Origin of the sequence: Bacillus sp. (in: firmicutes), from assembly GCA_012842745.1 — a bacterium.
Lineage (GTDB): Bacteria > Bacillota > Bacilli > Bacillales > Bacillaceae_J > Schinkia.
Genome location: DUSF01000059.1, coordinates 1 through 45,819 on the forward strand (window position 1 = coordinate 1; position 45,819 = coordinate 45,819).

General features: G+C 39.0%; 37 protein-coding genes and 1 pseudogene. All 38 read left to right on the forward strand.

The genetic code is table 11. The annotated features are described in order from the left end of the window. Positions 1-1,274: F0F1 ATP synthase subunit beta (atpD, locus tag GX497_17615; GenBank protein ID HHY74997.1), on the forward strand; the 1,274-nt coding region annotated here is incomplete at its 5' end. A 159-nt stretch (positions 1,275-1,433) separates the two neighbouring features. Next, positions 1,434-1,838, forward strand: coding sequence for a F0F1 ATP synthase subunit epsilon (locus tag GX497_17620; GenBank protein HHY74998.1), 405 nt, complete (start codon positions 1,434-1,436; stop codon positions 1,836-1,838). Between the two features lie 300 nt (positions 1,839-2,138). After that, positions 2,139-2,513, forward strand: coding sequence for an NADH-quinone oxidoreductase subunit A (locus GX497_17625; GenBank protein ID HHY74999.1), 375 nt, complete (start codon positions 2,139-2,141; stop codon positions 2,511-2,513). After that, on the forward strand, positions 2,504-3,019 hold the full coding sequence (locus GX497_17630; GenBank protein ID HHY75000.1) for an NADH-quinone oxidoreductase subunit B: 516 nt from the start codon (positions 2,504-2,506) through the stop codon (positions 3,017-3,019). Before GX497_17625 ends, GX497_17630 begins: the two co-directional genes overlap by 10 nt. Before the next feature lie 3 nt (positions 3,020-3,022). Next, positions 3,023-4,234 carry an NADH-quinone oxidoreductase subunit C gene (locus tag GX497_17635; GenBank protein ID HHY75001.1) on the forward strand — a complete coding sequence of 404 codons (1,212 nt, stop codon included), beginning with the start codon at positions 3,023-3,025 and terminating at the stop codon, positions 4,232-4,234. A 3-nt stretch (positions 4,235-4,237) separates the two neighbouring features. Next, complete coding sequence (locus GX497_17640) at positions 4,238-5,341, forward strand: NADH-quinone oxidoreductase subunit D (protein ID HHY75002.1); 1,104 nt, start codon at positions 4,238-4,240, stop codon at positions 5,339-5,341. Further along, complete coding sequence (gene nuoH / locus GX497_17645) at positions 5,341-6,345, forward strand: NADH-quinone oxidoreductase subunit NuoH (GenBank protein ID HHY75003.1); 1,005 nt, start codon at positions 5,341-5,343, stop codon at positions 6,343-6,345. The genes GX497_17640 and nuoH overlap by 1 nt, the downstream gene beginning before the upstream one ends. A gap of 12 nt (positions 6,346-6,357) precedes the next feature. After that, entirely contained in the window at positions 6,358-6,777 is a 420-nt protein-coding gene (gene nuoI, locus GX497_17650; protein HHY75004.1) for an NADH-quinone oxidoreductase subunit NuoI, read from the forward strand. Next, positions 6,774-7,289, forward strand: a complete 516-nt coding sequence (locus GX497_17655) for an NADH-quinone oxidoreductase subunit J (protein HHY75005.1) — start codon at positions 6,774-6,776, stop codon at positions 7,287-7,289. Before nuoI ends, GX497_17655 begins: the two co-directional genes overlap by 4 nt. Next, a complete protein-coding gene (gene nuoK / locus GX497_17660; protein ID HHY75006.1) occupies positions 7,282-7,596 on the forward strand; it encodes an NADH-quinone oxidoreductase subunit NuoK in 315 nt (104 codons plus the stop codon). Before GX497_17655 ends, nuoK begins: the two co-directional genes overlap by 8 nt. Before the next feature lie 46 nt (positions 7,597-7,642). Next, complete coding sequence (gene nuoL / locus GX497_17665; GenBank protein ID HHY75007.1) at positions 7,643-9,511, forward strand: NADH-quinone oxidoreductase subunit L; 1,869 nt, start codon at positions 7,643-7,645, stop codon at positions 9,509-9,511. After that, entirely contained in the window at positions 9,508-11,016 is a 1,509-nt protein-coding gene (locus GX497_17670; protein HHY75008.1) for an NADH-quinone oxidoreductase subunit M, read from the forward strand. Before nuoL ends, GX497_17670 begins: the two co-directional genes overlap by 4 nt. Positions 11,017-11,022: 6 nt before the next feature. Further along, on the forward strand, positions 11,023-12,543 hold the full coding sequence (gene nuoN / locus GX497_17675; protein ID HHY75009.1) for an NADH-quinone oxidoreductase subunit NuoN: 1,521 nt from the start codon (positions 11,023-11,025) through the stop codon (positions 12,541-12,543). Between the two features lie 241 nt (positions 12,544-12,784). After that, positions 12,785-13,018, forward strand: coding sequence for a DUF1146 domain-containing protein (locus GX497_17680; GenBank protein HHY75010.1), 234 nt, complete (start codon positions 12,785-12,787; stop codon positions 13,016-13,018). A 357-nt stretch (positions 13,019-13,375) separates the two neighbouring features. Then, entirely contained in the window at positions 13,376-14,152 is a 777-nt protein-coding gene (locus GX497_17685) for a YwmB family TATA-box binding protein (protein HHY75011.1), read from the forward strand. Between the two features lie 31 nt (positions 14,153-14,183). Next, positions 14,184-15,494 (forward strand): UDP-N-acetylglucosamine 1-carboxyvinyltransferase, encoded by a 1,311-nt coding sequence (murA, locus tag GX497_17690; protein ID HHY75012.1) that lies wholly within the window; start codon positions 14,184-14,186, stop codon positions 15,492-15,494. Between the two features lie 117 nt (positions 15,495-15,611). Then, positions 15,612-16,655 carry a stage II sporulation protein D gene (spoIID, locus tag GX497_17695; protein HHY75013.1) on the forward strand — a complete coding sequence of 348 codons (1,044 nt, stop codon included), beginning with the start codon at positions 15,612-15,614 and terminating at the stop codon, positions 16,653-16,655. A 692-nt stretch (positions 16,656-17,347) separates the two neighbouring features. Then, on the forward strand, positions 17,348-18,250 hold the full coding sequence (locus GX497_17700) for a M23 family metallopeptidase (GenBank protein HHY75014.1): 903 nt from the start codon (positions 17,348-17,350) through the stop codon (positions 18,248-18,250). Positions 18,251-18,834: 584 nt separating this feature from the next. Next, positions 18,835-19,164, forward strand: a complete 330-nt coding sequence (locus GX497_17705; protein HHY75015.1) for a DUF485 domain-containing protein — start codon at positions 18,835-18,837, stop codon at positions 19,162-19,164. A 27-nt stretch (positions 19,165-19,191) separates the two neighbouring features. Further along, the gene (gene actP, locus GX497_17710) at positions 19,192-20,727 is read left to right on the forward strand and encodes a cation/acetate symporter ActP (GenBank protein HHY75016.1); all 1,536 of its coding nucleotides are present in this window, start codon (positions 19,192-19,194) and stop codon (positions 20,725-20,727) included. Between the two features lie 108 nt (positions 20,728-20,835). Beyond that, on the forward strand, positions 20,836-22,755 hold the full coding sequence (locus GX497_17715; GenBank protein ID HHY75017.1) for a cyclic nucleotide-binding/CBS domain-containing protein: 1,920 nt from the start codon (positions 20,836-20,838) through the stop codon (positions 22,753-22,755). A 16-nt stretch (positions 22,756-22,771) separates the two neighbouring features. After that, positions 22,772-23,434 (forward strand): 3'-5' exonuclease, encoded by a 663-nt coding sequence (locus tag GX497_17720; GenBank protein HHY75018.1) that lies wholly within the window; start codon positions 22,772-22,774, stop codon positions 23,432-23,434. A gap of 195 nt (positions 23,435-23,629) precedes the next feature. Continuing rightward, on the forward strand, positions 23,630-23,920 hold the full coding sequence (gene spoIIID / locus GX497_17725) for a sporulation transcriptional regulator SpoIIID (GenBank protein ID HHY75019.1): 291 nt from the start codon (positions 23,630-23,632) through the stop codon (positions 23,918-23,920). A gap of 138 nt (positions 23,921-24,058) precedes the next feature. Next, entirely contained in the window at positions 24,059-25,060 is a 1,002-nt protein-coding gene (locus GX497_17730) for a rod shape-determining protein (protein HHY75020.1), read from the forward strand. Between the two features lie 434 nt (positions 25,061-25,494). Then, entirely contained in the window at positions 25,495-26,358 is an 864-nt protein-coding gene (locus tag GX497_17735) for a flagellar hook-basal body protein (protein HHY75021.1), read from the forward strand. A 12-nt stretch (positions 26,359-26,370) separates the two neighbouring features. Further along, complete coding sequence (locus GX497_17740) at positions 26,371-27,204, forward strand: flagellar hook-basal body protein (protein HHY75022.1); 834 nt, start codon at positions 26,371-26,373, stop codon at positions 27,202-27,204. Between the two features lie 62 nt (positions 27,205-27,266). After that, on the forward strand, positions 27,267-27,617 hold the full coding sequence (locus GX497_17745) for a DNA-directed RNA polymerase subunit beta (protein HHY75023.1): 351 nt from the start codon (positions 27,267-27,269) through the stop codon (positions 27,615-27,617). A gap of 336 nt (positions 27,618-27,953) precedes the next feature. Beyond that, entirely contained in the window at positions 27,954-28,844 is an 891-nt protein-coding gene (locus GX497_17750) for an Rpn family recombination-promoting nuclease/putative transposase (protein HHY75024.1), read from the forward strand. A 193-nt stretch (positions 28,845-29,037) separates the two neighbouring features. Beyond that, positions 29,038-30,261 (forward strand): efflux RND transporter periplasmic adaptor subunit, encoded by a 1,224-nt coding sequence (locus GX497_17755; protein ID HHY75025.1) that lies wholly within the window; start codon positions 29,038-29,040, stop codon positions 30,259-30,261. Next, a complete protein-coding gene (locus GX497_17760) occupies positions 30,258-33,533 on the forward strand; it encodes an efflux RND transporter permease subunit (protein ID HHY75026.1) in 3,276 nt (1,091 codons plus the stop codon). Before GX497_17755 ends, GX497_17760 begins: the two co-directional genes overlap by 4 nt. Before the next feature lie 350 nt (positions 33,534-33,883). Next, on the forward strand, positions 33,884-34,315 hold the full coding sequence (gene fabZ, locus GX497_17765) for a 3-hydroxyacyl-ACP dehydratase FabZ (protein ID HHY75027.1): 432 nt from the start codon (positions 33,884-33,886) through the stop codon (positions 34,313-34,315). A 116-nt stretch (positions 34,316-34,431) separates the two neighbouring features. Further along, the gene (locus GX497_17770) at positions 34,432-35,985 is read left to right on the forward strand and encodes a DUF2927 domain-containing protein (protein HHY75028.1); all 1,554 of its coding nucleotides are present in this window, start codon (positions 34,432-34,434) and stop codon (positions 35,983-35,985) included. Between the two features lie 566 nt (positions 35,986-36,551). Beyond that, positions 36,552-37,478 carry a PD-(D/E)XK nuclease family transposase gene (locus GX497_17775; GenBank protein HHY75029.1) on the forward strand — a complete coding sequence of 309 codons (927 nt, stop codon included), beginning with the start codon at positions 36,552-36,554 and terminating at the stop codon, positions 37,476-37,478. A 321-nt stretch (positions 37,479-37,799) separates the two neighbouring features. Beyond that, positions 37,800-38,822, forward strand: a pseudogene (locus tag GX497_17780) (Rpn family recombination-promoting nuclease/putative transposase). Between the two features lie 884 nt (positions 38,823-39,706). After that, positions 39,707-39,919, forward strand: coding sequence for a hypothetical protein (locus tag GX497_17785; protein ID HHY75030.1), 213 nt, complete (start codon positions 39,707-39,709; stop codon positions 39,917-39,919). 504 nt (positions 39,920-40,423) lie between these two features. Next, a complete protein-coding gene (locus GX497_17790) occupies positions 40,424-40,834 on the forward strand; it encodes an Rpn family recombination-promoting nuclease/putative transposase (GenBank protein HHY75031.1) in 411 nt (136 codons plus the stop codon). A 729-nt stretch (positions 40,835-41,563) separates the two neighbouring features. Then, positions 41,564-43,936, forward strand: coding sequence for a copper amine oxidase N-terminal domain-containing protein (locus GX497_17795; protein ID HHY75032.1), 2,373 nt, complete (start codon positions 41,564-41,566; stop codon positions 43,934-43,936). Positions 43,937-44,010: 74 nt separating this feature from the next. Continuing rightward, positions 44,011-45,585, forward strand: a complete 1,575-nt coding sequence (locus GX497_17800; protein HHY75033.1) for a TolC family protein — start codon at positions 44,011-44,013, stop codon at positions 45,583-45,585. Positions 45,586-45,819: the final 234 nt, after the last annotated feature.

Genomic DNA, 45,819 nt, shown 5'->3' on the forward strand with positions numbered 1-45,819 from the left:
CTTTAGAAGTTGCCCTTCATCTTGGTGACGATACAGTACGTACAGTTGCGATGGACTCTACTGACGGTTTAATTCGCGGAATCGAAGCAGTAGATACAGGCGCACCAATCTCAGTACCAGTTGGTGATGTTACACTTGGTCGTGTATTCAACGTATTAGGAGAAGTAATCGATCTTAATGATCCGATTCCTGCAGAAGCTCGCAGAGATCCTATCCATCGTCAAGCACCAACATTTGAAAATTTATCAACACAAGTTGAAATTTTGGAGACTGGTATTAAAGTAGTAGACCTTCTTGCTCCATATATCAAAGGTGGTAAGATTGGTTTGTTCGGTGGTGCCGGAGTAGGTAAAACCGTATTAATCCAGGAATTAATTAATAACATCGCGCAAGAGCACGGTGGTATCTCGGTGTTCGCTGGTGTAGGGGAGCGTACTCGTGAAGGAAACGACCTTTACCATGAAATGAGCGATTCTGGCGTTATTAAGAAAACAGCGATGGTATTTGGTCAGATGAACGAGCCACCTGGAGCACGTCAACGTGTTGCTTTAACAGGATTAACAATGGCTGAATATTTCCGTGATGAGCAAGGACAAGACGTGTTATTCTTTATTGATAACATCTTCCGTTTCACACAAGCAGGTTCTGAGGTGTCTGCGTTACTTGGACGTATGCCATCTGCCGTTGGTTACCAACCAACACTTGCTACTGAAATGGGTCAATTACAAGAACGTATCACATCTACTAACGTAGGTTCAGTTACATCTATCCAAGCGATTTATGTACCAGCGGATGACTATACAGACCCGGCTCCAGCGACAACTTTCGCTCACTTAGATGCAACAACAAACCTTGAGCGTAAGCTTTCTGAGATGGGTATTTATCCAGCGGTGGACCCACTTGCATCAACTTCACGTGCATTAGCACCTGAAATTGTTGGAGAAGAACACTATTCTGTTGCTCGTCAAGTACAGCAAACATTACAAAGATATAGAGAATTACAGGATATTATTGCGATTCTAGGTATGGATGAGCTTTCTGATGAAGATAAGCTAGTCGTATCACGTGCTCGTCGTATCCAATTCTTCTTGTCACAAAACTTCCACGTTGCTGAACAATTTACTGGACAAGCAGGTTCTTATGTCCCAGTAAATGAAACAGTACGTGGCTTCAAGGAAATCCTTGAAGGAAAATATGACGATCTTCCAGAAGATGCATTCCGTCTAGTTGGACGTATCGAAGAAGTTGTTGAAAAAGCAAAAGCAATGGCTTAAGATGCCTCAGATTTTCAAAGGAAGTTTTTCGAGCAAGCTCGAAAAAATCTGGGCAACAAATACGCCAAGGCGCATTTGATTCTAGAAGTGGGAAATGGGAAATGAGAGAATCTCATTTCTCACATCTTACAACTCACCTCTAGAATAGGAGGTTATCTAATGAAGACAACAAAAGTCAGTGTAGTTACTCCTGATGGCGCTGTAGTTGAATCAGATGTGGAAATGGTAAGTGTGAAAGCAATTAGCGGTGAACTTGGTATTTTACCAGGTCATATTCCGTTAGTAGCCCCATTAGCCATTAGTGCTGTTCGCCTAAAGAATGGCAACACAACTGAACAAGTTGCTGTTAGCGGTGGCTTCGTTGAAGTAAGACCTGATAAAGTGACTATTTTAGCCCAAGCAGCTGAACTAGCATCAGAAATCGATGTTGATCGTGCACGTGCAGCAAAAGAGCGTGCCGAACGTCGCATGCAACAAGCAAAATCAGACGATGTTGATTTTAAACGTGCTGAATTTGCCTTAAAGCGTGCTATTAACCGTTTGAATGTCGGCGGACGTTCTTAGTACAAAAAAACCTAAAGAGGGTTCAATTGGATCTTTCTTTAGGTTTATTTTTTTATGTATGTAAGTTTAAAAACGTTTGTTACCGTGGAATAATTTTATTTGCGAAATTGTCGATTATTTTAAATAAAAATGTGATAAAAGATACAGACTTAATCATAGAAAAGAACAAATGTCAACATATCCAAATTATTTTTCATGTTTTTTTGCGATATTTATGAACGTTTGTCGACACAATTATACGTATTTGCTATAATAGTGTCGGCATTAAAATTTAGAAAATACCGATTTGGGGGGGATGGTATGGACAGTTTACTGCTGTACCAAAACAATTATTTAATTGTAGTTGTTTTTCTGTTATTGGGTATTATACTACCAGTTGGAGCGTTAACGCTCGGACGATTTTTAAGACCTTTTAAGCCTTCAACAGAAAAGTACACAACCTATGAAAGCGGTCTCGAACCTTTTCACGAAGCTAGGGTGCAATTTAATGTTCGTTATTATATCTTTGCCTTAATGTTTGTTATTTTTGATGTGGAGACGGTCTTTTTATATCCATGGGCAGTTGCCTATGATAAATTAGGCATCTTTGCATTAATTGAAATGGTAATTTTCGTTGCAATGCTTACCATCGGTTTAATTTATGCATGGAAAAAGAAGGTGTTAAAGTGGACTTAAAATTAGAGGATATTACACCGGAAGAACAAGAAGAGTTTAATCGTAACGTTTTTTTAACAACAGTTGAAGAAATTAAAGCTTGGGCTCGCAGAGGCTCGATTTGGCCAATGACTTTCGGGCTAGCATGTTGTGCAATAGAAATGATGGCAGCAGGTGGTGCACATTTTGATATCTCTCGTATTGGTAAAGAGGTATTCCGTGCATCACCGCGTCATGCCGATTGTATGATTGTTGCAGGAACGGTTACGAAGAAAATGGCGCCAATCTTACGTCGTCTTTATGATCAAATGGCAGAGCCAAAGTGGGTCATTGCGATGGGAGTTTGTGCAACAGCTGGGGGTCCTTATGTGAAATCCTACGCAGTTGTAAAAGGTGTGGACCAAATCGTGCCTGTTGACGTTTATATTCCAGGCTGCCCTCCAAATCCAGCTGCTTTACTTTATGGTTTGCATAAATTGGAGGAAAAAATCCGCCTTGAAGCGAAGACTGGAAAGCGGGTGATGTAACAAATGAGTGAGAAGGATTTAGAGCAATTGAAGAAAGAAGCTGCCGAAAAAGCAAAAGCAGCAGCATTAAGAAAAATGGCTGAAAAGCAAGGTGCAGGACAAGCTAATACTACTGATTCAGCTCCATCAGCAACGGAGCCAGCAGGCGCGGATGCAAAAGCGAAGGCGGCTGCTGCCGCGAAGGCTAAAGCTGCTGCGGCAGCTAAGGCAAAGGCAGCGGCACTTGCGAAACAGCAAGGGGGAGCAGAAGCTACAGAAGATAGTGATGCTGGAGCAGCGGCTCTTGCAGCAGCTGGACCAGACGCTGACGATGCAGAAAAGGCAGCTTCAGCAGGGGCTGCAGCGGCTTTACAAGCCGAAGGTGCAACAGCTCTTCCAGAAGGCACTGATGACAAAGCAAAAGCGATTGCCGCCGCTAAGGCAAAGGCAGCCGCGGCAGCGAAAGCAAAAGCTGCGGCAGCAGCAAAAGCGAAGGCTGCTGGGGGCACGACATCTGAAGCTGGCGGTGTAACAGCTGGTGATGATGAGAAAGCGAAGGCAATTGCCGCAGCAAAAGCAAAAGCTGCCGCAGCTGCAGCCGCAAAGGCAAAAGCAGCAGGCGGTGCAACAGCTGGAGCTAGTGATGATAAGGCGAAGGCAATCGCCGCAGCGAAAGCAAAAGCCGCTGCGCTTGCAAAAGCAAAATCAGAAGGCGCAGGAGCTGATGCGGGCGTTGAAGCAGCACCAGAAACGCCGTCTCCAAATCAACCGTATTTGGATAAATATATTAAGGTGATAAAAGACCATCTTGGTGATGACGTCCTAGAAGCTGCTTACATAAACAAGCTTTCTCTAGACGTGCCAACATTGGTTGCAAAGCCGCAAAACTATTTTAAAATAGCCGAATTTCTAAAATATAACGAACAGCTTGGCTTTGATTATTTATCAGAGCATCATGGCTCAGATTTCGAAACACATATGGAAGTTTACAATCATCTATACTCTTATAAAAATCGCCAATCTGTTGCATTAAAAGTAAAAATTGATCGGAACAACCCAGAAATCGACTCTTTAACGCCACTATGGCCTGGCGCTGATTGGCCTGAAAGAGAATCGTATGATCTTTTGGGAATTAGCTATACGAACCATCCAAACTTAACTAGAATCATGCTTACAGACGATTGGGTTGGACACCCACTTCGTAAAGACTACGAGCAGTATGATGTGGAGGTGTAGCAAATGACTTATAAAATAGAAGAATTGCTACTCAACGTTGGTCCTCAGCATCCAAGTACACATGGAGTATTCCGGGTTATCTTAAAGCTAGATGGTGAAATTATTAAAGAAGCTACACCTGTAATCGGTTACTTGCATCGCGGAACGGAGAAGCTAGCAGAAGACTTACAATATACACAAATTATTCCATACACGGATAGAATGGATTACTTGTCAGCGATGACGAATAACTATACAGTTGTTCATACAGTTGAAACAATGATGGGCTTAGAAATTCCTGAAAAAGCGGAGTACTTACGCATAATTGCAATGGAGCTCGGCAGAGTTGCCAGCCACTTAATCGCGTTTGGTACTTTTCTAATGGATTTAGGTGCGACAAGTCCTTTCATGTATGCTGTTCGTGAACGTGAAATGATTCTCAACTTATTGAATGAATTATGCGGTGCGCGCATTACTTTTAATTATATGCGTGTTGGTGGGGTAAAATGGGATGCACCAGACGGCTGGATTGAAAAAGTGAAAGAGTTCATTCCATATATGCGTGAAAAAGCAAAAGGCTATCACGATCTAGTAACTGGAAATGAAATTTTCTTATCCCGTGTAAAAGGTGTTGGTGTCATTTCGAAAGAAGATGCCCTTGCTTATTCTTTAAGTGGTACAAACCTTCGCAGTACAGGCATAAAATGGGATCTTCGCAAAGATGAACCATACTCAATTTATGACCGTTTTGATTTCGAAGTACCGGTTGGTGAAAACGGGGATGTTTTTGACCGTTATATGTGTCGCATGCTTGAAGTTATGGAATGTCTGAAAATCGTTGAGCAAGCATGTGAACAATTCCCGAAGGATGGAGACTTCATCGGTAAAGTTCCAAGGATTATTAAAGCTCCAGTAGGTGAGGCGTTTACACGCATTGAAGGTGCCCGCGGTGAAATAGGCTGTTATATTTACAGCGATGGTAAAAAAGAGCCATACCGTTTGAAATTCCGTAGGCCAAGCTTTTACAATCTACAAATCTTTAAAAAGCTTGTTGAAGGTCAAAATATTTCAGATATGGTGGCAATTTTAGCTAGCTTTGATATCGTATTAGGGGAGGTTGATGGATAATGATGCAATCAATTTTACAATCACCTCCAGGCCTTTTGAACTTTGGGATCTACTTTCTGTTAGCAGCATTATTGTTATTTACGATAATCTTGGCCTTTGTTGCTTATTGTATTTTAGCAGAAAGAAAAGTACTAGCCTTTATGCAATCACGTATAGGTCCGAACAAACTAGGGGGACGCTGGGGTTTATTACAAACAGTAGCAGACGTTCTTAAACTACTACTTAAAGAGGATATTATCCCAAAAGCTGTTGATAAACCGTTATTTATTCTTGCACCAATTATTGCATTCGTACCATCTTTCATGGTTATTGCAACGATTCCGTTTACAGATAAATATCAGTTTGCTGACATTGGTGTTGGCGTCCTTTATTATGTAGCCGTTTCTGGTATTTCAATTGTTGGTGTCGTCATGGCTGCATGGTCATCTAACAGTAAATACTCTTTATTAGGTGGGATGCGTGCTGGGGCACAGATGATTTCATATGAAATCCCACTTGTTATGTCAGTGCTAGGTGTCATTCTATTTACGGGCAGTATGAATTTAAATGATATTGTTGCTGCTCAACAAAACTGGGCCTTTATTCTTATGCAGCCAATCGGATTTTTAGTATTTTTCATTTCTGCTAATGCAGAACTTGCTCGTATTCCGTTTGACTTGCCAGAATCAGAGTCAGAGCTTGTTGCAGGTTATCATACAGAGTACTCAGGCTTCCGTATGGCCTTCTTTATGCTATCAGAATATGTGTATTTATTTGCAATGGCAGCGCTAATGACAGTATTATTCCTAGGCGGCTGGAACCCAATTCCGGGCCTTGGCTTTATTCCAGGGGCTGTCTGGTTTGCACTTAAGTTCAGTGCAGTCGTTTATATCTTTATTTGGTTCCGTGCGACATTCCCGCGTCTTAAAGCTGATACATTGATGGAATTCGCTTGGAAAGTATTATTACCAGTTGCATTAGCCAACCTATTTTTATCAGCATTTATTAAAGAATTATTTTTCTAAAGGGGTGAAAGCATGAAGGGCGTATTAAAAGGCTTAGGTTATACCCTGAAGGAATTAACGAAAAAGCCGGTAACATATGATTACCCAAATGAGCCATTGGCCTTGCCTGATCGTTTTCGCGGTATTCAAAAATTTTACCCTGAAAAATGTATCGTCTGTAATCAATGTGCGGCAATTTGTCCGACAGATTGTATTAAACTGACAGGGAAAAAGCACCCGGATCCAAGCAAAAAGGGAAAAATTATTGACACCTATACAATCAATTTCGAAATTTGTATTTTATGTGATTTGTGTACGGAAGTTTGTCCGACTGAAGCGATCATCATGACAAATAACTTTGAGTTAGCGGAATATAGCCGCGATGATTTATATAAAGATTTAAATTATTTGGATGAAAATGACGAGAATATAAGAGAGGTGAATAAGCCATGAGTGGAGAACTGTTAGCGTTTTTTATCCTCGCCCTTATTGCGATTGCTGGCGGGGTTCTAATGTTAAACCTTACAAAGGTGGTCCACATGGTTGTTGCACTGGTATTCACCTTTCTTGCACTAGCCGGTTTGTATGTTACACTGTCAGCTGAATTTGTAGCGATTGTTCAAGTATTAATATACTCCGGTGCGGTTACGATTATTATGCTCTTTGGAATTATGTTAACGAAGCATAATGACGAAGAAGTGAAGAAACCTGGCTTATTGAAAACAGTTTTTGTAACAGCTGGAATTATCGGTTTCTTCCTTGTTATGTATTTCTCAATTAATGACTTAACATTAGGCGAACAAGCGCTCAACCTACATGAAAATAATGTATTGCAAATTGGTACGGAATTATATTCAAAATATATTATTCCATTTGAATTAGTTTCAGTATTATTGCTCGTAGCGTTAATCGGTGCGATTATTCTTTCGAAAAAGGACGACAAGGAGGGCGAAGCTCATGAGTAGTGTTCCTATATCCGTCTACCTTGTACTAGCACTAGTCCTATTTTGTATCGGTTTGTTTGGTGCTCTAACAAAAAGAAATACCGTGATCGTTTTAATTTCAATTGAATTAATGCTGAATGCAGTTAATTTAAATCTTGTAGCTTTTAGTAAGTATGGGGTAAATCCAAGTATCACAGGTCAAGTTTTTTCATTATTTACGATAACTGTAGCAGCAGCTGAAGTAGCCGTTGGTTTAGCGATCTTGATTGCCTTACATCGCAACCGTAGAACAGTTAATATTGATGAAATGAACATAATGAAAAAATAGGAGAAAGTCTCACTTACCTGTGAGTCTGGAAGGGGATTGTGATAAGATGATGGAATATGCATGGCTGATCCCACTGTTTCCACTTCTTTCTTTCGTACTTCTTGTCATTTTTGGTCGAAGTTTAAAAGAAAGCAGTGCCTATGTGGGTATGTTAGCAACATTAGCCTCCCTCTTACTTTCGATCATGGTGCTTTTTGAGCGCCTCAATGGGGAAAATGTGAAGATTGAGGGAACGTGGCTTACAATTGGTGATACTAGCTTAACAGCTGGTTTCGAAGTCAATCAATTAAATGCGTTAATGTTATTTATCGTTTCACTAGTAAGTTTCCTAGTACATATGTATTCGAAAGGATACATGCATGGCGATGAGCGTATCCCTGTGTTTTACAGCTATCTAGGATTATTTACATTTGCAATGCTATCATTAGTAATTTCACCGAATCTCCTGCAAGTTTATATTTTCTGGGAGCTTGTCGGTTTAGGGTCGTTCTTATTAATTGGTTTCTACTTTTTCAAGGAAGAAGCAAGAGCGGCGGCTAAGAAGGCGTTCATTGTAACACGTATCGGTGACGTCGGTTTATTTATCGGGATGATTTTATTATTCTGGCAAGTTGGAAGCTTTGAATATGCAGAGATTTTCGCTGCCGTTGAAAATGGAACAATTTCTACAGGATGGATTACGTTAACAGCGATTTTAATTTTCATTGGAGCTGTTGGAAAGTCTGGTCAGTTTCCACTTCATACATGGTTGCCGGATGCGATGGAAGGTCCGACACCAGTTTCAGCTTTAATCCACGCTGCTACAATGGTTGCAGCAGGGGTGTATTTAGTTGCATCATTATTCCCGTTATTCTCTGCTAGTCCGACTGCAATGACAACTGTTGCAGTTGTCGGTGGAATTACGGCAATTTTCGCAGCATCAATTGGATTAGTACAAAGAGATATTAAGCGCGTTTTAGCTTATTCAACTGTCAGCCAATTAGGTTATATGATGCTTGCTTTAGGGTCTGCTAGTTATGTAGCTAGTGTGTTCCACTTAATGACACACGCTTTCTTTAAAGCGTTATTGTTCCTAGCAGCGGGTTCTGTCATTCACGCTGTTCATACACAGGATATTGAAGAAATGGGTGGATTATGGAAAAAAATGAAGCTAACTGCTCCATTATTTTTAATTGGAACATTGGCAATTAGTGGATTCCCATTACTATCAGGCTTCTTTAGTAAAGATGAAATTTTAATTGCAGCATGGGCAGATGGTCGTTACGGTGTATTCTGGTTAGCTGTTGCTGCTGCATTTTTCACAGCGTTTTACATGTTCCGCTTATTCTTCTTAGTGTTTACGGGGGAAGCACGAGGAGAACAGAAGCATGCTCATGAATCACCAGGTGTGATGACGTTCCCGATGATTATCTTAGGAATTTTAGCGGTTGTCTCAGGTTATGTGAATACACCATGGTTTGGCACATTTTTGGGAGATTGGTTAACAGAAGGTACACACAGCTTCGGACATGCTCATGTTGAAGGTCCAGGCTGGATTATGTTCGTAGCAACAGGGGTTTCATTAGCAGGGATTCTTTTAGCATATTTAATGTACGGTGCAAAAATTTTATCACGCGATTGGCTTGTTAAGCCGTTTCCTGCTTGGTACAAGCTGCTATACAATAAGTACTACATCGATGAAATTTATCATTCTACAGTAGTACTTGGAACACGCGCGTTTGGTTATCTTTTACAAATCGTTGATACTTATATCGTTGGCGGCATTGTAAAAGGAGTTGCTGCTTTAGTTCAAGGAATTGGGCGAGCAGGTGCTAAGCTTCAAGATGGTCAAATCCAGACTTATGGAACAGTTGCCTTCTTTGGTATCGCCGTTCTAGTTGTGATCATTGCGTTGACAGGGGGGTATTTTGGATGAGTAGTCTACTATCAATGTTAGTTTTTTCTCCCCTGCTCGGAATTATCGTTTTAGCGTTCATGCCTAAAACGAATGAAAAAGCAATTAAAATGATGGGATTTGTTGCAACATTGTTGCCGTTATTACTATCATTTGTTGCTTACAGTAAATTTGATTTTAATGCAAAAGGTATTCAGCTTCTTGAGAAGGTTGATTGGATTTCCTTTAACTTAGGTGGGGATTTCCCGTTCATTATTAATTATGAATTAGGTGTAAATGGGTTATCTCTAGTATTGCTTTTATTAACAACTGTTGTGGCAACACTTGCTTCTATTGCTTCTATTTACATTAAGAAGGAATGGAAAGGTTTTTTCATGCTGTTTCTTCTTCTTGAACTTGGAATGCTTGGGGTGTTTGCAGCACAAAACACAGTATTATTCTTTATTTTCTTTGAAATTACCTTAATCCCAACATTCTTCTTAGTTGGTAAGTGGGGTTACGAAGAAAGAATAAAAGCAGCGTATAATTTCTTAATCTATAACGGCTTTGGATCAGCAGTTTTGCTAATCGTCTTTTCGTTGCTGTTTGCCAAAACAGGAACTGCCAATATTGAAGAGTTAAAAACAATTATGGCAGCAGATCCAATGGTACTTGCAAGCGTAGGAATTACGCCAGCTTTCAAAATGGGTGTTCTAATTGCCTTATTGATTGCTTTTGGGGTAAAGCTTCCGATTTTCCCTTTGCATTCATGGGTGTTAACAGTCCATGCAGAGGCGCCTATTCCAACAGTTATGATTCACTCAGGGATTTTGCTGAAAATTGGGGCATACGGTTTAATCACATTCGGTTTGAACCTGTTCCCAGCTGAGTTTGGACGTTTAGCAGTATTCATTGCAGTACTTGGTGTTGTCAATTTGTTGTACGGCGCATTTTTAGCGTTGGTCCAAACAGATTTCAAAAAGGTACTTGCTTACTCAAGTATTTCACATATGGGGATTGTTTTAATTGGTTTAGGTGCAATGAACGTAGAAGGTGTTCAAGGTGCGATATTCCAAGTTATCTCCCATGGTTTAATCTCAGCATTATTGTTCTTCATCGTTGGTATTATGTATGAACGGACAGGTACAACAGTGCTTGATTCTCTTGGTGGCTTAGCAAAAGGTATGCCTGTGGCAGCTGGATTTTTCTTAGCAGGTGCAATGGCTTCTCTTGGCTTGCCGGGAATGTCAGGGTTCATCAGTGAATTTACAGCCTTTTTAGGCTTATTTAAAGCAATGCCAGTCGTTGCGGCAGTCGGATGTTTAGGTATTATTTTAACAGCTGCTTACCTTTTAAGAGCAGTATTAGGTATTACATTCGGCCAGGCAAGCACTCGTCTTACAGGGATTTCAGATATGCGCTCAGTTGAGTATGTTCCAGTCATCGTATTGTTGGCATTTATTACTTTAATCGGTGTCTACCCTAATATTCTAACAAGTGCAATTGCGATGACACTTGAAACAATTATGATAGGGATAGGGGGGTAAGCTGATATGGATCTAGAGACATTGTTAAGCTATAATTGGGGACTTATGGCTCCAGAATACGTGATTCTTGGTACAGCTATCCTTTTATCGCTCATTGATTTGTTTATGGATAAAAAGAAAAACCGCAATGTATTAGGCTGGCTCGGAATTGCCGGCATTATCATTGCTTTAGTCATACTCATTGGTCAAATTGGCCAAGAGCCGGCTGATATTTTATTCGGTACGTATGTATTTGATCAATTTTCAACTATCTTTAAATTCATTTTCTTAGTGGGAACAGCGTTTGTCTTATTAATGGGCATCAATTACGAGCCAAAAGACGGTATCCATTATCGCGGTGAATTTTTCTATCTTATACTAGCAGCATTATTAGGTGCCATGTACATGGCTTCAAGTACAGATTTAATAACGCTATTTATTGGCCTTGAATTGCTCTCTATTTCTTCCTACATCATGGCTGGATTACGCAAGAATAATTTACAGTCAAACGAAGCTGCGATGAAGTATATCGTAAACGGGGCTATTTCAACGGCATTCATCCTGTTTGGTTTCAGTTATCTTTACGGCTTAACAGGCTCGACGAATATTTATGAAATTGGCATGGCTACGGCAAATATGTATGGTAGTGATTTATTAAATTTAGTCGGCCTAGCGTTTATTATTACATTTGTTGGTTTGTCATTTAAAATTGCAACAGTGCCATATCAAATGTGGGCACCAGATGTATATCAAGGCTCGCCAACACCTGTAACAGCATTCCTAAGTGTTGTATCGAAAACAGCTGGATTTGTCATTATCATCCGCATTTTCCTTACAACATTCCACAGCACACCAGGACTTGCTGAAGGGGACTATAACTTGTTATGGTCAATGAAGCCAATCATTGCTGTTTTAGCAGTGCTTACAATGATTGTCGGTAATACGATTGCTTTAAGGCAGAAAAACATTAAGCGTCTGTTTGCTTATTCAAGTATTGCGCATGCTGGCTACTTATTAGTTCCTTTTATTTCCTTATCACCACTATGGCTTGAAGGAATTTGGTTCTATTTAGTAGCATACTTGTTAATGAACTTAGGGATGTTTGCGATTTTACAAGTTGTTACTGACAAGATGGGTAGCGAGGAAATCTCAAGCTTTGCTGGCTTGTATAAACGCGCACCAATTGTCGCTGTAGCAATGGGAATCTTCCTATTATCATTGGCAGGAATCCCAGGTACAGCAGGATTCATCGGTAAATTGAACATCTTCATCGGTGCTCTAGGACCAATCACGGCGATGGGACCATTCCCAGGCCACTTGGTATTAGTCAGCATTATGATGGCAACAACCGTCATCTCATACTTCTACTACTTCGGTGTCATGAAGCAGATGTTTATGGTTGCACCAGTTGATGAACAGGAGCCGATGAAGATTAAACTACCAAGCGGTGTCATGGTAGTTGTGGCATTATGTGTTGTTGGTACAATTCTATTCGGAATTGCACCAAACATAGCATTCGACTTCTTCTACAGCGTGCTTGGGATGTAATAACTGAATGGAAAGAGAAAGAGACTCACGTCCCCGTGAGTCTCTTTTACATATATATGTATCTATACTTCGGTTGCAAATTGGTGGTTAATGGTAATCGGACAATAAGTGGTTGAATGTGGACAATAAATGATCGTTTTCGGACAATAAAATTGCCACATGGACAATAAACTAGTGCATCTGGACAATATGAAGTAAAACTTTTCCGGGAAATAATTTGAAAGAGGTGGAAATAGGCATTATGTTTGCAAATTATAGTCAAGAAGCAGCTATTAGTATAATTGTACACCTATTTTTTTTCGCAATTACATGGTGGACATTAATGGGGCTAAGGATCGATTTATTAATTAAGCCTAGTAAGGCGGGGCATGCAAAAGTATTAATGATTTTATTAACGATTGCAATCGGGTCAGCAGTCAGCAATTTCTTTTTGAATTATCTTCTTTGGGCTCGGCAGCTTCAGTTTCTATTTTAGCTACTTTTTGCCGGACATTGAATCCGTTATTTGAGAAAAACTACCGAAAAGAGCCTGTAATTTCACACAATAACGGAACCAGTGTCCGTATATTTTTTTCCTCTCATAATATCCTATCAATCTCATAGTATATTAAGGTATGAAAAGCGGTTGAAAATTCAAAGTACCTAACGAAAGGTTTTCCTATCACTACTCAAAATATTCATGTCGATAACTGACGACTTCTTCCACGTATGTTACCTCATTATGTGGCAACACTGTAATTATACAATGATGTAGGCGGCAAAACGAAAAAGAGATAAAACAGTGGCATGGTAAGGCAAGTGCCACCATACACGGGAGAAGGAGAGCTTGGAAATGAATAAACCAATTTTTGTCCTGCTAACTTTTATGGTTATGATGATGTTTTTTCAAATTCAAATAAAAGGCCATGGAAGCAGTCAAGTTATTGACGCAACAGCAACCGAGCAGCTACAGGAAATGATTGAAGTGATGGAAAAACATGAAATTGAAGTAAAAGAATGGACAATCTATGCGCGCGAGAGCAGCTCTTCTTTTACAAATCAACAAAAATATGAGGCAAAGATTGAAGACCTAAAGAAGAAAAATCCATCCTTCACATGGGCCCAAACAAGCGAAAATGGCGTTTATAAAACAGTTGGAACGAACGACAACAGAGACAACACAAAAGACAAAACTGAAAAAGAACAAATAATTTATGTCGCCTACCCCCATAAAGATCAACTTAAAACGTATCTTATATATGTCATTCATGGACAAACATGGAATCATGAACGTTGGCTTCGACAAAGCGCACTATTTCTTTCAAAAATTAGTACAATGTTCGACAAAAACCCGCAAATTTTCTCTTGTGCTAATGGGCAATCTGGTGGTAAGATGGAAGGTGTTTTGTATAATCAAGCCCTTAACATCCTAAAGGATTTTTCCGCGAATCCAATCGAGTCACTACAAGAAGAGGCATTTGTCTCTATATCCGCATATACTGAAAATTGGAAGAATAGCATACCAGAGAAGAATAAGGAAATGAATATACAAATAGCTTTACGCAAGTCTGGATTGGGCGGTGCAACTACAGTCGTAATTGGCACACCCATCATCACATCTGAATATTAATATATAGATAATGGACGCGGAGGGGAATACCTTGGATAAAATCATCGTCCGTGGTGGTAGGCGGTTATCTGGCACTGTTAAAGTAGAAGGCGCCAAAAATGCTGTACTGCCTGTCATCGCAGCAAGTTTACTCGCTAGTGAAGGAAAAAGTTATATTTATGATGTCCCTTCTCTTGCAGATGTTTACACAATTAATGAGGTTTTACGTTTATTAAACACAGAGATTAATTTTTCCGATAACATGATTCAAGTGGATGCTACAAGAGCCTTAAAGACAGAAGCTCCCTTTGAATACGTACGTAAAATGCGCGCTTCTGTGCTTGTGATGGGACCGTTGTTGGCCCGCGTGGGTCATGCTCGTGTTGCATTGCCTGGCGGATGTGCCATCGGTTCTCGACCAATCGACCAACATTTAAAAGGCTTCGAAGCAATGGGAGCAACCGTTCAAGTAGGCAACGGCTTTCTTGAAGCAAAAGTGAATGGTCGCCTTCGTGGTGCAAAAATATATTTAGACTTTCCAAGCGTAGGTGCAACAGAGAATATTATGATGGCGGCAGTCCTTGCTGAAGGTACAACAACGATTGAAAACGTAGCAAAAGAGCCGGAAATTGTTGATTTAGCAAACTTCCTAAATGCAATGGGTGCGAAAGTGCGAGGTGCTGGTACAGGTACTATTCGTATTGAAGGCGTAAATAAGCTGAGGGGCGCTCACCACACCATCATACCTGATCGTGTCGAAGCAGGGACATTTATGATTGCAGCAGCAATTACAGAGGGCGATATTATCGTGAAGGGTGCTGTTCCCGAACACTTAACAGCTTTAATTGCAAAAATGGAAGAAATGGGCGTTCGTTTTGAAGAAAAAGAAGATGGAATCCGTGTAATCGGGCCTGAACGACTGAAAGCTGTCGATTTAAAAACGATGCCATATCCAGGATTTCCTACAGATATGCAGTCGCAAATGATGGCACTCTTATTGCGAGCTGAAGGAACAAGTATGATTACAGAAACTGTTTTTGAAAATCGATATATGCATGTTGAAGAATTTCGTCGCATGAATAGTGATATAAAAATTGAGGGACGCTCGGCAATCATAAATGGCCCTGCTAATCTTCAAGGGGCGGAGGTAGCTGCAACAGATCTTCGCGCAGCAGCAGCTCTAATACTTGCTGGCCTTGTTTCTGAAGGATATACACGTGTGGTTGAGCTACATCACTTAGACCGGGGCTATTTCAAATTTACAGAAAAGTTAGCCAGCCTCGGCGCAGAAATTGAAAGAATTAATGAAGAAACAATCACGAAGCCAACAAATATTTTACCTATTCGATCAAATTTAGCTTAATTGGGACAAGGGGACAGGCACCTTGTCCCTTTTTAAGTCCCCAAAAAAGTGTTCTATTTGCTTGTCCATCTCCATAACTTAGTTATATAGCAACTACAATGGAGGATGGATGAAACAATGTTACGAATCAAACCACTAGTTATCCTTGGAACTACACTTTTTGCAATCATTCTGTTAATACCAACTTTATTAGTATTGCCTTTTACACATGAAAAACATACGCTGCATTCGAAGGAAATTTTCAATTCAGTATTACCAGGTACAATATCTGAACAAAATGAGGCTGCTAAACAGGAACAAGCTATTGAGGTTGCTGTCTATAGAAGTAAATCAAAGCAAATTAATAACATCCCGTTAGAGGAATACGTAAAAGGGGTCGTAGCCTCTGAAATGCCAGCAGAGTTTGAACTAGAGGCTCTAAAGGCCCAAGCACTAACCGCGCGCACTTATATTATAAGACAATTATTAGGCAGTGAAGCGATGGGTGCTCCAGAGGGCGCGGTTGTAACGGATACCGTCATTCATCAAGTTTATAAAAGTCCTGAAGAGCTCCGCGCCGCTTGGGGAGCGGCGAACTATGACTGGAAAATGGCCCGCATTACAGAAGCGGTGGAAGCGACAAAAGGCCAAATCATAACGTATAACAATGAGCCAATCACCGCCTCGTTTTTTTCAACAAGCAACGGCTATACTGAAAACTCCGAGGATTACTGGAAAAACTCATTCCCATATTTGCGCAGTGTCGAAAGTCCTTGGGATCAATCATCGCCAAAATTCAAGGATCAAGTTGTCATGACCATTGCTGACTTCGAAAAGAAGTTAGGGGTAAAAGTGAAATCAGACATAATTGGAGAAATCATCTCACGCACAGAAGGAAACCGTGTTGCTACAGTAAAAATCAATGAAAAGACCTTCGATGGTCGCGAAATTCGCGAAAAATTAGACTTGCGCTCAAGCGACTTCACATGGAAAAAACAAGGCAACAATATTGTTATCGCCACAAAAGGCTACGGCCACGGCGTCGGTATGAGCCAATACGGAGCGAACGGCATGGCTACTGAAGGAAAATCATTCAAAGATATCATTGCCCATTATTATCAAGGCACCTCCATTACAAGTGCAGACCCTTACTTGAAGGATGTGCTCGTTGTAAAGCGGTAATCGACGTAAAAGAATAGCTTGAACTTACAATAAATGGGTATAGTTAATTGTGATTTACCTAATAACTGGCAATCGGACAATAAACAAGCTAGTCCGGACAATATATAATGATTATCGGACAATATGAATCCTAATCTGGACAATAAACGTCCACCTGCGGACAATAAAATTAAATTTAAGGCAAAAGGGGACAATTGTATAAAAAATTGTCCCCTTTTGTATTCCTATTTGTTAGCGAAAAGTCACAAAAACATCAAATCCAGGGCAGGAATTTATAAAAAAATACAGAATCAAACATATAATGAAAACCACATATGGAGGTTGAAATAATTTGATAGTAAAAGAAAGAAAAATACCGTATAAAGTTCTTAAATTAGAAGCATTAATTAGACGCCTTATGAAAACTCATCCCAAAATACCGCATATTAAATTATAGTTGGAAGGGTGGCTGACAAGTGAATTGTAAGCGAGTGAAAAATGCAATATATGGCAATCGGACAATAAAAGCTTCTTACCCGACAATAACCAACCTTCAATGGACAATAAGTCAGATGTCCATCGCTAAACTCAAAAAAATTCCAAAATCAATGCATAATTCCCCCCACTTTGTCGAAAAATAATCTAAAAAAACTTTTTCAGCAACGTATAGAATCTAGCAAAATTGCTAAAACTGGTTGCTGAGGTGATGATAAATGAGAGAGGAAGAAAAAATTACTTCTCTAGATTCAAAATGGAAACGTATGATTAGAAAGAAATGGGTGTTACCGTCAGTTTACATTGCAAGTGCAGCGTTAATTTTAACAGGAGTCCTTTGGTATCAAGGAAGCACAAACAGTCTATTCGGCGGCAAAAACAATGAAGCCGGAGAAGCCCAAAATGTAGCAAATAATCAAATTACAGATTATTCAAGCCAAGAAGCTGTACCGGTCAACGCAATGGAGGAAAACTTCAAAATGCCTGTAATGGATGAAAAATCAGTTGTCATTAAGAAGGAATTCTATGATTACGATGCATCCAGTGAAGAACAAGAAGCCGCACTCGTTTTCTATAATAATACGTATTATCCTAGCACTGGTATCGATATCGCCCAAAAAAATGGCGAAAGCTTTGACATTGTTGCCTCATTAAGTGGAACAGTTGTTAGAGCAGAGAACGATCCTATTCTAGGAAATGTAGTAGAAATCGAGCATGAAAATGGTGTAACTACTTTCTACCAAAGCTTAGAAGAAATGCATGTTGAAGCTGGTGTTGCAGTCGATCAAGGCGATGTCATTGGCACAGCAGGTACTAGTGTTTATAACAAAGACGCAGGTATTCATGTCCATTTTGAAATTCGTCAAAACAATGAGCCTGTAAATCCGGTTGCTTTCTTCAACAAGCCGTTTTCAGCAGTAGAAACGAAGATGAAAAATAACGCTGCCAAAACAGAGGAGTCTGGCAAACAATTACAAGAAAAAGGTGCAACAGATTCATCTAACAAAGATGATCAGCCTGAACAATCTGGAAAAGGACAAGCTGACGAGCCTAATCAAAAGGACGAGCCAGCAGGAGAAAAAACTGATCAAGATGCTTCAGCTAGCATGTCAAAAGCTTAATTAAATTACGTAAAGACCTTGGAGAGATTCGTCAATCTTCAAGGTCTTTTTATGTGCATGCTCAATGTATCAAAAAATTGGAATGTCAATTCACAACGAAAACATAGTAATATAAAAAATATATAGTTAACGAGTTGGGAATAGTATACAAAAAAGGTATTCCAAACGCCGCAAAAACAGCCGTAATCTTTACAAGGTGGAATATTATAAAAACATGTCAATATATAATTCGACAAAAAAATATAATAAAATTGCAAAAAAATACTTGACGATAACCTCTATATTCTGGAATAATACGAATATAAGAATTTTCGAAATATTACTAATGACAACGCGCTTTAAAAATGGTGACTTTTTAAGTATAGCTGAATACGCTTACACATATATTCCTTACAAAAACTTGCTTGACAGATAGTGGTAGATAGAGAACTGTTGGGGAAGGCATTACCTAAATGTTAAAATATTGGACTACCTTTAAGGGGGTGAGAAAACAAAGGGGTTAAAAATTGAAAGTTTTTTATTGCGGGAGCAAGTTAAGGGGTATTACAAAATTTAAATTAAAATATTAAAAAGGGGTTGAGATGATGAGTAATACTGCTCGTAAAGAAACGCGCACAGGCAGCGTTGATTATGAAAAATTAGTACAAACGCCAGAATTTCTTGCGTTAGTTAAGAGCAAAAATACATTTATGACGCCATATGTAATCATCTTTTTTGCAGCATACTTCTTGTTGCCAATATTAACAGGTTATACACATGTCCTTGAGACAAAAGCAATAGGCTGGATTACATGGACATGGATTTATTCCTTCGCAATGTTTGTAATGACATGGTTGTTCGCAACAATCTATATTAAAAAGTCTGGAAGCTTCGATAAAGACGCTGAAGAAATCATTTCTAAAAACATACTCTAATAAGGGAAATTTAAAGGGGGGTTTGCATTGGGTTTTGTATCAGTCGCAATATTTGTATCAGTAATAGCATTGACATTAGTCGTAACTTATTGGGCAGCAAAACGAACATCAACTGCTAGTGAGTTCTACACTGCAGGGGGATCGTTAACAGGTTGGCAAAATGGTATGGCCATTGCCGGAGACTATTTATCAGCGGCATCATTCTTAGGTATTGCAGGAGCAATTTCATTAGTAGGTTATGATGGATTTTACTATAGTGTTGGTTGGCTTGTTGCCTATTTAGTCGTATTATTCCTAGTTGCAGAACCATTACGTAACCTTGGAAAGTTTACGATGGCTGACATGATTGCAGCACGTTTTTCAGCTCCTAAAGTCCGTGGTGCAGCGGCATTTAATACACTTACAATCGTAATGTTCTATATGCTTGCACAGCTAGTTGGAGCAGGCGCACTTATTAAACTTTTACTTGGTATTGATTATCATATCGCCGTAATTATTGTTGGTATTATGATGACAACTTATGTATTATTCGGTGGAATGACGGCTACAAGCTGGGTGCAAATTATTAAAGCAATCCTTCTTATGGCTGGAACAGTCGTAATTTCTTTCCTAGTATTTATGAAATTCGACTTTAGCATTGTTGGTATGTTCAATGAAATGTCACAAGCAACACAACATGGCGAAGCGTATTTACACTCAGGTGTTAAATACAAAAATCCACTGGATTTAATCTCTGTACTTATTGCCCTTGTTTTAGGTACTGCAGGTTTACCACACATCTTAATGCGTTTCTTTACAGTTAAAGATGCAAAAACAGCACGTTCTTCTGTAATTTACGCAACATGGATTATCGGAATTTTCTACGTATTAACTGTTTTCCTAGGCTTTGGTGCAGCGAAATTCGTTGGCGCAGATGCGATTATCGCTGAAAACGCAGCTGGAAATATGGCCGCACCGATGTTAGCGGGTGTACTAGGTGGAGATATCCTAGAATCATTCGTTTCAGCGGTAGCTTTTGCGACAATTCTAGCGGTTGTTGCCGGACTAGTATTATCTGGAGCATCAGCTGTTGCCCATGACCTTTACGGACAAATTATCAAAAAAGGTAAAGTAACTGAAAAAGAACAAGTTAAAGCAGCACGTATTGCATCTCTATCAATTTCAGTATTCTCAATCATCATTGCTCTTGGTGCAGAAAAAATGAACGTTGCGTTCCTAGTTTCGCTTGCATTCTGTGTCGCAGCGTCAGCAAACTTACCGACGATTTTATTTACAATCTACTGGAAGAGATTTAATACATCAGGCGCAGTATGGTCAATGGTAGCTGGTCTTGTTTCAGCACTTGTACTAGTTGCTATCAGCCCAAGTGTTATGAGCCCAGTTGAAGGCGCAACACTACTTACTGGAAATCCAATTTTCCCATTAACAAACCCTGCTATTGTTTCAGTGCCAATTGGATTCATAGCAGCGATTATCGGTACATTAGTTTCTTCTGAGCGTGATGAGAAGAAATACGCGGAAGTTACATTTAAAGCGCAAACTGGTTACAGAGAAATCGGCTAATATTAAATTAATAAAATAGTAAACTGAAAACCCTCTTTCATAACTTATGAATGGATGAGGGTTTTCTTTTTGAACTGTAATATTCAGATGAATAGGGTGGTGTTCCCAATGAATGTTCATAACAAAGTAGAGCTATATGAACAAGTGCATAAACATCCACTATTTTCCGGTACACCTCATGACCAATTCACTAAATTAATGGAAGATTGTGAGTTAAGTTTTTATCAAAAAGCGGAGAAAGTGCTCTATGGCAAAACCCACCGCGAAGGTTTGCTTTTGATTTTAAACGGGGTGGCTGAAGTCTTTATTGGGGAAAACGGAAAAAAAGAAATCCTCGAAATTTTGCAGCCTGAAGAAATGATTGGCTTTTCTGGTTTAGCAAGTTTTTTAGGTGAGCCAGATGACCATGCACGTCTTCTAACCGTTCAAGTAGAAGCGGTAGAGGATTTGCACTGCTTGAAAATTCCTTATACTGTTTTGGAAAAAAGATGGAATGATGAGCATGTCCGTGACTTCGTGCTAAGAAAAGTAGCGGTCAGGCTGAGAGATATTTATTCATCACTAGCAGAACAAGTAAAACTGGCAAGCGATTGGGGCGAAAGCGAGGCATTTGTCCGTCGTGTTCAAGACTTGATGAGTGAGCCAGTCGTTTCAATAAGCGAGAATGAAACCGTTCAATCAACAGCGAAAAAAATGGTAGAAAACTCAATAGGCTCAATCGTTGTCGTCGATGATAACGAAAAGCTATTAGGGATTATTACAGACACAGATATCGTTCGCCGCGTTGCCGCTCAATCAGAAAATAGTACGCGTCAGCTTCAAGCAAAAGATGTAATGACACCAAAACCATTTACAATTACGCGCGATGCCTTTTATTACGAAGCATTAACAGCATTTTTTACAAATAGTGTAAAACATTTGCCGGTAGTAGACGAAGAGCGGGTAGTGGGACTTGTCACTCTTTCGGACTTACTTGAAAAGAAAAACCGGGGACAAATGGCAATTTTAAAGAAAATTGAAGAGGCCTCATTTGCAAGCTTGCCAACGGTCAAAAACGCTATTTATAATGTTCTTTCAAATTTAATACAAGATGAAATCTCAACGATTCATACCCTTGAGATTATTACAAAGCTTTACGACCGCCTCGTTCGACATTGTGTAAGTTTAGCAGTCGAATCGATGAAAAAGCAAGGGAAAGGCAAGCCGCCAGTACCGTTTTCTTGGTACTTAATGGGTAGTGGCGCAAGAGGAGAGCAGTTTATGCTCACTGACCAAGATCATTTCCTAGTCTATGCAGATGCTAACCCGAACGATAAGCAAAAAGTTGATGAATACTTCTCACTTTTAGGTGAGGAAATTGTCGGACATCTTGAGCAGGCTGGCTATTCATTATGTAAAGGAAAAATGATGTCGAATAACCCAGATTGGCGCGGATCTGTGTCCGAGTGGCAGGAAAGATTGCGCCGATGGGCATTAAAAACGACTGATGAGCAAATATTATTAGGACAGAACTTTTTATCATTCCGCTTTTTGTACGGTGACGATTCTCTGAACGAACAGTTTGTTGAGATGGTTCGGTACAAATTGGAGGTTTCAAAAACATTTATTTATTACATGGCCCAGCAGGAGCGGGAAAAATTAGTTCCGCAAATTGACCAATCGTTTTTAGGCCGCTTCAAAGCAAAGAAACAAGTGATTGATATTAAAAAGCATGCATTATTTCCACTACATCATTGCATGCAGGTTTTAGGAGCGCAGTACGGTATCATCGATGGAACTTCTCTTGAACTCTTAAACGGGCTCGTGAAAAGAAACGCAGTTTATGAGGGATTCTCCGATGATTTACTATTTGCATATGAGGTAGCGCTGAAAACCAGGATAAAAATGTCGTGGGAAAAACATTTAAATGGGGAAAGTATCACAACGGAAATCGAATTATCAGCGCTACATAGCTGGGAGAAAGATGAACTAATAAATATGTTAAAAGCTGTTCGTGAATTACAATTTTACCTTTTATCGAAATTGTAAAAGGGGGGGAAAATGATTGTTCTGGTTAAAAAAATCAATGTCATGTCCATTGAACGATACACTGCCATTATCAACACCAATCAAAGATGTTTCGTTTACAATTTTCGACACCGAAACAACTGGCTTTCAAGTTGCGACAACTGACAGATTAATTGAAATTGGTGCCGTTCATATGAAGGGATATGAAGTGTTAGAAAAAAATACATTCCAAACATATGTCAAACCAAACCGAGACATCCCACCGATTATCACGGAACTGACTGGTATTACCGAGGAAAAAGTAAAATATGCTCCAGAGTCTATGGAAGCCATTACCGCTTACTTTGATTTTATTGGAAGAAATGAAAGCTCTGCTTTAGTTGGGCACTATGTTGCTTTTGACGAAATGGTACTCAGACAAGAAATTAGGCGTGCCAAGCATGGCTTTAAAAAGCCTAAGCTTATTGATACATTGAACGTAATCGGATTCTTAAGTCCGTCTTGGGATATGCGTGATTTAGAAAGATATGCAATGGCATTTGGCACCCGGATATACGAAAGACACTCAGCGATAGGTGATGCGCTCACAACCGCTTACCTCTTTAGTGAACTTTTGCAGCAGTTCATCGACCGCGGTTACAAAACATGGGGTGACTTATTACAGTGTACAGATGCTGATGCAAAATCAATCTCATTTTAAAAAATTTAAGCGAATGAACAAAACCCGTTAGCCAAACGGGTATTTTTTTTGTCCCTTGTCCCTCTTGACTTTTTAGCATATTAGCCCTTGCTCCCTAATAAACATATACAAACTAGTGTTTAGAGAGTGTTTGAGGTGAGCGCATAAAGTGAGTCTCATTTCACTTCTCACATCCAATTTAGGGAGGCGAGTAGTGTGCACGATTACATCAAAGAGCGTACTATCAAGATTGGCAAGTATATCGTGGAGACGAAGAAGACAGTTCGCGTCATTGCGAAGGAATTTGGCGTTTCCAAAAGTACGGTCCATAAGGATTTGACGGAACGACTGCCTGACATTAATCCCGAGCTAGCAAATGAAGTAAAAGAAATCCTCGATTACCATAAATCTATTCGACACTTACGAGGTGGTGAAGCTACAAAATTGAAGTATAAATCCGATAAAACCGATAGAGAGACAGATAGTACTGAAGTTCAGGTTAGATGACGTTATTATTACAAACAAATACCTGTCGAAATTTTTTCACAAAAAATGACGAGCCCTATGCAAATATGATACAATATGTTATTAGAGATAAAGAAGCGGACCATAGATTTGAAATGGTTTAAGGAGGATATGGAATTGATGATTGCTAGGGATATCGGAATCGATTTAGGAACAGCTAATGTGCTAATTCATATGAAGGGAAAAGGAATTGTTTTAAATGAGCCATCTGTTGTGGCAATTGACCGTAACACAGGTCGTGCATTAGCAGTTGGTGAAGAAGCAAGACGTATGGTAGGTCGTACACCTGGAAATATTGTTGCTATTCGTCCATTAAAGGATGGAGTCATTGCTGACTTTGACGTAACCGAATCAATGCTAAAGTATTTTATTGAAAAAATCAATGTAAAAGGACTTTTTGCGAAGCCAAGGATGTTGATTTGCTGCCCAACGAATACAACTTCGGTTGAAAGAAAGGCAATCAAAGAAGCAGCTGAAAAAAGCGGTGGTAAAAAGATATATCTTGAAGAGGAACCGAAGGTTGCTGCAATTGGTGCAGGAATGGATATCTTTCAGCCAAGTGGAAACATGGTTGTAGATATTGGCGGTGGAACAACAGATGTTGCCGTGCTTTCAATGGGCGATATTGTCACCGCCTCTTCTATTAAAATGGCAGGGGACAAGTTTGATGTAGAAATACTTAATTATATTAAAAGACAATACAAGCTGCTAATCGGTGAAAGAACATCAGAAGATATCAAAATCCATGTAGCAACTGTATTTCCAGGTGCACGTAACGAGGAAATCGATATTCGTGGTCGTGATATGGTATCTGGTCTACCACGTACAATCACTGTTTATTCCGAGGAAATTGAACAAGCATTGCATGAGCCAGTGTCAATGATTGTACAAGCTTCGAAAAGCGTTCTAGAACGCACACCGCCAGAGCTTTCTGCAGATATCATTGATCGCGGTGTTATTCTAACTGGGGGCGGCGCACTGCTCCACGGCATTGACCAACTGCTAGCGGAAGAACTAAAAGTGCCAGTATTAATTGCCGAAAACCCAATGGATTGCGTGGCAGTTGGAACAGGCATCATGCTTGACAATATTGACAAGCTTCCAAGTAGAAGATGGGGCTAAACTAGCCATATGAAGGATATAGGATGGGGAGCACAGGGAACGGTTCGAGACTACTGAAAAAAATTGAGCCATTTCAAACTTATTGTCCTAGAACCACTTTTATTGTCCAATAAGAGTCATTTATTGTCGAGTTTAGGCAACTTATTGTCCGATTGCCATATATTTGAAAAAAATCACATTATGGAGGCTGCTTTTTCAGTAATATTGGACGGTTCTTCTGCCCCGCAAAAATCAGTGTTCTAGTGCCCGAAAAGTGAGCAAATCTATAGTTCCGGTCACTAGGGCGGCGTCCTAGTAACCGAAAAGGGAGAAAACAGGTAACCTTGGTCACTAGGCTGGTGTTCTAGTGACCGAAAAGGATGAAAAGATGCACCCTTGGTCACTAGGTCAGCGACCGGCGCTCGAACAACGACATAGCAAAAGGAGAGATTGAAATGCTTCGTGGTTTTTATACGGCAGCTGCAGGTATGATTTCACAGCAGCGCCGCCAAGAAATGTTAACGAATAACCTTGCCAATGCCAATACTCCCGGCTTTAAAGCGGACCAAGGGTCATTAAGGGCATTTCCAGAAATGCTCATTACAAGCATGAATACTGAAACCTTACCTGTCAAAAAGCGCTACCAGCTAAAAGGAATCAATACCGTTGGTCCAATCAATACGGGTGTTTACATGCAAGAAGCACTCCCTAAATTTAAGCAAGGTGGCCTCCAAGAAACCGGTAATCAAACCGACCTTGCTTTAGTGGACGGCAATCTCCCTATTAATCCGGAAACAAACCGCCCAGGGGCGTTATTCTTTCAAGTTTTGGATGCAAACGGAGAAGCGCGCTATACAAGAAATGGTAATTTTACAATTAATGGTGAAGGCTATTTAACAACAACAGATGGCTTCTATGTTGTTGATACTTACGGCGATCCAATCATGATTAATGGAAATGATTTTATGGTTACAGCTGATGGCCGATTTTTCGAAGATGGCGAAGATACTGGTCAACAAATCCAAATCGCTTATGCTGAAAACCCGGATCAGCTTGTGAAAGAAGGAAATGGCTTATTCCGCGTAGAGCCAGTGGCAGGAGCTCAAGGACAAGCGCAGGAATTGCCAAGTGCTTTTGACAATCCAGAAGTCACTTTTCAAGTAAAACAAAAATTTATTGAGCGTTCGAACGTAGATCTTGAACAAACAATGTCGGAAATGATGATGGCATACCGAACATTTGAAGCTAACCAAAAAATTGTCCAAGCCTATGATCGAAGTTTAGAAAAAGCGGTTAATGAAATCGGCCGCATTAGCTAGGAGGAATGATCAATGAATCGTGCGATGTTAACAGCAACCGTAACAATGGGGCAGCTTCAGAAAAAAATAGATACAATTGGTCATAACCTTGCCAACTCAAATACGAACGGGTTTAAAAAAAGGGAGACAAGCTTTAATGATCTCTTATTCCAACAAATCAATAATCAACCAAGGACAAACGAAGAAATCGGTCGCCGCACTCCGAACGGCATTCGCCAAGGCTCTGGTGCAAAGCTTTCAGAAACAAACTTGAGAATGGAGCAAGGCGCCATCAAAGTAACAGATCGTCCTTTAGATCTTGCGCTAACAAAACCAGATCAATTTTTTGAACTATTAGTTGATGAAAATGGTGAGTTCGCAACAAGGTATACACGGGATGGTGCTTTTTATTTATCGCCGGATGAAGATGGTCAAATGTATCTCGTTACAAGCAATGGAGATTTTGTTGTCGATACAGATGGCGACCCGATTACCGTTCCAGAGAATTTTAAAAACATCAAGATTACGGATGCAGGCGAAATCACCGTAACATACGATGACAATACGGAAGAATACGTTGGGCAACTACAGCTTGTCCAAATCCTGCGCCCGCAGTTATTGCTTTCAACGGGCGATAATCAATATGCATTACCTGACCTTGAACAGTTAAACTTAGTAGAGGACGAAGTATATCAATTGGTTGAAGATGAGGACGGCTCCATTCAACAAGGGGCATTAGAAATGTCAAACGTTGATGTTGCGACGGAAATGACCGAGCTGATGACAGCACAGCGCTCATACCAGTTCAACGCAAAGTCAATTTCGATTGCTGACCAAATGGCTGGACTTGTTGCGAACTTAAGATAGTCTAGTTTCTTCTATTGTATATGGATATATAGTAATAAAAGCTTTAAAAAGGGGCTACAACAATGACAAGTAGATTTGACAATGCAAGGCAAGCCGAAGTGAAAACGCGCCAAGAACGGAGACAAGCACGAGTAATCGCACGCGCTGAACGGGCTCAAAAGCAAAATGCCGAGCAAGTTTTAGAGCAAAGTCAAGAAACAGAATCTATAGAAAAAGGACGGCCAAAAATACGTCTTATTCCCATTTGGCTACGCCTCATCATTGTTGCAGTTCTTTTAGTCATCAGCATGACAGCAGGGTTGATGTTTGGCTACGGCGTTATTGGAGATGGAAAAGCGATAGATGCTTTGAAAATATCAACATGGGAGCGTTTGGTTGATTTAGTTGTCAAAGATACACCTGATAATAAATAGGTTTCGGTAAAATGGAGGGCTGAAGCGAAAGCCCTCTTTTTTGTTCTAACAATCAACAGTAAGTACAGGTACCCAACCGAAAACTTTAATTATTTGGTTATAAATGGTGGTCGGACAATAAAGCATTCATTCTGGACAATAAAGTTGCGGAATCCGACAATAAATAAGCTGAACTGGACAATAAATAATGACCAAAGGTTCCAGACCCTCTGTTATGTTTGAGTAATTCCCAGGCACAAGCATAATCACCCTGTCCAAAATAACAAACTTTTGGTATTATAAAAATGAACATAACATCCCCTCTTTTTTCCAATCCTCGAAAGGAGCACGATAATAGTGAAGAATGAAAAACCACTACGTCCCCTCAAATGGCTACTCCCGAAAAATGACTTTGTTTTCAAACTGCTGGTAGGCAGTGATGACAAACATTCAAAAGAACTACTTATCCATTTTTTAAACGATTTATTCCAAGTTCCGGAAGGTCAAAGCATCTCCAATGTTTATCACCAAAACACACACCTCAACAAACAACACCTTACAAACAAAGCCTCTATCTTAGACATTCGCTCACAAATTCCAGGCATAGGTATAGTCAACATTGAAATGCAACTAGAAAATCAATATAATATGGATAAAAGATCACTATTCTATTGTGCAAAGATTATCACCGAACAACTAGACGAAGGTGATAACTATAACAAACTTCGTAAAACAACAGCCATTACTCTACTTGATTTCAATTATTTTAATCATAATAACTACCACAGCATCTACCACTTAACGGAGAAAAAAACAGGAAGCCCCTACCCCGACATACTGCAGCTGCATTTTATCGAAATGAAAAAAATTAAAATGTTGCATCGAGAAGGAAAAATTGATGAAAATGACCAATTAGCAAAATGGATTGAATTTTTTTCTAATGAAGATGATAGCCAGTGGAAAGTTATGGCATCCAAACATCCAATAATAAAAAAGGCGGTGGAAAGATTGGAAATTATAAGCCAAAATCCAGAAAACAGATGGAATTATGAAATTAGACAAAAAACTTTAAAAGATATCACTTCAATGAAAGAAGGGGCAAAGGATGAAGGAAAAATTGAAGGAAAAATTGAAGTAGCTACGAAAATGCTTCGAAAAGGTATTGGAATTGATACAATATCAGAATTCACAGGCTTTACTAAAGAAGAACTATTGGAATTACAAAAAAACATCGAGAAGGATCACTAGGATGAATTCCGTTACTTGAAAAGAGGCTGACTCAAAAGTTCGTTAAATACGACTTTTTGAGTCAGCCTCTACTTTATTTTTTATTCCTATAAAACTCCCTTCCTTCTTCAAATTTATTTGTTGACGGAAATATAAATAAATTATAATATACCCATAATGGTATACGAGAAATTTAACCATGGGGGGAGATTGAATGAAGGGTTGGTTAAAGGTCATTGTATTTTTAATTATTCCAGTAACAGCATTTTTATTACTTTTATCCGGGGTTTTTAAAGAAAAGGTGGAACCAGGAACGAAAATGATTACACCACTTGAGCAAGTAAACGGAGTAGAAATAGGAGAAGTAAGCACCGCAACATATAATACAGGCAATAAGGTATATGGAACAACGGTGTCTGACGAAAGTGCGAAGATAGCTGCAGAGATTATGGCAGATGTCCGAGAAATTAATGTCAAAAGTGGTGATATCGTTAAACAGGGTCAAAGCTTAGTGCTTTTAAACAATGAAAAAGCGAATGCATCATTAAGCCAAGTAGCAGCTAATATTGATACTGTAAAAGCAAAGATTAACAGTATTGATGAAACAATCAAGCAAGTAGAGGCTGTTGTGACAAAGGCACAGACAGACCTAGCTCTAAAGGAAAAAGTCTATCAGCGCGTGAATAGTTTGTATGGAGCAGGTGGTGCCAGCCTACAAGAAAAAGATGAGGCAGAGACAGCGTACCTTGCAGCGAAATCTCAAGTGGCTGAGGTAGAAGCACAGCTTGAAACAGTAAAAGCGAACCGCACAGAAGTGTTAGCGTCCCAAGCAGTTGCAGAAGCTACCTACAACTTAGCTAATATAAACGTTCAAGACGCAACGATTAAAGCGCCGTTTAACGGTATTGTTGTAGAAACATATATTGACAAAGGGGATATGGTCAGTCCTGGTATGCCACTAGTTACAATAGAAAAGGCACCATACTACTTAGAAGTATATGTCGATGAACGTAAACAAACGAAGATAAACATCGGTGACATAATCCCTGTCACCATCGACGCTTTGCAGAAAACCATACGGGGTATGGTAGCTGAAATTACGCCGAAGATTGACCCTTCTAGCCGCACCTTTAAAGTAAAGATTGAAATTCCGCAAAAGGAAGTCAATATAAAAAGCGGCATGTTTGGTTATGCTGTATTTCCAGAATCCGATCAAAAGGGAATTTTCATACCAACAACGGCTATCTATTATTGGTCACAATTGACAGCAGTATTTGTTGTTGATGAACAAGGTATAGCTCATCTTCGCTATGTACAGCTCGGAGAAGAAAATAATCAAAGTGTAGAAGTACTTAGCGGGCTAAATGAAGGCGAACGCATCGTCACATCCAACATTGAAAGGGTCAAGGATGGAGTACAGGTGGTGGCTACAGAATGAAAAATAATTATGACAACGAAAAAATCGGCCTCTCCGGTAAAATAGCGAAAGCATTCATTGATTCAAAGCTCACGCCATTATTAGTAATTGCTGTAATCTTACTCGGCGTTTTTGCCGTATTAAATACACCAAGGGAAGAAGAACCACAAATATCCGTTCCAATGGTCGATATTTATATTGCCTATCCTGGACATACTGCGGAAGATATTGAAAATCGCATCACAAAGGTGATGGAAAAGAAGCTATGGGAAATCGATGGCATCGAATATATTTATGCAACATCAACACCTGGGATGGCAAACTTTATCACACGCTTTAAAGTAGGCTCAGATTTAGATCAAAGCTTAGTGAGGCTATACAATAAGCTTATGTCTAATATTGATGAGCTTCCTGAAGGGGCAGCGAATCCGCTTGTCAAGCCGATTACAATTGACGATGTCCCAATTGTATCGTATACCTTATGGAGCGATGAGCTTACCCACTATGATATTAAAAGAGTAGCTGATGTTGTTGCCGATGAACTGAACAAAATTGAAAATGTCTCGAAAACTGAAGTCATCGGGGGTCTGAACAGGGAAGTCCTTATTCAAATCGACCCAAACCGGCTTGCAGGCTACAACATATCGCCGATGGCAATTGAACAAACGATTAGGCAAGCTAATATATCCTTGCCCTCAGGTAATTTTGACAAAGGAAATAAAGAATTTAAAGTAAAAACAGGTCAATACATTCAAGACAAAAGCGAAATAGAGAATCTAGTCATTGGAATTTTTGAAAACCGTCCAGTTTATATCAAAGATGTAGCAACCATAAAGGATGGGCCTAGTGAAGTAAACAATTACGTCCTCCTTGGAACAGGCCCTATGGCAGAAGAAAAACATATCCAAAAAGACCAAGGTGAAATCTTTCCAGCTGTCACAATCGCCGTATCGAAAAAACCGAACACCAACGCTGTTTGGATAGCCAATGATGTAGAAAAGAAAATTGAAGACCTAAAAGGAAAAGTCATCCCCCAAGAAATTCAAGTGACAACAACACGGAATTATGGTGAAACAGCGGAGGAAAAAGCAAATGAATTAATTAAGCACCTCCTCATTGCAACATTGTCTGTTACGCTTTTAATTGGTGTTGTCCTAGGATTTCGTGAAGCGCTTGTCGTTGGAATTGCTGTCCCAGTGACACTTTCGCTAGCGCTATTTTTAAGCAAAATGTATGGATATACACTAAACCGCGTCACCTTGTTTGCGCTTATTTTTGCGATTGGGATTCTTGTTGATGATGCCATTGTTGTTGTTGAAAACATTCATCGGTGGTTCCAAAAAGGGAAGCATAAACCATTAAAAGCAGCAATCCTAGCCGTTGATGAAGTTGGCAACCCGACTATCCTAGCAACCTTTACTGTTATCGCAACATTGATGCCAATGGCTTTTGTTGGTGGCTTAATGGGGCCATATATGGCACCGATTCCGATTAATGCCTCTGTGGCGATGTTCTTCTCTCTCTTAGTAGCGTTTATCGTCACACCATGGTTTGCCTATCGCTTTTTGAAAAAAGCACCCGGTCATGAAGAGCGGCCATTTGAACGCACCAACTTAAAAGGCTATTCAAAATGGTATGCCAAAGTCATCGAGCAGATGGTTCATAATAAAGGTAAAAGATTTGTATTTTTACTGGGTATTATCGCTTTGCTAGTAGGCTCATTCAGCTTTTTCTATACGAAGGCAGTACCAATGAAAATGATGCCCTTTGATAATAAAAGTGAAATCCAAGTTGTCGTAGATATGCCAGAAGGTACGACGCTGGAAGCGACAGCCGCAGCTACAAAAGCAATTGGTAGGTACATTTCTTCGATTAATGAAGTAACTGATTATGAAATGTATATTGGGGCGGCCTCGCCGTTTAACTTTAATGGGCTTGTTCGCCATTATTATTTGCGATCAGATAAAAACGAAGCGGATATCCAAATCAATTTAGTTGAAAAAACAAATCGTAAAGATCAAAGCCATGATATTGCTAAACGAATCCGTCCTGATATTCAAAAAATTGCTGCTGAATATAATGCCAATGTCAAGGTCGTTGAAGTACCGCCAGGACCACCAGTTTTATCGACGATTGTATTAGAGGTTTACGGTAATGACCGCAAAGAACAATTTGCCGTGGCCCGTCAAGCAGAAGAAATTTTTAAAGAAACAAAAGGTGTTGTTGACGTCGATACGTACATGAAAGATATCCAGACAGAATATCGCTTTTCTATTAAAGAAAAAGCAAGGCTAAATGGCATTAGTGACGATCAAATCGTCAAGACAATTCAAATGATGATGGATGGTGCATTCGTAGGATTAATTCATCCAGAGCATGAATTGAATCCAGTGCAAATCAAAATCCAACCAGAAAAAGGCAAGCGTGCGAGTCTTGAAGATATCAAAAGTATTCAAATTCCAACCGTAGCTGGTAGGCTGATTCCACTTGGTGAACTCGTCGACATTCAAGAAGGAGAGGTTGAACAACCGCTTTATCGGAAAAACTTGCAAAGTGTTACGTATGTTGTCGGTGATGTGGCTGGCTATGAAGAAAGTCCTGCTTACTCAATGGCGAAAATGTGGGATCAAATCGGGGCAATTAAAACAACATCCGGTACGAAAATCGAACAATATCTCACCCACCAGCCATGGCTTGAGGATGATATTAAGATGAAGTGGGATGGCGAATGGCAAATCACTTATGAAGTATTCCGTGACTTAGGGATTGCTTTTGCTATTGCGTTAATTGTCATGTACCTATTAGTGACAGGCTGGTTTCAATCATTTATTACACCTTTAATCATCATGTCGCCGATTCCGTTGACATTAATTGGTGTTATACCAGGCCACTGGCTATTCGGAGCTTTTTTCACAGCAACATCGATGATTGGTGTGATTGCTTTAGCAGGTATCATTGTAAGAAACTCTATTCTACTAGTAGAGTTTACAATCATGCGCCGAAAGGAAGGGGCTAAACTATCAGATGCAGTCATTGAAGCGGGAATCGTCCGCGCCAAGCCCATTATCCTAACTGCCTCTGCTGTTGTCATCGGGGCTATCGTCATTTTATTCGACCCGATATTCTCGGGGCTGGCTATTTCGCTAATGTTCGGAACAATTGCATCAACAATCTTAACCTTATTCGTCATTCCAGTCCTATATTGTATGGTTGAAACAAAACGCGCCCAAATCAAACACCGTAACAATAAAGGTTATATGATAAAAAGTGCGGATGACGTGAAAGGGATGTAGGGACAGGTACACTGTCCCAATAATTGAAAAGTACCAATTCAATGATGGAAGGAGGGCTGAAGCGAAAGCCCTCTTTTTTGTTCTAACAATCAACGTCAAGTACAGGTGCCCAACCGAAAATTTTAATCATTTGGTTATAAATGGTGATTGGACAATAAAGCATTCATTCTGGACAATAAAGTTGCGGAATCCGACAATAAATAGGGCAAAGCGGACATTAAATAAGCTGAACTAGACAATAAGTAGAACAAATGGCCAATCACTCAATCATTGGATAGCTTCAAGATGTTTGGCATAGGTGATTTATGCTATAATTACCTAAAATCCACCCAAAAAGGAGCCAAATACATATGTTAGATATTAATGAAATAAAAAAAATCATCCCACACCGCTATCCATTCTTATTAGTGGACCGCATGCTTGAAGTTGAAGATGGAAAACGGGCAGTCGGCATCAAAAATGTAACAGCAAACGAACCTTTTTTCAACGGCCATTTCCCTGAATACCCAGTCATGCCTGGCGTCCTGATCGTGGAGGCGTTAGCACAAGTAGGGGCAGTAGCGATGCTGAAACTTCCTGACAACCAAGGCCGCCTCGCCTTCTTTGCCGGCATTGACAACTGTCGTTTTAAAAGACAGGTCATCCCTGGCGATCAACTCCGTTTAGAAGTGGAAATCACCAGAGCCAAAGGAAAGATAGGCAAAGGGAAAGCCACAGCAACCGTTGATGGTGAGCTAGTTTGTGAGACGGAGATTATGTTTGCATTAGGGGAAAAGCAGTAACTCACAAGAGGGAATGGTAAATACTGTGAACGAAAATGTTAAGAAAAATAAAAGGAAATCCCAAAATAATATAGAAATATAATAAAAGACACATATTGAAGAAAGGATGAGAACCATTGAAAAAACTTATTTCTATTGTAAGTTCTGCTATATTACTAAGCTCCACACTAGGTCAATCAACTGCAAATGCAGCCAGCCCAATCCAAGTTGAAGTAAACGGAGCCAAACAATCATACTCACAACCACCAATTAAAGAGAATAATAGCGTGCTTGTTCCACTAAGAGGTATCTTCGAATCATTACAAGCCGAAGTCAACTGGAACGCTCAAAACCAACAAATCACCATTCAAAAAGAAGACAAAACAATTTCACTTAATATTGGCTCAAAAACAGCAACAGTCAATAATAATACAGTCAGCCTAACCACACCACCTAAGCTAAAAAACGGAAACACACTCGTTCCACTTCGTTTTATTGGTGAATCATTAGGTGCAGGAGTAGACTGGGACGAAGCAACACAAACAGTAAAAATCACAACCCAATCGAGCGAACAACCAAGCAATCAAAACAACCAACAAAAAGGTGAAGCAAGCACACAACCAAACCAACAAATCGTAAAAGCTGAATTTGTCGCTTTCCAATCACAAGAAGCAATGAAAAACAAAAAATACGAAACAGCCTTAGCAAAAATCAACGAAGCTATTAACCTAGATTCATCCAATTATCTTTACTATTATAATAGAGCTCTAATCTACGAAGCTCTCGACCAAGCCGACAAAGCAATCGAAGATTACAAGAAAACAACAACTCTGAACGATAAACACGAACAAGCATATGAGAAACTTGCTAACTATCATTTAAAGCAAGTCAACTACGATGAAGCATTACCACTATTCACAAAATTAATTGAACTAAATCCAAACAAAGAGGATTATTACGTAAACCGCGCCTTTTTATACTTCAATGCAAAAGGCGACAAAACAAATGCTAAAGCAGATATTGAAAAAGCGATTGAACTAAATCCAAAGAACAAAGAATATCCAACATTATTAAAAAAATACGACGTTCAAACATTTACTGAGGAAGAAATCAATTATTTTATTGAAATTGCCACTGGCAGCTCAACGAATAAACTAAAACGTTGGGATGATAAAATGCGAATAACAGTCTTAGGAGATCCAACAGTAGCTGATCTTGCCACAATTAAGTCAACAGCGAATGAAATAAATCAATTAATTAATGAAGACAAAATTTCGGTAGTTGCTCAAAATGAAAATCCGAACGTCGAACTGTATTTTATCCGCCTGAATGACTTCGAATACCGCTTTAGCGAAGCGAACGATGAAGACTACGGTCAACTATACGTATGGAATCAAGAAGGCCTAGCGAAAAACTACTTTAAAAATGAATTAAACAAAGCTGTCATTTTAATCGCTGAAAACGAACTAAACCAAACAGAACGTGATTATTTTATCAGAAAAAAAATCACCCAATCATTAGGCCTACTGCATGAATCATGGAAATATGAAAACAGCATTTTCTATCAAAACGATGATAAACCAAAAACATTAACCGACCTAGACAAACAATTAATAAAAATCCTTTATTATCAAAGATTACAACCGGGTATGGATGCAAAAACAATCAAAAAGGAACTAACAAATTCCTGATGGGACAGGGGGACAGGTTTCCTGTCCCGAAATAAATGATAATTTGATATGTCTAATAAAATCAAATTAATAGAACGTGAAAATTTAATCACCATAACATATTAAGTACATGGAGGGGACATTTTTGGAGAAGCCGTGCCAAGTAAAAATACTTTGATTATTTCCCATATGTATATTAATATATATATATGATAATCATAAAAAAGAAGCAGCTGGGACTGCAATCCCAAACGGCTGGCACAATTCAACGCTGCAAGAGCAGTACAGCTATAAAAGTTTTTGATCAAGAAATAGACCATTACCTTGGTGGGGCGGTCTATTTCTTTTTGTTTAGTGTCAATAGCGCAAAGATTACGCCGATAAGTGTTAATGTAAATACACCAAAGTTTAATGCCAGCTTTGCTGCATCATATGACACCATTGTCTCACCCCCTTTCTGATGGGGATGAGCTGACCGCCCCTGCGAGCTGTATGGAATTGTACTTAAAAAATTATAGCACATAAATTACAGAAAGAAAAAAGCCGCTTATTCCCCCTGTTTGGTGCCCCATAAGGCATGATAATCAATGGAAAACACGATGCCACCCCGTCATTCTTTTTGGCTACTTCCGAAAAACGACTTTGTCTTCAAGCTTTTACTAGGTACTGATAACAAGCAATCAAAAGAACTGCTCATCCATTTCTTAAACGATTTATTCCAAGTGCCAAAAGGCCAAAGTATCCCTAATGTTCATCTTAAAAACCCACATCTAAAGAAAGAACATCTCACAAACAAAGCCTCCATCCTAGATATCAAAGCACAAATTCCTGGCATGGGCATCATCAGCATTGAAATGCAGCTAGAAAATCAATATAATATGGATAAAAGATCATTATTCTATTGCGCGAAGCTAATCGCAGAACAACTCGATGATGGTGATAATTACAAAAAACTCCGTAAAACAACAGCCATCAATCTACTTGATTTCAACTATTTTAATCAAAAAAATTACCACAGCATCTACCACTTAACAGAGAGAGAAACAGGAACCCCTTACCCAAGTATACTTGAACTACACTTCATCGAAATGAAAGAATTTAAAAAAATGCGTCAAGCAGGAAAGCTTGACAAAAACGACCGACTAGCCAAATGGATTGAATTCTTTTCAAATGAAGATGACAGCCAGTGGAGAATCATGGCCTCCAAACATCCCATAATAAAAAAGGCGGTGGACAGATTGGAAATCATAAGCCAAGACCCAGAAAACAGACATGATTATGAAATAAGATTGAAAACCCTAAAGGATATGACTTCGTTTAAAGAAGGAGCAAGAGAAGAAGGTTGGTTAAAAGGAATAGCAAAAGGCAAAGCAGAAGGAAAAATCGAAGGTAAGCTTGAAGTGGCATTAGAAATGCTTCGCGAAGGGGTCGATTTAAACTTTATCGCCAAGTTCACAGGACTCACAGAAGAACAACTATTAAAATTACAAAATAACTTGAAGACGGACCATTAAGATGAATTCCGCTACTTGAGGGCCCACGACCCTCTTTTTTTTTGCTTAGAAAAAAGTGCAAAAATAATCGTCCTAGGTGCCTGTCATCTTGCAACGTAACTCCAACCGAATATATTCACGAAAACGAAGTTAACGTCCTCAAACAAAGAAAGGTGCACATCGCTAGGTGACAGGCACCAGAAAACGATAGCTAACGGGAAAATATCAGTTTGAGAAATTAAAGGATCTAATTCTTCAAATGAGCGCTATTGGCATCAAATTGGTCGTCATTGTATAATAGTAAATAATAAATACTAGGGTGCGAAGGGTGATGAATCGCAAATGAAGCTTCAAAATCCACACGATAAGTTTTTTAAAGAATCATTGGGAAACATTGAGACAGCAAAGGATTTTATCACCTATTACTTACCATAACACATTAGACAAGTAATCGATTTGAACACATTGGAACCGCAAAAAGACAGTTTTGTTAACCCAGAGTTAGAAGAAGTTTTTCTGATTTACTGTTCAAGGTTGATATTTGTAACAAAGAAGGCTACTTATACTTTTTGTTTGAACATAAAAGTTATCTTGACAAAGGGGTTCCTTTTCAGCTGTTGAAGTACATGGTTGAAATTTGGGAATACAAACGAAACAAGGAACATGTAAAAGAATTACCCATCATCATTCCGCTCGTCCTTTATCATGGACAACAAAAATGGACGCTACCGTCTAGTTTAGGAGGGCTTTTACATGGCTATGAGGAGTTACCAGAAAAAGTGAGAGTGTATGCGCTAAACCTCCAGTATTTACGATATCTCCCTTTACACGGATGAAAATATAAAAGGATCCGCGCAAACACGCATTATGCTAACACTTTTACGTGATATGCTAACAAAAAACGGCGAAGCCCTTCGCCAATCCATTCATAATGCCCTTTATTATTTGATTGATTTGGAAGACAAACAAACAGGTGTTGGTTATTTAGAAACGATGATGCGATATATTTTTAGTGTTGCGAGGGATTTAACGAAATCGGACGTTGAACGAATGATTCAGAAATTAGAAGAAAATTATGTGGAAGGGAGCGAATTAGCCATGACTTTAGCGGAAATGTGGAGAGAAGAAGGTATGGAAAAAGGGTTAGAAAGAGGATTAGAGAAAGGTTTAGAAAAAGGAAGGAAATTAGGAAAAACGGAAGCATTATCGGAGGTGGCTCTACTTCAATTAACCAATAAACTGGGTGCATTACCACAAGATATGAAGGATGCAATATCACAGGCGGATTTACCAACCCTCCAGCTTATCTTAACGAATATCTTCTCTATTCAGCATCTTGATGAAGTTAGACGATATATCCATTAATAACGGGACAGGAAACCTGTCCCATATTACTGAAAAAGTAGCTTTCATAATGCATATATATTTCAAATATATGGCAATTGGACAATAAATGGCCTTGGGCGGACAATAAGTTGCCTAATCTCGACAATAAATGACTCTTATTGGACAATAAAAGTCATTCTAGGACAATAAGTTTGAAATGGCTCGATTTTTTCAGTGGTCTCAACCTGTCCCCCTGTCCCTTTCGTCTTGTGACACGTTGAGTGCGTGGTTGGGATATATTTGAGGGAAGCCAAGTAAAAATATTTTGATTATTACCGTGTAGTATAATATTATATAATTAAGATTATCATAAAAAATAGCCGCTGGGACGGCAATCCCAAACGGCTTGTACAATTCAACGCTGCAAGAGCAGTACAGCTCAGTGGAAAATTAGTCATGAAATAGACCTTTACCCTTGCAGAGGAGGTCTATTTCTTTTTGTTTAGTGTCAATAGCGCAATAATTACGCTGAGTAGTGTTAGCGTAAAAATACTGAAATTCAATGCTAAATTTGCCGCATCATATGACACCATATTCTCACCCCCTTTCTAATGGGGATGAGCCGACCGCCCCTGCGAGCTGTATGGAATTGTACTTGGAAAAATTATAGCATATAAATAGCACAGTGGATGAAAAAATTAGAGTGTGTGGTTGGGGTATATTTAGTGGAATAGGTTGAAGAAAATTATAAGAACGTAAAAAAGTATCTTGAGAGAAGTGTGATTGGTTCATACTTCTCTTTTTTGTTGTAAGCGTCGCTTACTTTTTTGTTTATAGAAAGAAGAGGGACTTAAATCATTTTCATCCCCAAAAAGTGCTCCTAACAGGATTGTATGTATATTCTAAATTAAGGTGGGGTATTAATGATGTTTTATGATACAAAAGTTGAAATTTTGGCGAATCGAATATCACCACCAATTGAAACTGTACAGGGAGATTTACAGCCACATAGTAAGAAATATAGATATGAAGATAGCTATGAATTACAAACCACAAAACGATTATTTTGTGACCGTGTTTCTATATCAGAAGTTCTTTTGGAACGTATTGGGTCAAATTCAAAAACTCCAGATTGAATAACCCCAAACATTAGGGCTATTCTAACTGAAAAAAATGTATTTTTTCAGTCAAGGGTGAAGTCTGCTCAAAATCAGACTAAATATGGAATAAAATTCAAATAGTTGGATTTTAAACCGGTAAATTGTTCCCTTTGCCAAAGGTTCAAGAAATTATAATGACCACTTTTTAAATATGCTAATTAAGAATGAAGAATTTATTATAGGAGATCTTGTTTGGAAATTACCTCAAATTATGAACTAGATTAATAATATATTATTAATAGCTTAATTAGGGGAATGACAATGGTTTAGCTATTCAAAAAGCATAGTATTTAGTATGAAGACAAAGTTATATCCCTTTCAACGTCCCATGACATGTCAAGTACTTGAATGGGATATATTTTTAAGTGAGTATGGTAATCGGTCCACAACACTACGCCTGAAATGAATGACCAACAAGAAGATTTAAAGAAACAGGCCCCTCTTACGCAAGTATACCCGAACTACACTTTATCGAAATGAATGAATTTTGAAAAACTGCATCAAGCAGGAGAACTTGACAAAAACGATCGACTAGCTAAATGGATTGAATTCTTTTCAAATGAAGATGATGGACAGTGGAGAATCATGGCCTCCAAACATCCGATAATAAAAAAGGCGGTGAATAGATTGGAAATTATAAGCCAAAACCCAGAAAATAGATACGAGTATGAAATTAGACAAAAAACCTTGAAAGACATGGCCTCGTTTAAAGAAGGGGCAAGAGAAGAAGGTTGGTTAGAAGGAATAGCAAAAGGCAAAGCAGAAGGTAAAATCGAAATAGCTGTGAAAATTCTTCGAAAAGGCATTGAAATTGAAACGATTGCTGAATTCACAGGTTTTACAATTGAAAAAAATATTAGAATTACAAAAAATATTGAGAAGGATTACTAAGATGAATTCCGTTTTATTTTCACCGCATCAAAACACGTCTAATACTCGACGCGAATATATTTTTACAGAGCGGGCTCACGGACTACGCCCATAGGGCGAAGGGCAGATTACAGAGGGTCTGGCACTCTTATCCGCCTACTCCCACTGATGAAAGGGCAATAAATTGGGACACAAAATCTGTCCCCCCCTGTCCCATCCCCACAACATTTGTAACACACCTGTAACTAAAGTAAGCAAACCTTAACTATCCTTTTAGCATAATTTCACCTATAATCAAATACAGATAGTCAATGTGAAAGGAATTACAAACATGAAATGCACGACCTTCCACATATTGGTTATCAGGGGTTGATTAATCCAAACAAATGGCTTGGCATAGCCCGAACCCAATTAATTTCTCAAAATGCCAATCTGGCATCCTTAGAAAAATCCAAGTAATATTACAATTATGTAACAATACAGAAATTTGTTGCATATTGCAGTACAATCGTCCTATAATATGATTGTGTCAACAAAAAGGTAAATTACTTGAATCACAAGAGTAGTATAGTGAAAGAAAAATAGATTGTTGACTTTTACAAAATTCGGTACTATACTACAAAATGGAACTCTTTTTCTCGGTATTTACTAACCCAAGAGGGCAATTCTAGTAATCTTCATACATATGAAGCTGTCCTTTTGGTTTAGTTTAAATATAAAATTCATTTAACTATAGGGAGGAAACAAAACATGAATAAAACTTTAAAAGTTATGACTTCAGCAGCATTATTAGCTGGCGTTGTTACTCCAGTAGCAGTAACGACAGTTGATGCAGCTGGTCAAGGTGGAGTTAAAGTACTTGAAAGTTATACAGTCGATAGAAACTCTGACCAAGATCAAAATATCGCTAGAATTCAGCTTACAGTAAGCAAGAACCAAATCTTAAGAGCAGGCGATAGTGTCATTTTTGAACTGTCAAACAAAGTAGATTTAGACCAAGGGCCTGTCTATAGCTCTGCAAAAGTATTAATTGATGATAAAGCACTTACAGGAGCGTATAAAGGTACGACAACAGCAGATACTTTCCAATTTGAGTTTATAACAGCTTCAAACGGAAACACTAACCAAGTAAAAGTTACTTATAATGGTGGAGCTGTTACTAACACCGGTAATACTGGCTTTACCCAACCTGCTAGTAACGATGCAATAGAACTTACAAAAGATTTAGCAATCGTACTCGATGTTCGCGGTAAAGTTCAAGGAATCACTGGTGACATTACTGTCAACACACTTGTATCTAACAACTCAGCATTCCCTAAAATTAGTGGTGCAGCAATCACTGCTACTAGCAAAGGTGAATTACAATTAAGTGCAAAAAATACTCGCTCATCAAACAATAAGTTTGAATTCGACTTAAGACTTAACGAGTCAGTAGCAGGTGCATTAAGTTCAGCTAATATCGGTAATTCAGGTACAATTAAGTTGAAATTACCTAGCGGATTTAAATGGGATTCTCGTGATAAGGAAAACCTTGATCCAGTATTAGGAGGAAATGGAAAACTTAATGGCGTTAGCTATAGTTTAGGATCTAGCGACAGAGAATTAACAATCACAATTCCTGCATATAACACAGCAGCAGCTAAAGCTGCCTTGCTTGAAGTTTCAAAATTAAAATTCCAAGTAGATGATGAAAGAGTTGCTAAAAAAGGTGATGTAAAAGCTACTGTATCAGGTAGTATTGATGCCGATGTTAGCGAACTACTTGTTGGTAAATACGGTGACTATCAAACAGCTACAGAAGTTGCAGAAGTGAAAGAAGTTTTATCTGGAAAGAAAGAACAAGAACTAGGCAAAGTTATTCTTAAAGAAGAACTTGTAAACACTTGGATTCCAGGCAGAACAGTTACAATTACATTACCAGAATACGCTCGTTGGGATAGAGATGAAACAAATAGTCAAGTGAAATTTGACTACACAGCTGGCAGTGCGACATTTGACAAAGGCAATATTCAATATATAGGTTCAGATGGTCGTACATTAAAGCTTACAGTTAAAGAAGCTGCAAAGAATAATGGAAGAGATGTACTTCGCCACGAAGACCAAGATCCTTCTATTGCAGAAATTACTGGCCTAAATATTTACGTGAAGCCAGGTTATGAAGGCGATGTTAAGGCAGATATTGCTGGAAGTGCTGGTGTAAGCATTAAAGGTGTTACAATCGCTAAAGCTATTAAACCATTCACAATGACAGCATCTAACCTAAGTGATGTTATTATCGGTTCACAAGGTCAAGAAGCAACTGCGGACCTTGTAATTAAAGAAGTAGTTGCTAGTGCGTTTGGTGACGGAACGGATCATCAATATGCTCGAGTGACATTACCACAAGGTGTAAAAGTAGCCGCTAGACCAGAAGTGAAAGTAACAAAAGGTGACTTAGTGATTGCTGATGCAACATATGACAATCCTGTTTATGGAGAATCATATATTCAATTTAGAATAATTGCAGATAGCACAGAAGCAAGTGAAGTTACAATTAAAGGATTAAATCTAACATTAGACCGTACAGTTCCTGTTGGTGATGTAATTGCTAAGCTTAAAGGCGATGCAGTTAACGAATGGAATTCAGAAGAAAAGAAAGATGGCGTAATCACACAGTACGGTCATGACACAAAAGGATGGGAAGATGCTTCAGCTGCTACAGCTGTAGTTGCTAAAGTTATCACTCCTGCTCCAGCTGATGCGACTTTAGGTGAAGCTGTATTCACAATCGGTTCTACTTCTTACACAGTAGCTGGCGAAACTAAGACTATGGACGTTGCTCCATTCGTTGAAGGCGGACGCACTTACTTACCACTTCGCTATGTAGCTGAAGCTGTAGGTGTTAAAGCTCAAGACGTTCTTTATGACAATGCAACTGCTACTGTAACAATCTTAAAAGGCGACCGCATTGCATCAACTAAACTTGGTTCTAAGACATTATCAGTTAACGGCCAAATAATCCCTATGGATGTTCCTGTTAAGACTGTAAATGGACGTACAGTATTACCAGTACGTTATGTAGCTCAAGCTTTAGGTCGTGACGTTGAGTGGGATCAAACTACTCAAACTGCTACAGTAAAATAATTGCAATACCCTAATACAAAGGGCCTCCATTAGGGGGTCCTTTTTTAATCCAACAAAGAAAGTAGTTGATTCATTTGCGAAAAGTCATGTCTTCACTACTAGCTGCAAGTTTGCTTAGCCTGGGCACATCCACCATTGCTTCTGCAGACACTAATAATCAATCGCTTCATTTAAAAATAAATGGACAGGAAAAAGTATTTGCCGAGCCGCCAATGATGTACAACGATGTTACACTAGTACCAATGCGGGCAATATTTGAAGAGTTAGGCGCAGAAGTAAAATGGGACGACAAACAACAGAAAATTACCGCTACTAAAGGCAACGATACAATCGAACTGAAACTGAACTCAAAAGATGCTTTTGTAAACTACAAACCAATCAAACTATTACAAGAGCCATTAGTTTCTAATAATACAACAATGGTACCACTCAGATTTATTGGTGAATCATTAGGTGCAAACGTGAATTGGGATGCTAAAACGAAAACAGTAACGATCCAATTAGAAACAGAACAACAGGAACAATTAACTATTACGAATACGAACACTACAAACGTTACCAACACTAATACTAATGCAAAATCAAGTTCAACAGAGCCTTCTACAACGAAAACGACTACCAATAAGGAAAATGTCGATTACACACTACAGGATTTAGTTAATTTTGCTCTATCAACAAACAGCAAAGTCAAAGCAGGAAATGCTCAGGTAGACAAAGCTGAAGAACTGTTCAAAAGAGCAGAAGATAACGTTGGTGAAATTCCAGCTGGATACGGCCTATCCGCTGAAGACGCTATAATAAGAAATACATTTACAGGTTATCACCAAGCAACCATCAATTACGAGATGGCACAAAAACAACAAGAAATTACGAAAGAATCGATTACTTATGCTGTGAAAAAAGCATATAACGAAGTTCATCGGTCTCTAGAACAATACAAAATTAGCAAAGCAGCAGTAGATTATGAAGAACAAAAGCATAAAATTGAGTCTTTAAAAGGAAATCAAGGAATGGTCAGCAACTTTGACTTGACCCAATCTGAAAATAAATTAAAAGAACTAAAAAAGAAGCGGGACGTAGCTGAACAAAGCATCAACGATGCTTACGAATTCCTTAACATATTAGTAGGGTTCAATCAAAAAAACCGCTATACATTAGCGGATATTCCGCCATTCGAAGAATTTGAAGTAGAAAGTGCTGATATCCAGGTCGCGCGAGTATTAAGAGATAGTACAGCCGTTTGGTTAGCTGACCAACAAATTAATCTTGCCAATTTAAATGTAGATATGTACACATTCAATAACCCAGCCGCGGGTGATACGTACAAATCAAGAAAAATCGACGTCAACATTAAAGAATACGAGAAACAAACAACAAAACAACAATTAGAAGAAACAACAAGAAAGCTGTTCTATAATATCGACGCTCTCAAATCACAATACGAAATCCTAAGAACACAACTTACTCAAGCAGAAGAAGCATTAAAACTTACGAAAGTTAAATTCGACACTGGCCTTGGCATCGCCATCGACCTCCAAGGAGCACAGCTCCAAGTCGATCAAATCAAACAACAAATGTATGACATCGTCGCCCAGCTAGACTACCTAAAAATGGCCTACGAAAAACCATGGGTCGCAGGCGGAATGTAACGGGACATGGGGACAGGTTGAGACCACTGAAAAAGGCAACCATTTTTTAACTTATTTTCAAATAAACATCCATTAATTGTTTGGCATGATAATAAATCTTGTAAAACGATTAATATAAAGAGATTTTTAGAGGATAGTATAGCTGCTATCCTCTTTAAATTTACTGCTAATGCAGTTAATTTTGCTTGTATGGACATGCTTTTTAGACCGTACCCTCTAGCACAATCTAACCCA

What these genes read in the sequence shown, in the direction of transcription:
- GX497_17620 (HHY74998.1), top strand. Translation starts at nt 1,434, where the DNA reads ATGAAGACAACAAAAGTCAGTGTAGTTACTCCTGATGGCGCTGTAGTT.
- GX497_17625 (HHY74999.1), top strand. Translation starts at nt 2,139, where the DNA reads ATGGACAGTTTACTGCTGTACCAAAACAATTATTTAATTGTAGTTGTT.
- GX497_17635 (HHY75001.1), top strand. Translation starts at nt 3,023, where the DNA reads ATGAGTGAGAAGGATTTAGAGCAATTGAAGAAAGAAGCTGCCGAAAAA.
- GX497_17640 (HHY75002.1), top strand. Translation starts at nt 4,238, where the DNA reads ATGACTTATAAAATAGAAGAATTGCTACTCAACGTTGGTCCTCAGCAT.
- nuoH (HHY75003.1), top strand. Translation starts at nt 5,341, where the DNA reads ATGATGCAATCAATTTTACAATCACCTCCAGGCCTTTTGAACTTTGGG.
- nuoI (HHY75004.1), top strand. Translation starts at nt 6,358, where the DNA reads ATGAAGGGCGTATTAAAAGGCTTAGGTTATACCCTGAAGGAATTAACG.
- GX497_17655 (HHY75005.1), top strand. Translation starts at nt 6,774, where the DNA reads ATGAGTGGAGAACTGTTAGCGTTTTTTATCCTCGCCCTTATTGCGATT.
- nuoK (HHY75006.1), top strand. Translation starts at nt 7,282, where the DNA reads ATGAGTAGTGTTCCTATATCCGTCTACCTTGTACTAGCACTAGTCCTA.
- nuoL (HHY75007.1), top strand. Translation starts at nt 7,643, where the DNA reads ATGATGGAATATGCATGGCTGATCCCACTGTTTCCACTTCTTTCTTTC.
- GX497_17670 (HHY75008.1), top strand. Translation starts at nt 9,508, where the DNA reads ATGAGTAGTCTACTATCAATGTTAGTTTTTTCTCCCCTGCTCGGAATT.
- nuoN (HHY75009.1), top strand. Translation starts at nt 11,023, where the DNA reads ATGGATCTAGAGACATTGTTAAGCTATAATTGGGGACTTATGGCTCCA.
- GX497_17680 (HHY75010.1), top strand. Translation starts at nt 12,785, where the DNA reads ATGTTTGCAAATTATAGTCAAGAAGCAGCTATTAGTATAATTGTACAC.
- GX497_17685 (HHY75011.1), top strand. Translation starts at nt 13,376, where the DNA reads ATGAATAAACCAATTTTTGTCCTGCTAACTTTTATGGTTATGATGATG.
- spoIID (HHY75013.1), top strand. Translation starts at nt 15,612, where the DNA reads ATGTTACGAATCAAACCACTAGTTATCCTTGGAACTACACTTTTTGCA.
- GX497_17700 (HHY75014.1), top strand. Translation starts at nt 17,348, where the DNA reads ATGAGAGAGGAAGAAAAAATTACTTCTCTAGATTCAAAATGGAAACGT.
- GX497_17705 (HHY75015.1), top strand. Translation starts at nt 18,835, where the DNA reads ATGAGTAATACTGCTCGTAAAGAAACGCGCACAGGCAGCGTTGATTAT.
- GX497_17715 (HHY75017.1), top strand. Translation starts at nt 20,836, where the DNA reads ATGAATGTTCATAACAAAGTAGAGCTATATGAACAAGTGCATAAACAT.
- GX497_17730 (HHY75020.1), top strand. Translation starts at nt 24,059, where the DNA reads ATGATTGCTAGGGATATCGGAATCGATTTAGGAACAGCTAATGTGCTA.
- GX497_17735 (HHY75021.1), top strand. Translation starts at nt 25,495, where the DNA reads ATGCTTCGTGGTTTTTATACGGCAGCTGCAGGTATGATTTCACAGCAG.
- GX497_17740 (HHY75022.1), top strand. Translation starts at nt 26,371, where the DNA reads ATGAATCGTGCGATGTTAACAGCAACCGTAACAATGGGGCAGCTTCAG.
- GX497_17745 (HHY75023.1), top strand. Translation starts at nt 27,267, where the DNA reads ATGACAAGTAGATTTGACAATGCAAGGCAAGCCGAAGTGAAAACGCGC.
- GX497_17755 (HHY75025.1), top strand. Translation starts at nt 29,038, where the DNA reads ATGAAGGGTTGGTTAAAGGTCATTGTATTTTTAATTATTCCAGTAACA.
- GX497_17760 (HHY75026.1), top strand. Translation starts at nt 30,258, where the DNA reads ATGAAAAATAATTATGACAACGAAAAAATCGGCCTCTCCGGTAAAATA.
- fabZ (HHY75027.1), top strand. Translation starts at nt 33,884, where the DNA reads ATGTTAGATATTAATGAAATAAAAAAAATCATCCCACACCGCTATCCA.
- GX497_17775 (HHY75029.1), top strand. Translation starts at nt 36,552, where the DNA reads ATGGAAAACACGATGCCACCCCGTCATTCTTTTTGGCTACTTCCGAAA.
- GX497_17785 (HHY75030.1), top strand. Translation starts at nt 39,707, where the DNA reads ATGATGTTTTATGATACAAAAGTTGAAATTTTGGCGAATCGAATATCA.
- GX497_17790 (HHY75031.1), top strand. Translation starts at nt 40,424, where the DNA reads ATGAATTTTGAAAAACTGCATCAAGCAGGAGAACTTGACAAAAACGAT.
- GX497_17795 (HHY75032.1), top strand. Translation starts at nt 41,564, where the DNA reads ATGAATAAAACTTTAAAAGTTATGACTTCAGCAGCATTATTAGCTGGC.